The sequence below is a fragment of the Agrococcus casei LMG 22410 genome (assembly GCF_900163565.1).
GTDB lineage: Bacteria > Actinomycetota > Actinomycetes > Actinomycetales > Microbacteriaceae > Agrococcus > Agrococcus casei.
Genome location: NZ_FUHU01000003.1, coordinates 1 through 56,739 on the forward strand (window position 1 = coordinate 1; position 56,739 = coordinate 56,739).

Here is a 56,739-nt window from a genome sequence, read left to right on the forward strand (position 1 = left end):
ACGTGTGGAACAACAAGATCGTCGGCTACTCGATCGATTCCAGGATGAAGGCCCGCTTGGCAGTGAACGCGCTGGAGATGGCAGTCGGCCACCGCGGTAACCCGGAAGGCGTCGTGGTGCACTCGGACCGCGGATCCCAGTTCCGAGCTCGAAAATTTCGTAAGGCGTTGAAGCGACATAATCTGGTCGGATCGATGGGTCGTGTCGGTGCCTGCGGCGATAACGCCGCGATGGAATCGTTCTTCAGCTTGCTGCAGAAGAACGTCCTCGACCGACACCCGTGGCCCAGCCGTCTCGAACTACGCCTCGCGATCGTGCAATGGATCGAGGGGATCTACCACCGCAAGCGCCGGCAACGACGACTCGGGAAACTGACCCCGGTCGAATTCGAGACCATAATGATGGAAGCCGTCACACTGGCGGCATAAACCCCCCGACTCAACCAAACCCTCAGCAGACCCGGGCGACCGCGAAGTTCGACAGCCTGCACCGGGTCACGATCAAGGGCCTGCGTCACACCCACGCAACCCTGCTGCTCGAACTCGGAGAGCACCCTAAGGTCGTCCAGGAGCGGTTGGGGCACTCAACGATCACGACGACGATGAACATCTACTCCCACGTCACCCCGACCATGCAGAGGTCAGCAGTAGACCGCTTCGCCGCCCACCTCGGCCTCTGAGGCACAGCACCCACCGGATAGCGCAGTCCGTGCAGAACGTGCTACTTGCCGTTGGCAGCAACCTCACCCAGAAAGGCTCCCAACATGCGCGAGCTCATCGGTGGTCTTGCGTCTCAACAGGCTGACGCGCAAGGATCAAGGCTCGACGACCGTGATGGTTCCGATCATTGGGGGGTGGGGTGTGCAATGGTATCCGTACTCGCCGGCTTCGGTGAAGGTGTAGCGGAACTCGCCTTCGGTCATGAGTTCGCTGGCGAAGAGCTCGTCGTCGGAGACTACGTCGTGTGGCATGCCGTTGGATTCCATGTCCCAGACGACGGTGTCGCCGACCTCGATCTCGATTTCGGCGGGAGTCCATTTGAGCCCGTCGATGGTGACGGTGTGCTCGGTGCCGCTGCTTCCGCAGCCTGCGAGTCCGAGTGCTAGTACGGCAGCCAGCGCGGACGTGACGAGGGTCGCGGCGGCTCGGCGGGGCGCTTGATGGCTGCGGGACATGATGCTCCTTCGATGTTGATGCGGGGTACTGGTTGGATGTGGACGGGGTGGTGTGCGAGTCGGGTTCAGGTTCACCGGATGTATCGGATCGGCGCGGTCATACCCGCGGCGAAGTGGTAGGCGTTGTGGCAGTGGATCATCCAGCGGCCGGGGTTGTCGGCGTCGAAGTCGAGGGTCGCTGTTTCGCCCGGAAGCACGGCGATCGTGTCGCGGCGGAGGCCTGCGTGGGTGCGGGAGGCGAAGGTGTGCCCGTGGAGGTGCATGGGGTGCCACATCGAGGTGGTGTTGGTGAGCTGCATGCGGATTCGTTCGCCGAGGCGTGGCTGCAGCCGGGCGGCGTCCTCTCCCGCGATACCCCACACATATCCGCCGGTGCCTTCGATGAGTTCCAGCCTCCACAGCTGGTCGGGTTCTCGCTCGGGCAGCGCGGCGTGCTCGGCCGGACGGAGGTCCGCGTCAACTGCGAGGCGCCGGTCGAGCTCTGGGATCTCTGTGGCGCGGGCGCCGGTTGGTGTGGCTCCGGCCGCGTCAGCGGTGCCGATCACTGCCAGCGTGGATCCTTCGCGTCCTTCCACCCTCGCCACGAACGGCCAGACGCCCGATGAGAGGTCGACGGTGAGGTCGAGGCGTTGTGCGGGCGCGATCAGCGCGGCATCTGTCTCGAAGGGTTGCGTGTCGAACCCGTCTGCGGCGATGACCGTGAGACGGTGACCGGCGAGGGCGATGCGGTACGGGGTCTCGGCGGCGGCGTTGATCACACGTAGCCGCACTCGGGAACCCGAAGGGACCTCCAGGCGTGCGGGATCCTCGCGGGTGCGACCGTTGATCAGGTGCAGCGGGTAGGCGATGTGCTGGGTCGGCCCGCCGAGCACGTCGGAATGGCCCATGCCCTGGCCGACGAGCTCCTGTGCTGTGGGCGTGATCTCGCCAGAGACGTCGATGCCGTGGGATCCATGCGATCCGTGTCCGCCACCGGTGGGGCCGAGGGCGGCGAGCACCTGCTCGGGTGTCGCCGCGATTCCGTCGAGCCAGTCGTCGAGGACGAGCACCAGATCGGTGTCCGCACCACTAGTGTCGTCGGGGTCTTCGATGACGAGCGCCCCGAACAGGCCCCGGTCGGCCTGGAGGCCGCTGTGGGAGTGGTACCAGTAGGTTCCGTGGTCGGGGAGCGTGAAGTCGTAGGTGAACCCGCTCCCGGGCAGGATCGGGTCTTGTGTGTCGGGCGGGGAGCCGTCCATGTCGTTGCGGATGCGAAGCCCGTGCCAGTGCACGGAGGTGTCCTCGGTGAGCCTGTTGTCGACGTCGACGACGAGGCGGTCGCCTCGACTGGCTCTGAGGGTCGGACCGAGTGCGGCGAGGGCTGCGTCCTCACGAAATCCCCAGGTGCCGAGTAATTGGCCCTCGGCGAGTGAGATGAAGTCTGCCTCGGCGGTGAGCCGGTGTCGGACGGTCGCTCCGCTTCGAGGGCGCGTCGCCTCCCGCTGCGCGACTTCCGGGTCTGTCGCGAGGATGTAGGAGGGTCCGGAGGGGGCGCAGGAGCTCAACGACCATACGCCGAGCACACCCAGCGCGCTGCCGCCCGCGGCGGCGAGGAAGCTGCGCCGTGAGAGCCCCCTGCTCATCTGAGCGACTTCTTTGCTCGGGGGGTCGTACGGAGCGTGCGGAGGGGAATGACGGTCGGGACGCCGGTCTCGGCATCGAGGCCGACCTTGGCTTCGACTTCGAATACGTCACAGATCAGGTCCGGCGTGACCACCTCCGCGGGGGGACCGGCGGCGACGACGGCCCCCTCGTGCATGACGATGAGGTGGGAGGCGAAGCGTGCCGCTTGCGTCAGGTCATGGACCACCGCGACGACAGTTCGATTCCGCTCCTCGACGAGCGCGCGGCAGAGTTCGAGCACGTCGAGCTGGTGGGCCAAGTCGAGGAAGGTCGTGGGCTCGTCCAGCAGCAGCAGCGGCGTCTTTTGAGCGAGCACCATCGCGATCCATACCCGCTGGCGCTGCCCACCGGAGAGCTGGTCCACCGGCAGCGCAGAGAACTCAGCCACCCCGGTGATCGCCATCGCGTCCGCGACAGCGTGATCATCCTCTTCTGACCATCGTCGCAGCAGACTCTGGTGCGGATAGCGTCCGCGCGCGACGAGTTCCGCGACTCGGATCCCGTCCGGTGCCGACGACTGCTGTGCGAGCAGACCCAGCCGTTTGGCCAGCTCCTTCGTCTTCATGGACCGGATGTCTGCGCCATCCAGCAGCACGGTGCCCGTGGTCGGGGTAAGGAGTCGCGCGAGCGTGCGCAGGGCGGTGGACTTACCGCATCCGTTCGGGCCGACGATCATGGTCACCGAGTTCTCGGGGATCTCGAGGGTGATGCCGGTGCTGACGGGTGGGCCGCCGTAGCCGACGGTGGCGTTCTGGATCTGGATCATGAACGTCGGGCCTCTCTGAGGATGAGGGCGAGCAGGTAGGCCCCGCCGAGAACGGCGGTGACGACCCCGACCGGCACGGAGACGGGCAGGAGGTGGGACGCGGCGACGTCGGCAGCGCTGAGCAGGAGTGCGCCTGTGGCGGCGGATCCTGCGAGGGTGGCCCCGCCGTTGCCGGTGAGGAGGCGGGCCAGTTGCGGGGCGACGAGTGCGATGAAGGCGATGGGCCCGGTGACGCTGGTGATGATGGCGGTCAACAGCACACCGACCGCGAGCAGCGCGAGCCGTGCCCGCTCGATGGGCACGCCGGTGGATGCTGCTGCGCTGTCGCCCAGCTCCAGCTGCCGCATGGAAGGTCCGAGCCCGGCGGCCAGGAGGATGAGGACCAGAACGCACAATGCCGCCGGCCAGACCTCGGCCCAGGTGACATCGACGAGGCTTCCCTGGCCCCAGATGCTCACGGTGGTCGCGAAGCGCGTACTCATCCGCAGCAGCAGGATGGAGTTCACGGCGGTGAGTGCCGAGGACAAGGCGATGCCGACGACGACGAAGCGGATTCCCGAGAGCCCGCGACGGTAGGAGAGCAAGTAGACGATCAGCGCGGAGCCCACCCCGCCAGCGAGAGCGAGCACGGTGACCGCGACGCCACCGCCGAACACGAGCGAGGCGATGAGCGCACCGGTGTAGGCGCCCACGCCCAGGCCGATGACATCGGGGCTGCCGAGCGGGTTGCGGGTGATCGACTGGAAGATCGCCCCCGAGACGCCGAGCCCTGCGCCGAAGACGAGCCCGGCGACCGCGCGAGGCAGTCGCCATTCGAGTACCACCTGGTTGCTGAAGCCGTGGTCGCCGCCGCCGAGGATCGAGAAGACCTCGCCGAGCGGCACGGGAAACTTCCCCAGCGAGACGGCCAGGAAGAACGTCACCATGCCACCCAGCAACGCGACAATCACCAGCGTCGCAGTGCGGGTGTTCACGATGCTCGATGTCCGACGCGTTCGCAGCAGAATCCGGTGGGACCCGAAGTCCACAGTCTGCCGTTCGGTCACCGCTGTTCCTCCTTCGCGCGGCCGGCAGATCCGCGCACCAGCATGGCCAGCACCGGAGCCCCAATGATCGCCGTCAGCAATCCCGCAGGCGCCTCGCCCGGGGGGATCACGACCCGACCGATCATGTCGGCGACGAGCAGCAACAGGCCCCCGGCCAGCGCACTGTAGGCGAGTGCCCAGCTCAGCCTCGGGCCGACCAGGGCGCGGGCGAGGTGGGGCACCATGAGCCCGATGAAGACGATCGGCCCGCCCAAGGCCGTGGCACCCCCGGCGAGCAGCATCACCGCGATAGCCGCGCCGAGTCGGGTGCGTCCGACGGCGACGCCGAGCCCCCGAGCCGTGTCGGCGCCGAGTGCGAGTTGCGCGAGCGGCCGCGTGACCGTCATAGCCACCACGAGCCCGACTCCGATCACGATCGCACCCTGGCCGATGACCTCGAGGTCGCGTCCGGCGACGTCCCCCGACATCCAACCGCGCAAGGCGTTGAACCGGGCGGAGTCGAGCACCGCAAGCGCCGTCGACACACCGGTGAGCACCGCGGTGACGGCGACGCCAGCGAGGACGATTGTGAAGGGTGAGCCGCGTCCGACGGTGAGCGAGACCGCGTAGACGAAGAGGGAAACGAGCAGTGCACCGGCGAGCGCGAAGCCGATGTACGCGTTGAAGCTCGTCAGTCCGATCGCGCCGACGGCGATCATGACCGCAAGCCCTGCCCCGGCGTTGACCCCGAGCAGGCCGGGGTCGGCGAGCGGGTTACCGATGAGGGCTTGCATGATCGCTCCGGCGAAGCCGAGCGCTGCTCCGACGAGCAGGGCGTTGATCGTCCGCGGCAGCCGCATCTCGCGGACGATCGTCACGCTCTCGGCGTCCCCACCTCCGAGCAGGGCATCCACGACATCCTGCGGTGCGACGTGACCTGCTCCGACGAACAGGCTCGCCGCCGCCGTGGCGCCCATGAGGAGGATGCCGAGGACGAGCACAGCCACGCGCCCGGTGACGCGGTCACCCCGCATCGATCCTCCAGTTCAACGTGCCGCTGCGCTCCGCCCAGAAACCTGCGTAGCTCGGACTCGCGTCGAGGAGTTCGTCGTGACTGCCGGCGGCTTCGATCCGACCCTGGCCGTCGAGTACGACGATCTGGTCGGCCTGACGGATCGTCTGCAGTCGGTGCGCGATCACCACTCGGGTCTTGTGGCCGGAGAGGTCTGCAAGGCCTTGCTGGATGAGCGCTTCGCTCTCGATGTCCAGCGCTGCCGTTGCCTCGTCGAGCAGGACGATCGGGGCGTCCTTGAGGAGCGCACGGGCGATCGACACCCGCTGACGTTCCCCGCCCGAGAGCGTGCCGCCGCTCTCGCCTACCGGGGTGTCGAACCCTTGCGGCAGTCGCTCGGCGATCTCGATGACCCCGGCGCGGCGGGCGGCATCCTCCACCTCCGTGTCGCTGGCGTCGGGACGGCCCAGCCTGATGTTCTCTCGCAGCGTGTCCTCAAACAGGTACACGTCCTGGAACACCACCGACAACTGTGCGAGGGTGACCGCGGTGCCGAGCGCTCGCACATCGGCGCCGCCGATCTTCACCGCGCCGGATTGGACGTCGAAGAAGCGCGCGATAAGCCTGGCGATGGTGGTTTTGCCGGAGCCCGAGGGGCCGACGATCGCCGTCATGGTTCCTGCGGGCACGTGGAAGGAGGCCCCGCGGATCACCGGTGAATCCGCACTGTATCCGAAGGTGACGTCATCGAACTCGATGCGCGCGTCGACGGGGCGGGCCGGGGCGTCGGGCTCGGGGAGCACCGGCGCGGTCATCAGCCGGTCGATCTGATCCAGGGTGCGGTTGGACATGTCCAGGCCCTCCCCGAACGGGAGACCGTGCACGGCGAACCAGGTGCCGAGGATCTGCATGGCGAGGAGGGCGACGAACGTCGGGGCATCGAGTTCGCCTGTCCCGACCTGCCAGACGTCAAGCACGACGACGATGAGCAGTACCGCGTACGCCACCACGTTGTACAGTGCCATGCTCCGGTTGCTCTGCGCGAGCACACGCTCGGCCGCTGCTCGTTGTTCGCGCAACGCTGCCCGAACACTGCGTTCGGCCAAGGAGTCCGGGCCTGCGGCGCGCACGGCAGGCTGCGCGGCGGCGAACTCCAGCACGCGCGCGGTGCCTTCCTCGTTCATCTGGTCTGAGCGCAGCCGGAATCGTTGCTCTCGTGCGCGTACAGCACGCCAGACGAGGACCACGGCGATACCGCCGAGCAGCATGGTGGCGCCGATCACTGGGTGGATGAACACCACCGCCGTCGCAACGACGAGCGGGCCTACGGTCGCCTGCCAGACCGGACGCAGGAACGAGTTCGGTGCATTGGCAGCGAAGGTGACCCCCCGTGAGGTCAAAGCGCTGATCGTGCCGATCCGCTCGCTGTCGAACCAGCCGATCGGCAGGCGCATGATCCGCTCTCCGATCACTTCGTGCATGCGGAGGATGAGCACTGCGCCGGTCCGCTCTCCATACATGCCGCTGACGATCTCGATGGTCATCGCCGCCAACCCGACCGCCGCGATGGCGATGACGGAGGGCAGCGCTTGGGCAGGATCATCTGAGAACAGCGCGCGGATCAGGGGGATCAGTAGCACCAGGGCCGTGGAGACCAGCATGATCGCGACGGCGGAGAGGACTAGGTAGGTTGTCAGTCTGCGTCGAGCGTCCGCGTCGGCGATGGCGTAGAGGCGCCGGATCATCGCTTCGTCTCCTCTGATGGGCTGGTGGTGGTGTCGGCGAGCGGGGTGTCTCGCGCTCGTTGATAAGTCCGCCACATCCGGGCGTAGAGGTCGTTGCGGTTGAGCAGCTCCGCGTGGGTGCCCCGTTCGCGCACGGTTCCGCGGTCGAGTACGGCGATCTGATGCGCTGAGGCGACGGTGTGCAGCCGGTGTGCAATGACCAGCAGCGTGCGCCCGCGGGTGAGCTCGGCCAGGGCGCGCTGGATGGCGGCCTCGGAGTCCGGATCGGCGAACGCAGTCGCCTCATCGAGGACCAGAATCGGGGCATCCATCAGAATCGCCCGAGCGATCGAAAGCCGTTGCTGCTCGCCGCCCGAGAGTCGCGCGTCCTCGCCGACGGCCGTGTCGTAACCCTGCGGCAACCGCTCGATGCGCTCGTGGATCTGCGCGGCACGCGCCGCCGCGACGACCTGCGCGTCGGTGGCGTCGGGGCGAGCCAGTCGGATGTTGTCTCGTACCGTCATTCGCATCAGATAGGGCTGCTGGAAGACGAACGCGATGTGCCGGTAGAGCTCCAGGGCGGTCAGCTCCGTCGTGTCGACGCCGCCCAGTCGCACCTGCCCGGTGTCGGGGTCGAGGAGACGGGGCACGATGGAGGCGAGTGTGGACTTGCCCGATCCGGAGGGGCCGACCAGCGCGGTCACCGTGCCGGGTGTGAGTGCGAGGCTCACGTCCTGGAGTGCTCGTGGACCGTCTTCGTAGGCGAAGGTGACGCTGTCGATGTCCACTGCCTCTCCGGATGCTCGGCGTCCAGGGTCGCCCTGTGTCGCGGCGGGAAGCTCGAAGAACTCGACGATGCTGCCGGCTGCGCCGTTCGCCTCGCGGAGGAACTGGGTCATCTGCATCATCAGGTAGAGCGGGCCTGCGATGTTCGCGGTGAGCAGTATCGAGGGCAGCAGCAGTACCGGATCCGCTCCTGCCAGGACGATGAGCAGCGCCGTGCCGCTCGAGGACACGACGACCGCGAAGCCGGGCGAGGTGAATACCGTCATCAGGGCCGACCCCCGGGTGGTCGACTCCATCCACTCGGTGTAGAAGCGGTGATGGCTGCGTGCGCTGTCCCAGAAGCGGCGATGACCCTTTGCTGATGCCTCGAAAACCTTGATCGGTGCGATGCCGCGGACGAACTCGACGACCGCAGCGCTGAGGTCTGCCAGCGCTGTGTTGTACTGCGCGAATCGGGTGGTGACGTCCTTGAGCATCAGGGGCAGACTCGCTGCGGCCAGCACCAGCGGCACGAGCGCGATCAGCCCGATCCTCCAGTCGATCAGAAACAGCACCACCAGGCTGGCCAGGGGGCGAACCAGACCGTTGGCGGAGTCAGGCACAAGGTGCGCCACGAGCTGGTGAACTTTCACTACGTCGTCCTGGATGACCTTCTTTACCCGCCCGGAACCGGTGCGGGCGAACCAGTCCAGCCGCAGCCGGAGCGCCTGATCCACCTGACGCTGACGCAGCGACTCAGCCAACCGAGCATCGGCGACGTGGCTGATGCCGTACCCGGCGAGAGTGAGCGCCTGGGCGAGCACGACGCCGAAGATCAACGCACCGACGATGACGTACGCCTGGGTGGCATTCGTCTCGGCACCGCCGAGGCCGGGCACGAGGATACGAACGAGTTCCATCGCGAACAGCACCGGGAGCACACCTGCGATCGCTCCGAGCGCAGACAGAAGCCCTGCCAGCTTCACGCGCCCGCGTACGGGGGCAGCCAGCTGCCAGAACGTGACCGATCGCTCCGACACGGGCGCGTGAGCCGACACCTCAGCCGCCGATCGCCGTGAGGTAGTCGTTCCAGCGCTCCGCGCCGTCATCGACGGTACCCGGAGCATCATCGCCAGCGGCGATCGTCGCGAGATCACGCAGCACCCAATAGGTGTAGAACGCGGCGCCGCCCGACCACAGGTCCCCGTCGACGACGAGAGACCGGTCGTTCGTCACCGCGGCGAGCGAGGGGTAGAGCGGCATCTCGGTGATGCCTTCGAGGTTGTACTGCGCGGCGACGGCGATGGCAAGCACATCGGCATCCTGTGCAGGCAGTTGCTCGGGAGAGAAGACCGTCCACCCGCCAAATGCGCTGCCTTCCGCGGGGACCTCGTCCTGCAACGGCGGACGGGTGAAGCCTGCCGCAGCGATCGTTCCATGAAGCGAGTTGGCCGCATCCATGTACAACGGCATGTTGTCCTGCGCCCACGACATGAGCACCGAGATCGAGGTCTCGCCAGCGGGCTGGGCCGCAGCTGTCTCCTCCGCGAGAGCGTCCAGAGCGTCGCTGACGCGGGCCGCCTCCGCGGGCCTGTCGAAGTACTCGCCGTACGCCTCGATGATCTGGCTTCCGTCAGCCTCGGCGTACAGCGCGCCAATGAGCGGCGCGATGCTCGCGTACGCCGGCCCGGATTCGGCGAACCCTTCGGCCGCGGTGCCAACGATCAGATCGGGCTCGAACGCGGCTACCTCTTCCAACTCCGGGTAGAACGATGACGTCGTGGCCATCTCGATACCGGCCGATTCGAGGATCGCCTTTGGGACCGTGGTACGCCACGAGTCAAACACGACGTCGGGGGTGATACCGATGCTCAACATGTTCAGCGCAGCCGGCTCGTCGAGCGCCACAATCATCTCCGGGTCCACCGGAACGGTGGACTCGCCGACTTCACTGGCGATCGTTCGCGTCTCGAGATCTGCTGGCGCGTCGCCGGGGTCGCCGGAACAGGCGGACAGCAGAAGAGCAGCGCTCGCCGTGAGTGCAAGGACAGGAAGCGCGCGCCGGCGCACAGATGTAGACACAGGGATCCTTTCGATACGGGACGAACGCCTGAGTAGGCCAGCAGCCCAACCACTAGAACAACGTTCGAGTATTGAGTATACGGTAAGGCATGCCTAACCTGCATCACACGTTCGATGTGATCGCCGAAATAACCACGCGGGCGCCCCTGAGGGCAACCACCTCAAGCACTGAGAGTGAGGGGCGCACGTGCCGATTTACGGAAGTCGCGCAGCAAGTCCGGTGAGCAAGGTCTCCACGAGCAGGTGGTAATAGGCGTCATTGACGGCTTCGCCGGCCCGAGTCGGGTCCTCAGCGAGTGGTCCGAGGACCTCCCGAATCATGCGGCTGATGCCGCTGCTCTCAACGTTCATCGCGGAGAAATCGCGGAGCATACTGGCATGGTCGCGGGGGCCGTCATCTCCTGACTCAAGACGGTCATCGCTCATCGTGATGGTGAGCATTGCGGTGTTCACGAGGAGCGCGTAGACGAGGGCCGGCTGCGGGAACCCTGCTCGCTCGAGAGTCGAAATCCCCGCATCGAAGAAGCCTCGGATGCTGGGGAAAGTCGGCCCATGCATGATGAGCCACTTCGCGACGCCGGGGTACGGGTCGATCGCGGGCCGCCCGTCATACAGGAACGCCCGGAACCACGCTTGCCAATCCAAGGCGGGATCCGGAGGGGTCATGCCCTGGAGCACACGTTCAACGACCCCCCGGATAATTAGGTCGCGGCCACCTACGTGATGGTAGATGACCGAAGGAGCGACATCGAGCGCGTCAGCAAGGTCGCGCACAGTCCATGAGCTCAGGCCGCCACCCCGAGACAGTTCCATCGCAACCTCGACGACTCGCTCGGGAGTCAGGCCGATCCGGCGGTCTGTTCCCTTACTAGTCTCGCTGCTTCCGCTCACCCCTCCACTCTAGCCATGGCTTTGCCTTGCTCTGGGCACTGTCCGGGCTGCCGTGGGGCGACCTGGTCGATGTTCCCGGGCTGTAGTGCGGCTCGTGGCAACTAGACAAATCAGAACTGCCCTCTACTCGCCGCGTGGGCAGTATCTCTTCTTCCCCGAGCCTGCATCCCAAACCTGGAGGAGGGAAGCATGCTCAAGGCTCACCGCCGAGGCTGTGCCCGAGCCAGCGCCGTCGAACACATCGACCGTCGTATCCTCGAAGCCTGAAGCACAGGGCCATACTTTGCAGTCCAGACGGCGGGATCCTCGCGCACTCCTTGCAATAACGCCACGGACTCAGCGCGAGGCATACCTCTATGTTCCCAGGTCCTGCTGACACCGTGGTACGTACGAACGCTGGCACCCAGATGCCCCATAGAGAACACTTAGCACTTTTTCTAGCACTTCCAACGAAAACAACCCCTGACCTTGGGAACTAAATCCCAGGTCAGAGGCCATTTCATTCGCGTGCGCGAGGGGGGACTTGAACCCCCACGCCCTTGCGGGCACTGACACCTGAAGCCAGCGCGTCTGCCATTCCGCCACTCGCGCGAGTGCTGCCGACAACGCGGCAACCAAGTCAGAATATCAGATTCCTAGTGGGTTCGGTTACCCTTGGGAACGAATGTGAACTGTGCACATACGGGAGGAGGCGTGCCATGGGGCTGCTCGACAGATTCGAACGCGGGCTGGAGCGCGTCGTCAACGGCGCTTTCGCAAAGACCTTCCGGTCGGGTGTCGAACCGGTTGAGATCGCCGCAGCACTGCGCCGCGAACTCGACACGAATGCGCGCGTTGTGTCACGTGAGCGCATCCTGGTTCCGAACCTGCTGACTGTGCAGCTTTCGCAAGACGACTCAGAAGAGCTGCTGTCACTGGGCGACACCCTCACCGACGAGCTCAAGCAGTCGCTGCAGAAGCATGCGGCATCGAACGGCTACAGCTTCGCCGCACCGCTGATCATCGAGATCGACACCGACGAGAAGCTCACCAAGGGCATGCTCGAGGTCACCTCGCGCTCGGCCAAGGGCGAGGTCGCCTGGCAGGCCGTCATCGACATCAAGGGCACGCGTCACAGGCTGCGCAAGGGCGCAACCATCGTGGGGCGCGGCTCCGACTCCGACATCACGATCGACGACGCCGGCGCCAGCCGCAAGCACGTCGAGATCATCTGGGACGGCGACCGAGCCCAGGTCTCTGACCTCGGCTCGACCAACGGCACCAAGCTCAACGGCAAGAAGCTCAAGAAGGCGCTGCTCGAACCCGACTCCATCATCGACATCGGTGCAACCAGACTTGTCTATCGCGTCCAGGCGCAGACGAAGGGAAATGCGTGAGCGAACTCACCCTGCTGGTGCTCCGACTGGGGCTCCTGGCGCTCCTGTGGATCTTCGTGTTCCTCGTGATCTACTCGGTGCGCAGCGACCTCTTCGGCCCGCGCATCCCCCGCAGCGTGCGTGCGGCCGCCGAAGCGCAGCGCAACAGCGACCCGGCACCGCAGACAGCGCCTGCACCCGCACCTGCCCCCACTCCAGGCTCCGGCCTCCCGAAGCCCGAGCCTTCAGCCGCGGTCTCGCAGGTCGTCATCACCGCTGGCCCCAAGGCGGGCACGACGATCGACCTGCCAGAGACCGGGCTCGTCATCGGCCGCTCCTCGAGCGCCGGCCTGCAGGTCAGCGACGACTACACAAGCAACCGCCACGCGAAGGTCTCGAAGGTCGACGGCGTCTGGACCCTCGAAGACCTCGGCTCGACCAACGGCACCTTCCTCTCAGGCAAGCGCGTCTCGACGCCCGTGCCCGTTCCTCCGAACACCACTGTCCGCATCGGCACGACCCAGTTTGAGCTGAGACCGCAGCCGTGACAGAGTTCGCCGCCGCCTCTTCGCATGTTGGAAAGATCCGATCCGAGAACCAGGATTCGGGCTATGCCGGCACGCACCTCTTCGCTGTCGCAGACGGCATGGGAGGACACGCAGGAGGCGACGTCGCGAGCGCGATCGTCGCACAGCGGATTCGCGGGTGCGACGGCGAGTACTCTTCGGCGGCAGAGGCGGGCGAGGCATTGGCCGCAGGTCTGCAGGCGGGCAACGATGCCCTGCAGGACGCCATGCGCGAGCACCCCGAGCTCGCCGGCATGGGCACGACCTTCTCGGGCATCATCCAGGTCAAGGATCAGCTGGCGGTCGCGCACATCGGCGACTCGCGCATCTACCGCTACCGCGTCGGCGCCCTGACTCAGATCACCACAGACCACACGTTCGTGCAGCGTCTCGTCGACGCCGGACGGATCACGCGCGAAGAGGCTGAGCATCACCCTCGGCGCAACGTGGTCATGCGCGTCCTCGGAAACATCGAGACGCATCCCGAGATCGACGTGTTCGTCGAAGACGCCTACCCCGACGACCGCTGGCTCATCTGCTCCGACGGCCTCTCGTCGTACGTGCCCGAAGACCGCATCTCGCACATCCTCGAACTCGGTCTCGACACCTCTGCCACGGTGCGCCGGCTCGTCAACGAGGCGCTCTCGTACGGCGCCCCCGACAACGTCACCGTCGTGCTCGTCGACATCGTCGAAGACCGCCCGACCAGCATCGAGCCGATCCTCATCGGCAGCGCAGAGAACGAGATCTCGTTCGAGGCCGTCGAGCCCGAGCGCACGCAGATCACGCTGCGCCAGCTGCTCATGCACCCGCGCCAGCTGCGCACGCAGCCGTACTGGGAGTACTTCGAGCCCGAGAGCGACGAGGTGCTGCAAGAGATCCTGGCCGAGCTGCGCCGCCAGCGCACTCGCAGGCGAGTCACCTGGACGGTCGGCGCCGTGCTCACGGTCGTCGCGGTCGCGATCGCCTCGATCGGCTTCTACAACTGGACCCAGACCCGCTACTACATCGCCGAGAACGAGGCGGGCTACGTGGCCGTCTACCAGGGCATCCAGCAGGACATCGGGCCGATCTCGCTCTCGACCGAGGTCGAGACGACCGAGATCGTCGTCGACGAGCTGCCGTGGACATCGCGCAACGCGGTGCGAAACACCCTGAACGCCGACGACTTGAACCACGCTGAGCAGATCATCGACAGGCTGGAGGGCTCGCAATGACGAATGCCCTGCAGACAGGCGTCATCAGGCTGCAAGAGGCGACGCAGAGCATCCGAGTGCGGATGCGCAACCCGCAGAAGGTGCGGGGTGTGGAGGCGTGGCTGCTGGTGGTCGCTTGGGCCATTGCCGGCGGCGCCATCATGATGACGCAGCTGGGGGCGCTGGGCGCGATCGACGCGACCGTGCTCTACCTCGCCGGCGGGCTCGGCCTGCTGACGCTCGCGGTGCACATCGTGCTGCGGTTCGTGGCGCGCGAGGCCGACCCGTTCCTGCTGCCGATCGTCACCGTGCTCAACGGCCTCGGCATCGCCCAGATCTACAGCATCGACATCGCGAACGGGCACGAGGGCTGGGCAGCCGACTCGATCCGTCAGGTCGCCTGGACCGCGCTCGCAATCGTCGCGGCGATCATCGTGCTGGTCGTGATCCGCAACCACCGCGTGCTCACTCGCTACCGCTACCTCTCGATGTTCGCGGCGATCGGCCTGATCCTGCTGCCGATGGTGCCCGGAGTCGGCTCGACCATCAACGGCGCAAACGTCTGGATCAGCATCGGCACGTTCAGCTTCCAGCCGGGCGAGATCGCCAAGATCTTCCTCGCGATCTTCTTCGCCGGCTACCTCATGACCGCCCGCGAGTCGCTCTCGGTCGCTGGCAAGCGCATCCTGGGGCTCCGTCTTCCGCGCATGCGCGACCTCGGCCCGATCCTCATCGTCTGGCTGCTCTGCATGGCAGTGCTGGTCGTGCAGGGTGACCTCGGCACCGGCCTGCTCTACTTCGGCCTCTTCACCGTGATGATCTACGTGGCCACCGGCCGACGCGAGTGGATCATCATCGGCATGGTGCTCGTCGTGCTCGCGGTCGGCGTCATGTTCACCCTCGCCCAGACGCACCTCAGTGAGGCTGCTGGTCTCGGACTCGGCCGCGCATCCGACCGCATCGACATCTGGCTGAACCCCTTCGACCAGGAGCTCTTCGAGCAGGAGTACGGAGGCTCGGGTCAGATCGTTCGCGGACTGTTCGGCATGGCGCACGGCGGCATGTTCGGAACCGGCCTCGGCCTCGGGCGACCCGCCATCACGCCGCAGGCAGCAGACGACTTCATCTTCGCGTCACTCGGTGAGGAGCTCGGCCTGGTCGGCGTCTTCGCCATCCTGGCGCTGTTCTTCATCCTCGTCACGCGCGGCCTGCGCATCGGCTTCCGCGGCCCCGACGACTTCTCGAAGCTGCTCGCTGTCGGCCTCGCGTTCGTGATCGCGATCCAGGTCTTCATCGTGGTCGGCGGTGTGACCCGCGTGATCCCCATGACCGGCCTGACGCTGCCGTTCATGGCATCCGGAGGCTCGTCCCTGCTGTCGAACTGGATCATCATCGCCCTGCTGCTGCGCCTCTCAGACAGCATTCGCAAGACTCAGGAGGTTGACGCATGAACAGAGAGCTGACCCGAGTCAGCGCGCTCGTCCTTGTGATGTTCCTCGCGCTGTTCACATCGTCGTCGATCATCCAGTCGGTGCAGGCCGAGTCGCTGAACGCCGACCAGCGAAACTCGCGCACGATCATCGACTCGTTCGTGGTCGAGCGCGGCGCGATCCTGGTCGACGGCCAGCCCATCGCGCAGAGCGTGCCGAGCAACGACCTCTACAACTGGCAGCGCGAGTACACGAACGGCGGCCTCTACGCCGCTGTCACCGGCTACAACACCCTCGACCAGGGCAACACCGGCATCGAGGGCGCGATGAACGCCGAGCTCACCGGCACGTCAGACAGCCAGTTCCTGAGCGAGATCGAGCGTCTGCTCACCGGCCGCGACCCCCAGGGCGCCGCCGTGTCGACGACCATCAACGCCGCAGCACAGCAGGCAGCTGCAGAGGGCATCGGCGACTTCACGGGCGCGGCTGTCGCGCTTGACCCCGAGACGGGCGAGATCCTCGCGATGTACTCTTCGCCGACCTTCGACCCGAACCAGATGGCGGTGCACGACTCGCAGCTCGTGATCGACTACTACAACCAGCTCGAGGCCGACCCCGCGGCCCCGCTGCAGAACCGTGCGATCGGCGGCGACCTCTACTACCCGGGCTCGGTCTTCAAGATGATCGTGGCATCCGCCGCGCTGAAGACCGGCGACTACACGCTCGAGAGCGAGTTCGACAACCCGGCCGAGCTGAAGCTGCCGCAGTCGTCATCGGTCGTCAAGAACTCGACCGAGGGCCAGTGCGGTCCCGTCACCGACGACAAGGTCGACCTCGAGACGTCGATCGTCTACTCGTGCAACATCCCGTTCGCCCAGCTCGCGGCGGAGCTCGGTGAAGACACGATCGCCGCCGAGGCACAGGCGTACGGCTTCGGCCAGCCCCTCGAGATCCCGATGGGCGTCACGCCCAGCTCGTACCCCTCAGACATGAGCGAGGCAAACCTCATGCTCACCGGCTTCGGCCAGTATGACGTTCGGGTCACGCCGATGCAGATGGCGATGATGAGCGCATCGATCGCCAACGACGGCACGCTGATGAAGCCGAATCTGATCGACGAGATCGTCACCGACAACCTCACGGTCGTGTCTGACCCGCAGCCCGAGGTCTTCGCGAACCCGTCGACACCGGGCATCGCGTCGACGCTTCGCGAGTCGATGGAGGCCGGAGTCGACCACGGCTACGCCGACCTGGCGCAGATCGAGGGAGCGACAGTCGGCGGCAAGACCGGCACCGCAGAGAACGGCACCGACAACGAGCCGTACAACCTGTGGTTCACGGGATACGCCGAGCAGGACGGCAAAAAGGTCGCGGTGGCGGTCGTCGTCGTGCCAGAAGAGAACATTTCCGGGCAAGGTTCCAACGAAATCGCCTCGCCTATAGCAAAATCAATCATGGAGGCGGTGCTGAACTCATGAGACCTTCGAGCGGACAGACCTTTGGCGGTCGCTACGAACTCACCAGCCGTATCGCAATTGGCGGTATGGGCGAAGTCTGGCGCGCAGAAGACAAGGTGATCGGTCGCACAGTCGCGATCAAGATCCTGAAAGACGAGTACCTGGGCGACCCGGGCTTCCTCGAGCGATTCCGCGCCGAGGCCCGTCACGCCGCGCTCGTCAACCACGAGGGCATCGCCAACGTGTTCGACTACGGCGAGGAAGACGGCAGCGCCTACCTTGTCATGGAGCTCGTGCCCGGCGAGCCGCTCTCGACGATCCTCGACCGCGAGCGCACCCTCTCGGCCGACCGCGTGCTCGACATCACCGCTCAGACTGCGGCTGCGCTCCACGCAGCGCACCAGGCTGGCCTCGTGCACCGCGACATCAAGCCCGGAAACCTGCTGATCACGCCCGAGGGCCGCGTCAAGATCACCGACTTCGGCATCGCCCGCATCGCCGACCAGGTGCCGCTGACGGCAACTGGCCAGGTCATGGGCACGGTGCAGTACCTGTCGCCCGAGCAGGCTTCGGGCCAGCCGGCGGCTCCCGCGACCGACATCTACTCGCTCGGCATCGTCGCGTACGAGTGCCTTGCCGGTCGTCGTCCGTTCACGGGCGAGTCGCAGGTGGCCATCGCGATGGCGCACATCAACGACGCGCCTCCCGAGCTCGCGGGCACTGTTCCCGAGCCCGTGCGCAACCTCGTCATGAGCTGCATCGCGAAGAAGCCGGCCGACCGCCCCACGAGCGCGGCGCATCTCTCGCGTGCCGCCACGATGCTGCGTCGCGGCGACATCGCCGGTGCAGCTGCAGTCGTGCCCGGCATCGCCTCGACCGACTCGTTCGCCACGATCGACTCCCCCACGCAGGCGGCGACGCGCGTCATCCAGACGCAGTCTTCGCCGACCACAGCCGCGCTTCCCATGCAGGGAGCAGGGGGCGGGATGGTCGCTGCAGTCGACGAAGAAGACGAGAAGCAGAAGCGCCCCTGGATCTGGCCAGTCGCCATCCTCTCCGTGCTGCTGGTCGCAGCGCTGGTCGCGCTCGGCATCACCGTCTGGGGAACCCTGGGCGGAGACGTCGAAGAGTCGCCGTCGCCGTCGCCGACCGAGAGCTCGTCGCCGAGCCCCGAGTCGATCACGATCAACCCCGATCAGTTCATCGGCATGGGCGCAGAAGAGTTCAGAACCGCCATCGGCAACCTCGACCTCTCGGCTTCGGTCGCCACGGGGCAGCCTGCTCCCAGCGCAAGCCAGGAGGGCCAGGTCTACCAGGTCGATCCCACCGGTGAGGTGGCCCCGGGGTCGACGATCACCGGAACCGTCTACGGCCCGGTGGCCACGGCATCCGACCCGACGACCGCACCCTCGCTGGTCGGCGAAGCCAGCGGCATCGAGCCCGGCGACACCGTTCAGGTGCAGTGGCCCGGGCAGTCGTGCCCTGCCGGCTACGACAACCCGACGTACACGGTGCTCGTCAGCGGCCCCGGCGGCCAGGAGCAGGTCATCGACGCCGGAACCGAGTCGCAGATCTCGTTCACGGCGCAGGAGGGCGACCAGAGCGTCTCGTTCATGTACACCTGCAACGGCGACGGCCGCGACACCATCACGACGGGCTACTCGCCGACGCTGACGGTGAGCGCGACACCGCCCGAGGAGACCGACGAGCCGAGCACTCCTCCCACGCCGACCGACGACGAGCCAACTGATCCTGCACAGCCGTAAAGCGAACGAAAGGGTTCACAGCATAGAATGTGAGGTCGAGGTCATGAAGGAGGCAGCGTGAGCGAATCAATCGTCGGTTCTCTGACGACGCTTGCGGGGCGATACGAGATCGGAGAGATCATCGGTCGCGGCGGCATGGCTGAGGTGTACCTCGGCCGCGATACGCGCCTCGACCGCAAAGTCGCCATCAAGCTGCTGCGCCCTGACCTCTCGGTTGACCCCAAGTTCCGCGCGCGTTTCAAGCAGGAGGCCCAGTCAGCGGCCCGCATGTCGCACCCGACCGTCGTGCGCGTGTTCGACGCTGGCGAAGAGCCCACGCAGATCGACGGGCACGACCGCACGGTGCCCTACATCGTCATGGAGTACGTCGACGGCCGCATGCTGCGCGACATCATCGACGAGGGTCCGCTTCCGGCATCTGAGGCCGTGCGCATCGTCAAGGGCGTGCTGACCGCGCTCGAGTACTCGCACCGAGCCGGGGTCGTGCACCGCGACATCAAGCCCAGCAACATCATGCTGACCCCCGGCGGTCAGATCAAGGTCATGGACTTCGGCATCGCCCGAGCGATCTCCGAGAGCGGATCCACGATCGCCGAGACCGGCACGATCCTCGGCACCGCCCAGTACTTCTCGCCCGAGCAGGCGAAAGGCGAGCTCGTCGATGCGCGCACCGACCTGTACTCGACCGGCATCATCCTGTTCGAGCTGCTCACCGCTCGCCCGCCGTTCCGCGCCGACACCCCTGTCGCCGTCGCGTACCAGCACGTGAGCGAGCAGCCGCCCACCCCATCCGAGATCGTCCCCGGCATCTCGCCCGCCATGGAGTCTGTGGTCGCGAAGTCGTTGCTGAAGCGGCGCGACCTTCGCTTCCAGAACGCATCCGAGTTCAGTGCTGCCCTCGACGGCGCACTCGCGGGCTCGACTGTCGACGTGGTCGACGAGAGCGACGAAGAGGCATTCCTCGCCGAGCACGAGCAGGGCGCTCTCACCGCTGTGCTGGCTGCCGTCGAGGTCGACGAGCCAGAAGCTGAGGCTGCCGAAGAAGAAGAGACCGTCGCATCACGCAAGCCGAAGCCGGCCTGGCTGTGGGGCGGCGGCATCGCTGTCGGGCTGCTCGTCGCAATTCTCGTGGTCTGGGTCGTCAGCCTCGGCAACGGCACCAGCTTCGCGGGCCTGTCGACATCAGTGCCAGACGTGGTCGGCATGCAAGAAGAAGAGGCGCTCGCAACGCTAGAAGAAGCTGGGCTGACGTTCGAGATCACGCAAGTGCACGACGACTCCGACCCCGGCACAGTGCTCGCACAGTCTCCTGATGCCGGCACCGGGATTGCGCCCGATTCTCCCGTCAAGCTGCGAGTCTCAGAGGGGCCGCCTCCGTCACCGCTGCCGAACATGGCGGGCCTGACGATCGAGCAGGCCACGAATGTGCTCAGCCAGAATCGTCTCGAACTCGGTGAGACGAAAGAAGAGAACAGCGCAACGGCTCCCGCCGGCGTCATTATCTCGTCGACGCCTGCATACGGCACAACAGTTCCGGTCGGCACAACAGTCGACTTCGTCATCTCGACGGGCAAGGTCACGGTTCCCGACGTCGTGGGCATGTACTACGGCGATGCAGTCGAGTTGCTGCGGGGCAGCGAAGTCGGATTCACGGTGCAGCAGAACGCACAGCTCTCGTGCTGGGGCGGCAATGTCACCGGGCAGTCGATCGACGCCGGTGACAGCGACCAGGATCAGACCATCACCATCACCTACTGCGGCGGCTCGAAACCCCCGCCCCCTGACGATGATGATGACGACGATGACGACGACAAGCCATCACCGAGCGAGTCCGGCGACTCGAACGGCAATGGCAACGGCAACAGCAACCGCCCTTAGGCAGCTCAGTACGAGCGTCTGATGAGCCGGTGCGGGCTCAGCCCATGAGCGGCTGCTTGCCGGCTGACAGCGCTGCTGCTCCGTGCAGCCCGGCGGCCTCGAGCCAGTTGCCGAGCATGCGATAGCCGCCCTCTGTGAGGATCGACTCCGGGTGATACTGGACTCCCCAGACGGGCGCATCCGTGTGTTCCAGTGCCATGATGACGCCGTTGCCAGACGGATGCGCGGTACGGGCAGTCACGCGCAGCTGCGGCGGCACCGAGTCGTCTTCGACTGCCAGCGAGTGATAGCGGGTCGCCGTGAACTGCTCGGGGATGCCTTCGAACAGCGGCGTGCGCTCGTGCACGACGACGCTCGTCTTGCCGTGCATGAGCTCTTCAGCGTGCGAGACGACGCCGCCCAGCGCTTCTGCGATCGCCTGGTGGCCGAGGCAGACGCCGAACAGCGGCACCCTGTGCTCGATCGCGGCGTGCACGAAGTCGACGGATGCGCCAGCTTCAGCGGGTGTGCCGGGGCCGGGTGAGACCAGCACGGCGTCCCACTCGGTGATGCGCTTCGGGTCTGCGACGTCGTTGCGCTCGACGGTGATGTCGGCGCCGAGCTCGGTCAGGTAGCCGGCGAGGGTGTACACAAAGCTGTCGAAGTTGTCGACAACCAGCACCCTCACGATTCGCCCACCGTGACGTCGGGAGTCTGGAAGAACGTCTGCATGACCCAAGGGTAGGCATGAAAGAAGAGCACGTAGACCACGGCTGCGAAGAGCACGACGAAGACGAAGAGCTTCACGAACCAGGGGCCGGGGATGATTCGCCACAGACCTGCGTACATCAGGCGTTTCCTTCCAGGGCTTCAGCCAGTTCGACGGGCATGCCGTCTTCGATTGGCTGCCAGCCGACGAAGACGCCGAACGCGATCAGCCTGCCCTCAGGCGACCAGTCGGGGTTGCACGTGGTCAGGGTGATGTAGCGGTCGTCGGCGTCGAGTTCAGGCATGTCGGGCACCGGGGCAACGACATCGACCTGCGTCGGCGGCACATACTCGGTGTTGCGGAACTCGTAGACGTACCAGGCCTCGGGGGTCTTGATGTAGATGCGGTCGCCGATGCGCAGCTGGTCGAGCTCGGTGAACGGGCCGCCGAGCCCATTGCGGTGGCCGGCGATCGCAAAGTTGCCGAGCTCGCCTGCCAGGGCGCCGGTCTCGTAGCGGGCGAGCCCCTGCTCGAGGCTGTCGATGACGAGCGGGCTCGTGGTCTCGCCGATCGTGCGCTGGAAGTCGCCGAAGCGCGGGATGTACATGACGGCGTAGTTCTCGAGTGCGCCGACCGCTGTCTCCCTCGGAGGCTCGTCGGTGCGCAGCTCTGTGCCCTCCTCGGCGACCTTCTCGTCACCGAGACTCTGTGCGAATTCAGATGCGGCGGCCTGCTGCTGGTTGCCCATGATCGCGTCGCTGAAGCCGAGCTGCCAGCCGACGAATCCGCCGATCAGCACTCCGGCGGTGAGCAGCAGCTCGCCGAGAACGCTGGCGAATGTCGCATGGCGCCTCGGTCTGGGCTTTGAGTGACGGGCGCGCATACGGTGATTCTACCGGGCTGAGGTAGACTAGTGGGCGCTATGGCAAAGTCATCGAATTCAACGAGTCGCGCAGTCAGTCGCGCCGCACGCAAAGACGCAGTGAACCCGCGTTGGTTCCTGCCGCTCATGCTGGGCTTCATGATCGTCGGATTCGTCTGGATCATCCTCTTCTACGTGAGCATGCACACGCTGCCGATCCCCGGCATCGGCTTCTGGAACGTCGCCATCGGCTTCGCCATCATGTTCATCGGCTTCATCATGGCCACCCGCTGGAAGTAGTGCGCCCTACGCACTGACTCGCGCATCCGTCTGCCTGCTGCTGAAGGCGAATTACACGGGTGTAATTCTCCACAGCTGTGGATGAAACTGTGGATAACTTCGGCGCGTGACGCAACGACGAACCGACGACTCGGCAGGCTGCCGAACCGTCGGTGACGCGGATGCGCGCTACAGCCGGATGAACATCCAGAGTTCCCAGAGCGCAAGACTGACGACAGCGGTCAGGCCGATGGCCGACCACAGACCCCTGGCTCGCTTGCCGTCGGTGCGCTTGCCCGCGAGCAGCGCGCCTCCGAAGCCGATGATGAAGCCGGCGATCAGACCGCCGACGTGTGCCTGCCAGGCGACACCCTCGACGAAGAAGCCGTAGGCGAGGTTGATGCCGACGATGACGAGCAGCGACATGTCGACCTTGCCGACGACTCGCTGCAGGCCGATGTAGACGCCGAAGAGGCCGAAGATCGCGCCTGATGCGCCGACGACCCACGAATTGGATCCGAGCAGCGGAACAGCAACGCTGCCAGCGAGCGCGGTGACGATGTAGGTCGCGATGAACGGCAGCTTGCCCATGGCCTGCTCGAGGGCGGGGCCGAGCATCCAGAGCGCCAGCATGTTGAGCGCCAGGTGCATGATGCCGCCGTGCAGCAGCGCTGCGGTGATCAGCCTCCAGGGCTGGAAGATCGCGACTTCGCCCTGGAACGCCAGCAGGTCGGTGATCGGCGAGACGATCATGGCGATCAGCGAGATCGCCGCAGTCACGACGACGATCGAGAGTGTGACGCCCTGGGGACGCCGCACCAGCTGCTGAACTCGGCTGGGCCGGCGGCTGCGGCCCTGCGCCTGTCGCACATCCCCGTGCACCTGCTTCTGCCAGGAGCGCTCGCGCTGGATGCAGTCATCACACTGCACGCCGACGGCGGCCTGATTCTGGCAGGCAGGACACAGGGGGTTGCCGCACCGCTGGCACAGCACCCACGTGGGACGGTCAGGATGCCGGTAGCAGGATTCCGGCCCGGCCGAGTTCGACAATTATTACGCCTTCTGAACGTCGATCGACGAGATCACGACGTCTTCGAGGGGCTTGTCGCGACCGTCGGTTGCAACACCCTCGATTGCGTCGACGACAGCCTTCGAAGCGTCGTCGGCGACCTCGCCGAAGATGGTGTGCTTGCCCGTGAGCCACGGGGTCTCGACGGTTGAGATGAAGAACTGCGAACCGTTGGTGCCGCGGCCGCCCTGCAGGCCTGCGTTGGCCATGGCCAGCAGGTACGAGCGGTCGAACGAGAGCTCGGGGTGGATCTCGTCGTCGAACTGGTAGCCCGGTCCGCCGATGCCCTGACCGAGGGGGTCGCCGCCCTGCAGCATGAACTGCTTGATGATGCGGTGGAAGATCACACCGTTGTAGAGGGGCTCGTTGGTCTCTTCGCCCGTCTCGGGGTGACGCCAGGTGCGCTCGCCGGTTGCGAGGCCGATGAAGTTCTCGACCGTCTTGGGAGCGTGGTTGCCGAACAGGTTGACGACAATGTCGCCGTGGTTCGTGTGAATGGTTGCGACAGCAGTGTGATTAGCCATGTTTTCATCTTCCCACAACAGGTGGGCTGATCAGGGGGTCTCAGCGTTCGACTACAGCGAAATCGCGGGCAGAGTGATGTGCTGTTCAGCAAAACCTGCAAAGATGAAGCCCAAGGTTTGAATGGAGGAACGACCATGTCACTCGCCCTTTCCCGCAAGCGCGAAAAGCAGATCAAGAAGCTGCGCAAGCAGGCCGAGAAGCTCTGGGACGTTCAGCGATCGGTGAACAGCCGCGCTGGCGAACTTGCCCGTGAGGCTTCACACCAGGCCCGTGAGTACACCAACGAGAGCGTCGTCCCCGAAGCGCGTCGCTACGCGCAGCGTGGCCTCGACCGTGGCCGCAACGCCCTCTCCGGTGCCGCCCGCGGCTGGAACAACAGCGTCATCCCCGCCGTCGCCGGCGGACTCGGCTCATTCGCGGCCATGACGCAGATCTCGAAGGACAAGCGCGTCAAGGACGCAATTGCCAACGTCGAGAAGTACGCACGCGTGCCCGATGTGGCTCCCGCCGAGCAGGCCAAGAAGGGCCTCTCGGCAGGCCAGTGGGTGCTCATCGGAGTCGGTGTCGTCGCAGTCGCAGGTGCCGCTTACGCAGCATGGCAGACGCTTCGTGCCGACGACGACCTCTGGATCCCCGATGCAGACGAGGTCGAGGCGGCTCCCGCCAACTGACGAGTTTCTCGTCGGCCTTCACGGCTGAACGCACAGGGTCGCATCCTTCGGGGTGCGGCCCTTTTGCGTTGGCTGGTGGCGGGTTTGAGGGCGGCTGGGTGCACGAGAAGCCGCAATGTCACCAGAAGCCGCAAATCCTGCGGCTTCTCGTAAACAGCCGGCCGAATTGCGGTTTCTGGTGAACAGCCCGGCAGTCCGTGGCCGCCCCTAGCCCCCTACCCCCGCCGATCGGCAAGCGGCGTGCCCACGCCTGCCTCGTGATGCCGTCCGAGCGCAAACGGAATCAGCGGCGACGTCTTCAGCCCTGCGACCTCATCGAGCGTGAACCAGCCAACGTCGTCGGTCGTGCCGTCCTTCTCGACCTCGTACTCGCCGCCGATTACCTTGGCCGAGTACACGATCCGCAGTCCCTGCAGGTCGCCCTGCCCCTCGATGCGGCGCGATGCCGGCACGACGAACGAGTCGATGCCCAGCAGTCCGGTGAGCTCGGCCACGTAGCCGGTCTCTTCGGTCACTTCGCGCAGCGCTGCGTCCTCGGGGTGCTCTCCCGGATCCATGCCGCCGCCCGGCAGAGTCCAGGCGCCGCCGATCCAGTGCGACAGCAGCATCCTGCCGTCTTCGATGATGACGCAGTAGGCAGCGGGTCGCAGATTCATACAGCCAGCCTACGCACCCGCCGTTCAGCCATGACATGCTGAATGCGTGCTGCTGACTGCCTCCCTCATCGCCGCGATCGTGCTGAACGCCCTCGTCGCCGGCCTGTTCTTCGCATTCTCGACCGCTGTTCTTCCGGGTCTGCGCGACGTCGACGACAGAGCGTTCGTCACGATCTTCAGGCGCATCAACGCCGCAATCCAGAACCCGGTCTTCCTAGCCGTGTTCTTCGGCGCCCCCATTCTCGCCGTTCTGGCAGCGGGCACGGCCCTGATCCAGGGCACTGAGCTGAACACGACGATGATCGTCGTCGGAGCCCTGCTCTCGGCAGCCACATTCATGTTCACGTCCAGCCGCAGCGTGCCGCTCAACACGATGCTTGATCGCCTGCCGGCGAACACAGACGCGGATGCGCGCTCGGCAAGAGAGCGATTCGAACCTCTCTGGAGCCGCTGGAACGTCATTCGCACGCTCACTGCCACCGCATCCGTCGCAGTCCTGTCGATCGCACTCGTCTTCTAGAACTCATCCTTTTCTTGAATAGTTCCATTCTTTGGGCTACACTGAAGACATGACCGACACGACAGCACCTCAGCAGCCGGCGGACGCCGTTCTGCGCGCTGCCGGTCTGCGTGTCACAGCACCGCGGATGGCGGCACTCGCCGTCATCGCCGAGCACAAGCACGCAGAGGCCGACGAAGTCGCTGCCGCTGTGCGCGAGCGCCTCGGGTCAGTCTCGACCCAGGCTGTCTACGGCGTGCTGCACGCTCTGACCGACGCTGGCCTGCTGCGCCGCGTCGACACCGGTGCCCGCAATGCGGCCCGCTACGAGATGCAGCTCGACGACAACCACCATCACATGATCTGTCGCGAGTGCGGCCGTCTCGAAGACGTGCCGTGCCAGGTGGGCCACGCCCCCTGCCTCGTGCCGCCCGCCGAACACCACCACGACTACGAGATCGAAGTCGCCGAGGTGCTCTTCCGCGGCACCTGCGCCGACTGCCGCGCGGCCCGCACCGCCTGACCCGCGCATCCGCCTCACATCAGACCTGACCAAACCATCACTATGGCCATGCCACCAGAAGGAGACCCTATGACCTCGTTCGACCCCACCAAGGACCACTCGTCCGAAATCCCCTCGACCACCGAAGCGGGTGCACCCCGCGAGAGCGACGCGCATTCACTGAGCGTCGGCAGCAACGGCCCGCTGATGCTGCACGACGTTGCGCTGGTTGAGAAGCTCGCACGCTTCGACCGCGAGCGTGTTCCCGAGCGCAGCCCCCACGCCAAGGGCTCCGGTGCATTCGGCTCGTTCGAAGTCACAGAAGACGTCTCGAAGTACACCAAGGCGAAGTTCCTGCAGCCGGGTGCCAAGACCGACATGCTCGCTCGCTTCTCGACCGTCGCCGGTGAGCTCGGTTCACCCGACACGTGGCGCGACGTGCGCGGATTCGCGCTCAAGTTCTACACAGAAGACGGCAACTTCGACATGGTCGGCAACAACACCCCGGTGTTCTTCGTGCGCGACCCCATGAAGTTCCCTGACTTCATCCACTCGCAGAAGCGCGAGCCCGCAACCGGCCTTCGCAGCAACAACATGCAGTGGGACTTCTGGTCGCTCTCACCCGAGACCGCACACCAGGTCACCTACCTCATGGGCGACCGCGGACTCCCCCGCACCTGGCGTCACATGAACGGCTACTCGTCGCACACCTACATGTGGGTCAACGAGGCTGGCGAGAAGTTCTGGGTGAAGTACCACTTCATGACCGAGCAGGGACTCGAGTTCCTGTCGAACGAAGAGGCGGGCAAGCTCGCCGGTGACGACGCTGACTTCCACCGTCGCGACCTGTTCGAGTCGATCGAGAACGGCGACTTCCCGTCGTGGACCTTCGAGGTGCAGATCATGCCCTACGAAGACGCGAAGAAGTACCGCTTCAACCCGTTCGACCTCACCAAGACGTGGTCGAAGAAGGACTACCCGCGCATCCCGGTCGGCCGCTTCACGCTGAACCAGAACCCGGTCAACCACTACGCACAGATCGAGCAGGCTGCCTTCAGCCCCGCGAACACCGTGCCCGGCACCGGCGTCTCACCCGACAAGATGCTGCTCGGCCGCGTGTTCTCGTACCCCGATGCACAGCGTCACCGCATCGGCACGAACTACAACCAGCTGCCCGTGAACCGTCCGATCGGCGAGACCAACTCGTACGACAAGGAAGGCCACATGCAGTTCAGCCACTCGGGCAATGCTCCCGTGTACGCGCCGAACTCGTACGGCCGCTCGTACCAGGACGAGCAGGGCCCGGTCGACAACGGCTGGGAGTCCGACGGCTCGCTCGTGCGCTCGGCATACGAGCTGCACGCTGAAGACGACGACTTCGGTCAGGCGCACACACTCATTCGTGAGGTCATGGATGAGGCAGCCCGCGGCCGTCTCGTCGAGACCGTGACGGGTGCGCTGCTCGGCGGCGTTGAAGAGCCCGTGCTCTCGAACGTCTTCCAGTACTGGAAGAACATCGACCAGGAGGTCGGCGAGAACATCGAGAAGGCGTACCGCGCCGCAATCGGCGACCAGGAGCCCGGCGGAACACCTACCGACAAGTAGCTCACGGCAAAGGCGGCCGATCCCTCTGTGGGGTCGGCCGCCTTTTGCGTCGGCGGGGAGTCGCGCTACAGCACGCCAATGCTCTGCAGCTGACCGTACGCATTGATCGCGAGCAGGATGCCAAGCAGGCCGATGATCCACGCGATCGTGCCGCTGGCATGACGGGTCAGGAACGACTCGATCCTGCGCAGCGGCCGATCGAGCAGCCGTCCCCCGAACACCCGCCCGACGAGCAGCAGCAGCGCGGGCGCGATCATGACGAGGCAGTAGAACACGATGAGGCCGGGAGCGAGCGGGATGCCCGGGTCCTCTGCCGCGACGAGTCCGATTCCCGCAAGATACGGCAGCAGCGATGCGATCTCGAGACCGACTGCGACGAGCCCAAGCGTCAACAGGGGCCACAGACCGCCGTGGGATCCCTCGCCGACCGCACGCTCGCGCATCCGTCTGAGTCGCTCGCCCGCACCTTTGCCCTCGGCCGCCAGTGCGGCATCTCGGGCACGCTTGCGCTCTTTGCCCGCTTCGCCCCACGGGTCGAGGCGAAAGCTGTAGAGCAGCATGCCGACGCCGAGCGCGACCTGCGCGAAGAGGAACACCGGGTTCTGCTGCGCGGCCTCGAGCCATCCGAACACCTGATCGCCCACGAGCAGCGCGAGCGACAGCAGCACCAGGCCCACCACGGCGTAAGCCGTCGCGACGACTGCGAGGTAGAGCAGCACGCGGCCGCCGCGCAGCCTGCCCGGTGTCATGAGCAGCCAGATCGGAATCAGCAGCGTGCCGAAGCTCGTCGAGTCGATGAGGGCGAGCACGGCCAGCACCGGAACAAGCATCCAGACCGAATCAACGCCTTCGGGCACTATCGAGTCGACAAATGTGATCAGCATGCCCTGAGCATCACAGCACCGGCACCGTCGGCACATCGGGCGAAGGCAGGGGCTCTGGCGACGCCACTCCTCCTTTGGTCTGAGGCCCGGCCGCCTGGCGTGTGGTCGAATGGCTTCATGACCGCGACTCCCCCACGCCCGTCGGCTGGCCGACTGCACCTGCAGCAGGTGTTCACGCTCGGGCTCGCCGTGATGTTCATCGTCATGGGATGGGCCGGGATCGCCGAGTTCTCGTGGTGGCGGCAGCTCGGCCTGGTGCCGCAGCCCTGGTGGCACCTGGTGCCCCTCGCGCTCATGGCCGGCGTCATGCTGCTACGCATTCGCAAGCCCGTGCTCGCGCTGGTGCTCGGCGTTCTCTGCGTCGTGGCGGATCTGCTGATCGGCTTCAACCTGGGCATCCTGCTGTGCCTGTCAGACCTGATCTACAGCTTCGCGCTGAGGGCCACGGCTCGGTCGGTCAGAATCACCTCGGTCGTATCCGTTGTCTTCTCGGTTGCCATGCTGGCTCTCGCCCTGCTGCCCGGCGGCGGTCTCGCGTTCGGCGTCACGGTGACGCTGCTGAGCTTCTCGGTGCTCGTCATGCCCCTCTGGTGGGCCTCCGAGGTGCGGCGCGGGCGACCCCTCTGGCAGGAGCCCGACACCCACGAGTCGCTCGACCGCGAGCGGCATGCGGCGCTGCTGCGCGAGCAGGAGGCTCAGCGGCGCGTGGCCATCGATGCCGAACGCCGGCAGATGGCCAGCGAGCTGCACGATGTCGTGTCGTCCCAGGTCTCGGCGATCGCCCTCACCTCAGGTGCCGTGCTGCATGCCGAACCCGATGCCCAGCGCGACCGCAAGGCCCTCGAGACCATTCGCACCACATCCGTCGACGCCCTCGACCAGCTGGGCGAGATGGTGCGCGTGCTGCGAAGCGGCGCACCCGACACCGCTCCCCTGGAGCACACCGACTGGAACACGGTGATCGCCCGAGCCGAGTCGCACGGGCTCACGGTGTCTGCAGAGGGCACCATGCCAGACGACCTGTCGGCCAGCACCGAGCACGTGGTGATTCGTGTGCTGCAGGAGTCGCTCACGAACGCGCTGAAGCACGGCGACAAGACGGCGCAGGTGCACATCGACCGGGGCCGCCGCACACTGCGTCTGCGCGTGACGTCTGGGCTGTCGGACCACCCGGCGGATGCAGCGATGGGCTCAGGGACCGGGGTCATCGCCATGCAGGAGCGAGTCGAGCTGGTCGGAGGGCGGATGCTCGCCCACCAGAGCAGCGACGACACCTGGCTCGTAGAAGTCGAGCTGCCGCTGAAGGAGACATCACGATGAACGCAATCACGGTGCTGCTGGCCGACGACCACGCGACGGTTCGTGCCGGCCTCAGGCTGCTGCTCGAGACCGCCGGCGACATCGAGGTCGTGGGCGAGGCGGCCGACGGAGCCGCAGCGGTGCGACAGGCGCGGGTCTTGCGACCCGACGTTGTGCTGATGGATGCGCGCATGCCGGGAACAGACGGAGTCGAAGCAACCAGACAGGTCGTGCAGGACGCATCGGCAGAAGTGCTCATGCTCACCACATTCGATCTCGACGAGGTGGTGTTCGGCGCGCTCCGGGCCGGCGCATCCGGCTTTCTGCTGAAGTCGGTCGAGCCGGCACAGCTGATCGACGCGATTCGCCGGGTTGCCGTCGGCGATGGCGTTGTCGCCCCTGAGGTGACGCGGCGCCTGCTGCATGCGTTCGCCAATGCTCCTGAGCAGCCCGCTGCTCAGCCGAGTCGCGTCGTCGACGGGCTGACACCGCGCGAGGTCGATGTGCTGAGCTCGCTCGGGCGGGGGCTGCCCAACGCGCAGATTGCGGCCGAGCTCAGCATCAGCGTGACGACGGTCAAGACGCACGTGTCGAGCGTGCTCGCCAAGCTCGATCTCGAGTCGCGAATGCAGGCGGCGATCTACGCGCGCGAGGCCGGGCTCGGATAGGTCACCGAGCTGTCGCTGACCACGGCGCCTTCGCTCAGCTGCGCCTCGTCGACGTGGCCCTCGCCGAGAATGTGCTGCACCGTGTCTCCGTGCGCCAGCAGGTGGTCGGCGATGATACGCCTGTGACACCGCCACCACACGGCCTCCGAGCACATCACCGCCACGTTCTGCTCGCCTGCCGATTTGCGGAGGTCGGCCAGCGCATCCGCGAACTCCTCTGAGAGCGCATGGTCGGCATAGTTGTGAAAGCTGCGGTTCTGCCACCATTCGTTGACCTCGAACAGCACGGTCTTGCTGACTCGGCGACGGCCCGTCAGGCCTTCGGCATGCTCGTACCCGATGCCGGAGTCTTCGAGGGATGCGGCGAGCGAGTCCGCATTGAACTGCGGGTATTTGTTCGACCCGGCGATGCGCCTCACGTCGACGACTTGCCCGATGTCGCTTTGGCGCAGCAGGCCTATGAACTCTTCTGTCGACCGCGTCGAGTGCCCGATTGTGAAGACTGCCATGCTGCTCTCCTCCCGTGACAGTGGCCTGTTACCCAGAGTAGGAGATTTCGGGGCAGAATGACCGAGACTAGGAGTGAGGCTCCTGCTGCCGGATGTTCTGAAAGTAGTCAATTCTCGGAAACCGTGCCCGAAAGCAGTCTCTGTGCGGCGTTCCGCCGAAAATTGACTACTTTGGGGCACGCCCCCCAACGGAAAAACCCCGGCACGTTGCCGGGGTTTTGCAGTGGACCCGAGGAGAATCGAACTCCTGACCTCCTGCGTGCAAAGCAGGCGCTCTACCAATTGAGCTACGGGCCCGTATTGAATTGTGTGCCTTGGTGGGGCTACCAGGACTTGAACCTGGGACCTCTTCGTTATCAGCGAAGCGCTCTAACCGCCTGAGCTATAGCCCCTGGCACAAGCAATAACTTTACCATGAAAATCAGGGGCCGTCACACCACGCGACTCGAGCCGCCTACTGGTTCGTGAATCCCATCAGCAGGCCGCCCGTGAGCGGCACCGATCGGTTGTAGATCAGGGCCGCGAGAGCGCCGAGAATCGTGATCACCACGAAGTTCAGCAGCCCCACGATCACCGAGAACAGGATGACGCTCGGCAGCGACACGAAGTCCATCAGCGTGAACTGCGACGACGCCAGCAGATCCTGCAGCAGCTCGTCGACCTTGGCGAAGACGCCGAGGATCTCGAGCAGCAGCCACATGATGATCGTCACGACAATCTGAATCACGGCGAGGACGAAGCCGACCACGGCAGCCAGTTTCATAGCCGACCAGAAGTCGATGTTCTGGAGGCGCAGTCGGATCTGCTTGCCGCCGGTTCGCTTGGTGGGCGACTTGCGCTGGAGTGACTGTGAGACTCCGCTCATGCTTCATCCTCTTCTGTCGATGCCTGACCTGAAACGTCTGCGGCGTCAACACTACCCGCATCCGATTCTTCGCTCGTCATCTCAGCGGATGAGTCAGCGTCGTCGACGACGTCTTCAACGTGCTTCTCGGCGTTGAGCGCGATCGAGAGCACAGGGTCTTTCTTCGAGATCTCGGCGAACTGCACGCCCATCGTCATGCGACCGCGCGGCTCGACCTCGTCGACAGCCGAACGCACGACCTTGCCGCTGTTGCGCACCACGAGGACCTCGTCGCCGTCGCACACGCGCAGCGCACCCACGAGGCCGCCGCGTCCGTGGTCGCCCGATGCGAAGTTGCCGACACCCTGGGTGCCGCGACCCTTTGCGGGGTACTCCTCAAGCGGGGTCTTCTTCGCGTAGCCCTGATCGGTGATGACGAACAGGTAGCCTTCGTCGTCGGCGATCGACATGGCATTGAGCACATAGTCGTCGCCGATCAGCTTGATCGCACGCACACCCGAAGTCGCGCGTCCCATTGAGCGCAGCGCCTGGTCGCTCGCCGTGAAGCGAGCAGCCTTGCCGCCTGCAGTCACAACGAGGATGTCGTCGCCGGAGTTCGCGAGCTGGGCCGAGACGAGCTCGTCGCCGTCGAGCAGGTTGATGGCGATGATGCCACCCATGCGGTTCGTGTCGTACAGCTCGAGGCGCGTCTTCTTGATCTGCCCCTGCTTGGTCGCGAGCACCAGGAACTCGGCGGCGCCGTAGTCGCGGATGGCCATGACCTTCTGCACCGTCTCGTCGGGCTGCATCGCCAGCAGGTTCGCGACGTGCTGGCCCTTGGCATCGCGGCCGGCCTCGCCGAGCTCGTACGCCTTGGCACGGTACACGCGACCGAAGTTCGTGAAGAACAGCAGCCAGTGGTGCGTCGTCGTGACATCGAAGTGCTCGACCACGTCGTCGGCGCGCAGCTGGGCTCCGCGCACGCCCTTGCCGCCGCGGTGCTGCGAGCGGTACTGGTCGATGCGGGTGCGCTTGACGTAGCCGCCGCGAGTGAGCGAGATGACCATGTCCTCTTCGGGAATCAGGTCTTCCATGCTCATGTCGCCGTCGTAGCCGGCGAGGATCTCAGAGCGGCGGTCGTCGCCATAGCGGTCGACGATCTCGGTCAGCTCTTCGATGACGATCGCACGCTGGCGCTCGGGCTTGGCGAGGATGTCGTTGTACTCGTCGATCATGCGACCGAGCTCTTCTGCCTCGTCCTGGATCTTCTGGCGCTCGAGCGCGGCCAGGCGTCGCAGCTGCAGCTCGAGAATCGCACGGGACTGCAGCTCGTCGATGCTCAGCAGCTCCATCAGGCCTTCGCGAGCCTCTTCGACCGTGGGAGAACGGCGGATGAGTGCAATCACCTCATCGAGTGCGTCGAGAGCGGCGAGGTACCCGCGAAGGATGTGCATCCTCTCCTCTGCGCGAGCGAGGCGGAACTGCGTGCGCCGGACGATGACCTCGATCTGGTGCGTCACCCAGTTGGTGATGAAGCCCTCGATCGGCAGCGTGCGCGGCACGCCGTCGACGATGGCAAGCATGTTCGCGCCGAAGTTCTCCTGCAGCTGCGTGTGCTTGTAGAGGTTGTTGAGCACGACCTTCGCTACGGCGTCGCGCTTGAGCGTGATGACCAGTCGCTGACCGGTGCGGCCAGAGGTCTCGTCCTTGAGGTCGGCGATGCCCTGCAGGCGGCCGTCCTTGACGAGGTCTGCGATTTTGCGCGCAAGGTTGTCGGGGTTGACCTGGTACGGCAGCTCGGTGACGACGAGCGACGTGCGCCCGTGGATCTCTTCGACGTTGACGACAGCGCGCATCGTGATCGAGCCGCGGCCGGTCGCATAGGCATCCTGGATGCCCTTGTTTCCGAGGATCGTCGCACCCGTCGGGAAGTCGGGGCCCTTGATGCGCTCGATCAGGGCTGCGCGCAGCTCTTCGTTCGACGCTTCAGGGTTCTCGAGGTGCCACACCGCGCCCGCCGCGACCTCGCGGAGGTTGTGCGGGGGGATGTTCGTGGCCATGCCGACGGCGATGCCGACCGAGCCGTTGACCAGCAGGTTCGGGTAGCGAGCAGGCAGCACAGCGGGCTCCTGCGTGCGACCGTCGTAGTTGTCTTGGAAGTCGACCGTGTCTTCGTCGATGTCGCGCACCATCTCGAGTGCGAGCGGCGCCATCTTGGTCTCGGTGTACCTGGGGGCTGCCGCTTCGTCGTCGCCGGCGGAGCCGAAGTTTCCCTGGCCGTGTGCAAGCGGGTAGCGCATTGCCCACGGCTGCACGAGACGCACGAGGGCGTCGTAGATCGCCGAGTCACCGTGCGGGTGGAACTGGCCCATGACGTCGCCGACGACGCGCGAGCACTTCGAGAACGGGCGGTCGGGTCGGTAGCCGCCGTCGAACATCGCGTAGAGCACGCGGCGGTGCACGGGCTTGAGGCCGTCGCGCACCTCAGGAAGCGCGCGTCCGACGATGACGCTCATCGCGTAGTCGAGGTACGAGCGCTGCATCTCGCTCTGCAGGTCGACCTGCTGCACTCCTGTGCGGGGCTCCTCGGGTGTTGTTTCGTCAGTCATCAAGCGTCCTTAAATGTCGAGGAAGCGCACGTCGCGTGCGTTCTTCTGAATGAATTCGCGACGAGCTTCGACGTCTTCGCCCATGAGGATCGAGAAAGTTGCGTCTGCTGTCGCGGCGTCGTCGAGCGTCACCTGACGGAGGGTGCGAGTCTCGGGTGACATCGTGGTCTCCCAGAGCTCCTGGTAGTTCATCTCACCCAGACCCTTGTATCGCTGCACGGGATTCTGGTTGTCGCGAGGAAGTCGCCAGCCCCTGTCGCGTCCCTCTTTGAGCAGAGCATCGCGCTCGGCATCGGAGTAGACGAACTGGTGCTCGGCGTTCGTCCACTTGATGCGGTAGAGCGGCGGCATTGCAAGGTAGACGTAGCCGAGATCGACGAGCGGCCGCATGTAGCGGAACAGCAGCGTCAGCAGCAGCGTCGTGATGTGCTGGCCGTCGACGTCAGCATCGGCCATGAGCACGATCTTGTGGTACCGAACCTTGTCAGGATCGAAGTCTTCGCCGAGGCCGGCACCGAAGGCCGTGATCATCGACTGGATCTCGGCGTTCTGCAGCGCTCGGTCGAGACGCGCCTTTTCGACGTTGAGCACCTTGCCGCGCAGCGGCAGAATCGCCTGCGAGTAGGGGTCGCGACCCTGCACCGCAGAGCCGCCTGCCGAGTTGCCCTCGACCAGGAAGATCTCGGACTCAGACGGGTTCTTCGACTGGCAGTCCTTCAGCTTGCCGGGCATGCCGCCCGACTCGAGCAGGCCCTTGCGACGCGTCTGCTCGCGAGCCTTGCGGGCTGCGATGCGTGCGGTCGCAGCCGAGATCGCCTTGCGGACGATGTCCTTGCCCTGCAGCGGGTTGCGCTCGAACCAGTCGCCGAGCATGTCGCCGGCGACGCGCTGCACGAATGACTTCGCCTCGGTGTTGCCGAGCTTGGTCTTCGTCTGGCCCTCGAACTGCGGCTCGCCGAGCTTGATCGAGACGATGGCGGTGAGGCCCTCGCGCACATCCTCGCCCGTGAGGTTGTCGTCCTTCTCCTTGAGCAGGTTGTTCGCGCGGGCGTAGCGGTTGATCAGCGTCGTCAGCGCAGCGCGGAAGCCCTCTTCGTGCGTGCCGCCCTCGTGCGTGTTGATCGTGTTCGCGTAGGTGTAGACCGCCTCCTGGTACGAGGTCGTCCACTGCATCGCGATCTCGAGCGACAGCTTGCGCTCTTCGTCCTCCTGCTCGAAGTCGATGATCTCTTCGTGGACCTTCTCGGTCTTCTTCTGCTTGTTGAGGAACTCGACGTAGTCCTTCAGGCCGTTCTCGTACAGGTACGTGACGGTCTTCGTCTTGGGCGTAGCGGGTGCGTCCTGCGGGTCTTCGTCGCTGAGCTCCTGCTCGATCTCGGCAGCCTCTTCGACCTGCTCGGGGCGCTCATCCGTGATCGAGATGGTGAGGCCCTTGTTGAGGAAGGCGTACTGCTGAAAGCGAGTGCGCAGCGTCTCGTAGTCGAATTCGATGCTCTCGAAGATGTCGCCGTCGGGCCAGAACGTGATCGTCGTGCCCGTCTTGTCGGTCTCTTCGCCGATCTGGATGGGGCCAACGGGTGCGCCGACCTCGAACTGCTGTCGGTGCACGTTGCCCTGACGGCTCACCTCAGCCTCGAATCGGGTGGAGAGCGCGTTGACCACAGACGAGCCGACACCGTGCAGACCACCCGAGACCGCGTATCCGCCGCCGCCGAACTTTCCGCCTGCGTGCAGCACTGTCAGAACGACCTCGAGCGACGACTTGCTGGGGTCTGACGCGTGCGGGTCGACCGGAATGCCGCGGCCGTTGTCTTCGACGCGTAGGCCGCCGTCAGCAAGAATCGTCACATTGATCGTGTCGCAGTGGCCGGCCAGCGCCTCATCGACAGCGTTGTCGACGATCTCGTAGACCAGGTGGTGAAGACCGCGGGGGCCGGTCGAGCCGATGTACATTCCGGGCCGCTTGCGAACCGCCTCGAGACCTTCGAGAATCTGGATGGCGTCGGCACCGTACTCATTCGGCTTCGGCTCAGTCATAGACGGTAAACTCCTTATATTGGCGCGCACAAGGCGCATCTGCCAGTCTACCTCTTTTCGGCGTGTTTAGCCCGTTGTGAACCGCGCTGAGCGCCGATTTCTCGCACAGGCGAATAATTTGGTCGCCCGAGCCCCGTTCTACGACCGGAATGCACTTTCGCGGGCATATCGGGGTGATCCTGCGTCGAGGACGTACCCCCTGGTCGCAGCGATCAGTCGGCAAGCCTCGCAACCACCGCAGTGAGCGAGTCCTCTTCGCCGACGTTTCCGGCGAACACCACATACGGAATCCCCTGAGCCGGTCCCGACTGCGGCTGCCAGAGCGACACGATGCCCGGCAGCATCGGTCCGACAACCATCGCCCGGCTGATTCCGAGGGCTTCCGAGGCGGTGTCTGACGACGTGATGCCGCCCTTCGCGACGACGAAGCGCGGAGGCGCGGCATCCATCAGGCGCGCCACGAAGTCGACAAGAGCAGACGAGATCTGCCGCGCAATGTCGAGGGAGTGCGCTTCGTCTCGGCCCTTGATGAGCTCACGCGACGTGTGCACAATGACGGTTGCGTGCGCAATCGAATCGACGGATGCGCGCACACGGTCGTCGAGGTGCGCATTCCGTTCGTCAGTCAGCAGCAGGCGAGCATTCAGCTCGATTGTCACGGTGTCGGGCCGAGCGGCCTTGAGATGCGCGAGCTGCGCCGTGGTCAGAGGAACATGGCTGCCGACGACGACCAGGCCGCCGCGGTCATGCGCGAACTCGATCTGGTCGGGCAAGACGGGCTCTGCGACCGGCTGCCCGATGTGCGCGCGCAGGTATGGCGGGCCGATGCGCAGCAGCGCCGATCGTCCTTCTGCCTCAAGTGCGTGGATGGCCAGCGCGATGACGCGCATGTCATCTTCAGCCACGACATCCGGGGCGACCACAGACCCTGCTGGTGCTTCGCGCAGCACGGCGGCCACCGCATCCGGCCCCTTCCGCACGGTTTCGATGTCGATCAGCACCACCTGGTCTGCTGCGATTCGGCCGCCGGTCTTCTCGGCAACCCAGTCGGCAAGACTCGAGCTCGTGAATCCGAAGGTCGCGTCGGCGGCGAACGGCGTCTGCCCCACCGGCGTCGCCTCGTCGCCGACCACCCAGTAGTGCACGCCGTGCACGGTGATTCGGCCGGCATCGGGAAACGCCGGGATCAGCACAGTGAAGCTCGGGGCGACTCCGCCTCCATCCAGCATGGCCTGCGAGAGGATGTCGGTCTCGAGCGGGTAGTGGCCGCGAAGCGTCGAGTCGCCCCTGCTCACGAAGCGAACGACCCTGCCGGCCTTCGCTGCGGCCTCAGTCGCAGCGGCGACCACGGCACGCGTTCTCGACACGGTCTGCTCGGCATCGAGCGAACGCGTGTTGGTCAGCACATAGACGGCAGCGGTGCCCTGCTGCAACGCCCAGCTGAAGTCGTCGGGCGACCATCGCGTCAGCACCGGAAGGCCGGCGACCGACTGCGTGCCGGTGGGGTCGTCATCGAGCACGACATAGACGACCTCGGGCGGCACTGAACTCGCGACGTCAGCTGCCGACACCTCGAACGGCTTCGGCAGACCCGTCAGCAGATCGCTTGACTGCATGAACACTCCCCTGTGTGCAGATTCGATGACTATAGGAAATCAGAAATACAATATCTTGCATTCAGGGTAGTGCACCGGGCTCGTTCATCCGTAGGTGTCTCGTGGCCCCCGGCCCGGAACAGAACGGTACCCAGCCTTGAAGCTGCGCTGGTGCGGCCCGTTGAACTTGATGCGCCGAACACTCGATTCAGGGAATCGTTCGGTCAGCTTCTTGATGATGTCGCTGTGCATCATGCGCAGCTGCTGCGCCCACGCCGTCGATGCGCACTGCACGACGAGCTCGCCGTCGATGACCTCCTGCGCGACGCTGTGCTCAGCCGCGCCGTCGCCGACGAGGCTTGCCCAGTTGCCGATCACGTCGCCGCGGGCGAGCTCTTCTGTCCAGCCGAAGTTTGCGGCCGCAAGGTCGAGCACGGCTCCGAGCCCTTCTGGGTCGCGCCCTTTTCCGAACGGCTTCGACCCCTGCTCGGCCGCCGCCCGACGCCTTCTGCCATCGCGCGTCGTGTGCGCCGGGTCGCCGAACTTCAGCACGAATCGCTGCCACACGCGCTCGTGCTCGGTTTTTGCGAGGTCACGCCGCATCTTCGACCACTTCACCAGAGCGGATGCGCACCCTGCGGGTCACGAGATCCTCGGGAACATCGCCCTCCACGGCAGCAGTGATCAGCACCTGCTCGAACGAGCCGATCGCGTCGGCCATGCGCTGGCGTCGCGTCGAATCCAGCTCGGCGAAGACGTCGTCGAGAATCAGCACCGGATCGCCGGCGGCCTCGCCTCGCAGCAGCTCGGCAGAAGCGAGCTTCAGCGACAGGGCATACGACCAGGATTCGCCGTGACTCGCGTAGTGCCTGGCCAGCAGCCCATTGAGATCAAGGTGCAGATCATCGCGATGCGGACCCACGAGCGAGACTGCCCGCTCGAACTCGTCACTCCTTCGCGCATCCAGCAGTGCTCTGAACTCTTCTTCTGATGCCGGAACATTCGTCTGCAGCTGCAGCTCGGTCGCATGCTCGTCGCCGGCGATCGCCGCATACGCCCGTGCAACGTGCGGCGCGAGATCTGTGACGATCTGCTGCCGGGCGGCTTCAATGCGAAGGCCGAGCGTGACCAGCCGTTCGTCCCACACCTGCAGGGTCTGCACAACAGAGTCGGTGATTCGAGAGCCTCGGCCTGACTTCAGCAGTGCGTTGCGCTGCCGAACGACCTTCTCGTAATCAGCGATCACGGCAGCCATGCGGGGCTGACGGATGGTCGCCAGCTGATCCAGAAATCGCCTGCGGCCGCCGGGTTCCCCGCGGATCAGCGCCAGGTCTTCGGGTGCGAAGAGCACGACCTGGGCATAGCGCGGCAGGTCTCGCATGGCGATGCGCTTGCCCTGAGCCTGAGCGCGGTTGGCACCCTGGCGATTGAACTGCACGTCGACACCGATCGTGCGGGTGCCGTGCGTGAGCTGCGCACGGATGACAGCAGACTCCTTCGACGCCCGGATCAGTGCTGCGTCGCCGCTGACCCGGTGGCTCGCACCGGTCGCGAGCACGACGATCGCCTCGACGAGGTTCGTCTTGCCCTGCCCGTTCTTACCGATGAACAGCGTTGCGCCAGGAGTGAGATCCAGTGCTGCACGCTCGTAGTTGCGGTAGTCGGCAAGCTCTATCCGACTGACGTGCATGAAGAATCAGCGCGTGAGCAGGTTTGGCTGCAGCAGGTACTTGAAGTCGTCGGATGCGGGCTCGTCACGCGAAGTCTGGCGCGAGAGCAGCAGCGGCCCGGGCTTGTTCGTGTTCTGGCTCTTGGTGAAGGCGATGCGCACGAATTCGCTGTGTGCTGCGCCGAGGCCGTCGAGCAGAAACTGCGGCTTGATCGAGAGCACGATCTCTTCGCCGTGCATGACCGTGTCGACGGTGTCTCGCGACGCCGCCTGGTCGCTGCCGGTGCCCTCGAGCGTGAGCCGGTTGTCAGAGAACGTGCACTTCAGCGCAGCCTCGCGGTCGAGCACCAGCTCGACTCGCTTCGTCGCCTCGACGAGCTCGGCCGTGTTGACGACCGCGTAGTGCGGGGTCTCTTCAGGGAACAGCTTGCGAACAGGCGGGTAGTTGCCCTTGATCAGCAGGCTGGTGACGGTGCGGTCGCCAGCCGAGAAGCCGATCTGCTGGCGCTCTGCGTTGTCAGACATCGTGATCGTGACGTTCTCGGCCTTGCTAAACATGCGGCCGACTTCGCTGAGGGTCTTGGCAGGCACGAGTGCGGTCAGCGGCTCGGTCTCGTCGCCGGCATCCCATTCGATGCCGCGAATCGAGACGCGGTAGCGGTCGGTTGCGATCATCGTGAGCTCGGTGCCAGTCGCCTCGAGCTGCACGCCGGTGATGACGGGGGTGACGTCTTCGCGTGATGCCGCGATCGACACCTGGGCAACAGCCTCAGAGAACGCGGATGCGCGCACGAGTCCGGTGCGACCGCTCACCTCGGGTGTGGTCGGGTACTCCTCGATCGGCATGCGCTGCAGCTTGGTCTCCCATGAGCCGGCACGGACGACGATGGCTGAATCCTGCTCTTCGACGACAACGGTGTCTGTCTTCAGGTTGCCGGCGATGCTCGCGAGCATCGTGCCGAGGACGAGCACTGTGCCTTCGTCTTCGACGTCAGCTGCAACGCTGGTGCGGGATGAGACTTCGTAGTCGAATGCCGAGAACTCGACCCGGCCATCCGCCGCTGTGATCTTGACTCCCATGAGGATCGGCAGGGTGCTGCGCTGCGGCAGAAGCTTCGCGGTGAATGACACTGCTTCTTTGAAGACATCGCGATTGATGACGAACTTCACGGCTCATTCTCCCTCTCGTGGATTGCCCCGTAATTCTGTCACAGTCTGGCGAGACCGATCACCGAGACTTTTGCCAGTCGCCGCTTGAGGTTGGTGACTTGATCGAATGACATTTCTCTTATTCATAGTCATAACCCCGGTGGAAACTGTGAGCAAGTCAGCCGAAGCCATGAGGCGCATGGAAACTACATCGTTGTGAGATGTGGAGCGAGCGCTGCAGATTGTGATTCGTCTGTGGAGACGAAATCGAATGACAGCTTTGTCATTACACAGCTTCATCGAGAGTCTCCACAGGCGCTGCTCATTGCCAACAGGCTATTCCACATGAAGTGCACATTGAAGGTTGTCATTCGTCGAACCGCCTTCCAGGCACGACAGAGCCTCGAGCCGTGGTGTTCGGCTCGAGGGGCGGGTGCCGTCAGGCGCCGGATGCGCGCTTGAGTCGCGTGGTGAGCTCGGTCACCTGCGTGTAGACCGAGCGACGCTCCTTCATGAGCTTCTCGATCTTCTTGTTGGCGTACATCACCGTCGTGTGGTCGCGGTTGCCGAACAGTGCGCCGATCTTCGGCAGCGACAGGCTAGTGAGCTCGCGGCAGAGGTACATGGCGATCTGGCGCGCACGCGCGATGGTCTGCGAACGCGACGATCCGTACAGGTCGTCTTCTGTCAGATCGAAGTACTTGGCGGTCTGCGAGATGATCTCGCCCGGTCCGATCTCGGCACGCTCTTCAGAGATGATCGAGTGCTTGAGAACAGTCTGCGCCAGCTCGACGTCGATCGGCAGCTTGTTGAGACTTGCGAACGCCGTCACTCGAATGAGCGCGCCTTCGAGCTCGCGGATGTTCGTGCGAACCTTGTCGGCGATCAGCGTCAGGATGTCGTCGGCTATGACCATGCGATCCATCTGCGCCTTCTTGCGCAGGATCGCGATTCGGGTGTCAAGGTCGGGAGCTGTCACGTCTGTGATGAGTCCCCATTCGAACCTGCTGACCATGCGCGATTCGAATCCGGTCAGGTGCTTGGGCTGCACATCCGACGTAATGACGACCTGCTTGTTGTGATCGTGAAGAGTGTTGAAGGTGTGAAAGAACGCCTCCTGCGTGGAGTCGCGTCCCTGCAGAAACTGAATGTCGTCGATCAGCAGCACGTCGATGTCGCGATACCGGGTCTGGAAGATCTGGCCCTGGTTGTTCGCGATCGAGTTGATGAAGTCGTTGGTGAACTCTTCGCTCGAGACGTACTTCACGCGGATGCCCGGATACAGCGACTGCGCGTAGTTTCCGATGCCGTGCAGCAGGTGCGTCTTGCCGAGGCCCGATTCTCCGTAGATGAAGAGTGGGTTGTATGCCTTGGCCGGCAGCTCAGAGACGGCGAGTGCCGCTGCATGAGCGAAGCGGTTGGACGAGCCGATGACGAATGTGTCGAAGGTGTACTTCGTGTTGAGCGAGGTCTCGGAGGCCGGAGTCTCGATTCGACGGATTGCCGGGGCGGCCGAGGGAGCGGAGGCAACAGGAGTCTCGGCCTCGGGATCTGCTCGGGCCGGAATCTCTTCGTCTTCTTCGCCGAAGTCGTCGTCTGCCCCGAGTTCTGGGTTCACGACAACGCGGAACGACGTGATGTCCACAGAGTTATCCCCAAGCGCCTCCACAATGGGAATGCGGAGGCGATGGTAGAGCATTTCACGTGCGAGCTCGCTCGGAACCTCGATGTAGAGCATGTCGCCGATGGCGCCCTGAGGCTCTGCGAGGTCAAGGAATCCGCGCATCTGCGGCAGAACTCGCGAATCCTCATTGAGCTTGGCGACGACCGCCGACCATAGTCGATCGGTAGCTGAATCTGCCGCCATATCTTGCTGCCACGCCTTTCCAGAGCCCATTGTCCACAGGGTTATCCCCAAGTGAAAGAGTATAGGTGAGGCCAGGCAGTGCACGTAGCGAACACGGAAGCCGGACCGGGTTCCTAGAGTTTGCCCTCATACTCGCGGCGGTGCAAGTTATAGTTATTGAAGACGGCATGTCGTCGACACAGGTTTTGCGTGGTTGACGGAGACATTGAAGGTCGCGTACCATAGACAGGTTGCCTCAAGGCATGCAAACTTTTCGGTCGTCAACTGACCACTCGAGATCGTACGGAGAATCATGAGCAAGCGCACGTTCCAGCCCAACAATCGTCGTCGCGCCAAGAAGCACGGCTTCCGCCTTCGCATGCGCACCCGCGCCGGCCGCGCCATCCTGGCAGCACGTCGCCGCAAGGGTCGCAGCAGCGTCTCAGCGTAAGCGTCTCCCCGGTGTTGGCAAAGCAGCACCGGATCGTTCGCGGCGAGGACTTTCGTCGCATCGTTCGATCCGGCAGGCGGGTCCACACCGAGCACGCGATCGTGCACATCGCCGCCGGCCAGTCCGAGACAAGCAGATTCGGCTTCATAGTCTCGAAGAAGGTCGGCGGCGCTGTCGTGCGCAATCGGCTGAAGCGACAGCTCTCAGACGTCGCCCGGCGGACGTTCCCGCACGACTCTCCGGTCGACGTCGTCATCAGAGTGCTGCCTTCGGCCAATGGCCGCTCCTTCGCTACACTGAACGCAGGAATCGCACCGAAGGTCGCCCAGTGAGAACCGTGCTGCTGCTGCCGCGAAATGCGTGTGTTGCGGTGCTGCTGGTGTACCGAAAGCTGATCTCGCCGATCTACGGCGATGTCTGCAGGTACTACCCCAGCTGCTCGAGGTACACGCTTGAAGCGATCCAGCAGTGGGGCGTCATTCGTGGCGTCGGTCTGGGTGCGTGGCGGATTCTCCGCTGCAATCCCTGGTCTGCCGGGGGTGTCGATGACATCCCTGAACGGTCACATCTTTACAGAATCACCACCCGCGGCTTCGTGGCTGCAGAGGAGAGGAACTAGTGGACTTTTTCGGCATGCTGATGTGGCCCATCAAATGGGTGCTGGAGGCTGTGCTGGTGGGATTCCACTGGCTGTTCGAGTGGTTCGGCATGGACCCCGCCTCTGGTCTCGTGTGGGTGCTCTCGATTGCGTCCCTGGTGCTCGTGGTTCGCACCGCGATGATTCCTCTCACGGTCAAGCAGATCAAGTCTTCTCGCAAGGCCCTTGAGGTCGCGCCCGAAGTCAAGAAGATCCAAGACAAGTACAAGGGCAAGAAAGACAGCCTGAGTCGCGAGGCCATGAACCGCGAGGTCATGGAGGTCTACAAGAAGGCGGGCACGAACCCGCTTGCCAGCTGTCTGCCGCTGCTGGTGCAGATGCCGGTCTTCCTCGGCCTCGTCCAGGTGCTGAACACCGCCAACCAGGGCGTTGCCGGCGTGGGCGCCATGAGCGAGGTGCTTGCCAGGCAGTTCCGCGCCTCGACACTCTTCGAGGCCGTTCCGCTGCACATGAGCCTCGAGGTCGGTGTCTCCGAGTGGAACTGGCCTGTCATCATCACCGCAGTCAGCATGACGATCTTCATGGTCGGCGCGCAGTTCTACACGCAGCTGCAGATCATGACGAAGAACCAGACTCCTCAGATGAAGGAGTCGCCGATGTACAAGCAGCAGCGCATGATGCTGTACATCATCCCCTTCTTCCTGCTCATCACCGCCTGGATCTTCCCCCTCGCGACCATGTTCTACTGGCTCGTCTCGAACGTCTACACGCTCGTGCAGCAGCTGATCATCATCAATCGCATGCCGAACCCCGGCTCAGAGGCTGCACTCGCTCGTGAGGCGAAGATGGCCCGCAAGCGTCAGCGCATGGGCCTCCCTGCTGTCGAGGGCGAAGAGAAGCAGGACGAAGAAGACACCGTCATCGAAAACCTGCAGCGCAAGCAGCCTCGCAAGAAGGGCCCGCGCTCAAACAGATAGAGTGCTTGGTCAGGGCAGTTGCCCACGGCTTGCACGTTGCAGCATTCGCAAACCCGAATTGGAATCCACATGACTGAGAACGTCGACGAAGGCGATATCGCCGCTGACTACCTTGAAGCGCTGCTCGACATCGCTGACATGGACGGCGACATTGAAATTGAGACAGACTCACGTCGCACTACGCTCGTTGTGGGTGAGGCCGGCGATGACTCGCTCACTCCCCTGTCGGATCCTGAGACTGTCAGCGCTTTGCAGGAGCTCACTCGCCTCGCGGTGCAGGCCAAGACCGGAGAGTTCTCACGCGTCGTACTCGACGTTGCTGGTTCACGTGACGCACGCACGAAAGAGCTCGAGTCGATGGTCGCTCGCGCACTCTCCGACATCGAGGGCGGCGCTGAGCAGGTGGCACTGACTCCCATGAGCTCGTACGAGCGCAAGCTGGTGCACGACCTCGTGGCTGATGCAGGTCTCGTCAGTGAATCAGAGGGTGAAGGCCGCGAGCGTCACGCTGTCGTCAAGCCCGCTGAGGGCTGATGACTGAGGCAGTGTTCGACCCGTCTCTTGTTGAGGCGGAGCCGGCATCCGCGGCTGTCATCTTCGGTGACCGCATTGAGCTTGCTCGCGAGTTCACGGGGCAGCTGGTCGCACGCGGCGATGAGCTTGGGCTCATCGGGCCGCGTGAGCTGCCGCAGCTCTGGACGCGTCACATTCTGAATTCAGCACTGCCCGCACCCCTCGTGAATGGCAGGGTCGTTGACGTGGGGTCCGGCGCTGGGCTGCCTGGCATCGTGCTTGCCATTGCGCGCCCAGACGTGCATTTCACGTTGATCGAGCCCATGGAGCGACGCACCAACTGGCTGCAGTCGCAGGTGGATCTGCTTGAGCTCGCGAACGTCACCGTGGTTCGTGCTCGCGGAGAAGACTACGAAGTGGTCGAGCCGTTCGACGTGGCCACTGCCCGTGCCGTGTCTGCGCTTCGCACTCTGATCCCGCTCACAGCGCCACTCGTGCGCAGCGGCGGCGAACTCGCGCTGCTCAAGGGCGCACGCGCAGCTGAAGAGATCGAAAAGGCAGCCAAGGCAATCCGAAAGTACCGACTGACGGATGTGCGGGTCGAGGAACTCGGTCATGCTGAAGGCGTCGAAGTCACTCGAGTTGTCAGGGCAACCGTAGATCCCTAACGGTGTTTCACGTGAAACATGCTGTTCGAGTGCTTGTTTGCGTTGTCTGTTCGCTCTGCTGCTGATTTGCTGGGCAGCGTGCTTGGGCTTAACGGTGGCGGTGCTGCTCACCTTGAGTCCGTACTGTTGCGCCCCAAAAGACAAGAATCCTTGGGGTCTGTCGACGTTCCACGTGAAACCTCGATGCTGGGCGTCGTTCGGCGCTTCGAATCGGTAGATCTGCATCGATACGGGTCAACTGGACTTGCGGCCTGCCATCCTTCTGCTTGATCTTGACTGTTGGTTCGGGACCGTGACATGACGAGGGTTCTTGTGTTTTCGGTGGAGTTGCTCTTAGACCTCGCTCTTGCGTGTGGTCAAGTGCATGTTTTACGTGAAACGGTTGCTGACAGCAATAAGCGGCGCGACGCGGTTCTTGGAGTAGTCGCGAGCTTCGAGCTGCTTTTGGCTTGTAAGCGATCCTTCTGTTGTTTCACGTGAAACAACACGCGAGGCGACGCCAGCTGTGAGAGCTTCAAAGAAGTGAAATCATAGTGTGATGCACCATGAGGCGTGGAGGGTGCCGACCGAGGACATAGTGTCACGTGGAACACTGCGAGAGTGAGCCGGACGGACGTGCTCGGGCGGTGCCGACGACTGTGACGTCTTGTTCGGAGCCCGATTCGCAGCACTTCATTTCTCCCTTACGTTTCACGTGAAAGATTGAGTGACCAGTCTCGCCGGCACGTAGATCAGGACGTGTCGTGAATGCACCATCAGGAGTGCCTTGCGCCGGGGGTCTGGGGGCAAGTCTTTCGCGTGGCTCTCGTGCTTGTTTCACGTGAAACAACGAGGTTCAGCGTTGCGTGACGAGGGAGACGCAGAGACGACCGTGTGAATCTATGGCTGCCACTCGCGGCAGGAGGACGGGAGCAAGAGCGTCCGAATTGACGCCCAGAGTTGACGATGCAGTTTCGAGCGAGTGTTTCACGTGAAACGTCAGAATCCATGTCTGGTGTGGACAACATGAACGCCACCGTCAACATAGACAAGGCCGGAAAACCGCGTCAACTCAACGAAATCGCGGCATACGACTGTTTCGGACCCAGATGTTATCCACAGGGTGTGGAAACTCCACAGACGTACCGCGTCGAGTGGCCAGACGGGCCCGAGTAGGGCAGAATGTAACGATGCACGGCACCGCCGTTTCACGTGAAACATCACAACGACAAGGAGCACAGTGAATCAGAAGTCCAGATTCGACACGACTCCAATTGCACGTGAACTCGCTGATCTCGCGAGGAGACGTCGAGTCCTTCAGTCGGGCCAGCTCCCTCTTCCAGAAGACACGCGCGTCATCACGGTCGTGAACCAAAAGGGTGGCGTCGGCAAGACCACTAGCGTCGTCAATCTGGCTGCAGCATTTGCCCAAGCCGGCGCAAAAGTCCTCGTGCTCGACCTTGACCCCCAGGGCAATGCGTCGACAGCGCTGGGAATCGAGCACCACGCAGAAGTCCCAAGCACCTACGAGGTGCTGATCGAGGGAGCACCCCTCGAAGATGTCGTGCAGCAGTCCCCTGAGCACGAACGGCTGCTCTGTGTGCCGTCGACAATCCACCTGGCCGGCGCCGATCTCGAGCTGGCCACCATGGATCGTCGCGAGTATGTGCTCCGTGACGCGGTGCAGGACTACCTCATGGAGCACGATGACATCCACTACCTCTTCATCGACTGCCCGCCCTCGCTCGGACTCCTGACCATCAACGCATTCACTGCCGCAAGTGAGGTGCTCATTCCGATTCAGAGCGAGTACTACGCACTGGAGGGTGTTTCGCAGCTGCTCGACACCATCGGGCGCATTCAGCAGCACCTGAACCCCACCCTTGACCTGGCAACTGTCTTGCTGACCATGTACGACGGCAGAACCATCCTGTCGAAGCAGGTCGCAGAAGAAGTGCGCGGACACTTCGGCGACAAGACGCTCGAGACGGTTATTCCAAGGTCAGTTCGCGTCTCAGAAGCCCCTGGTTTCGGCCAGACAGTCGTCACTTATGACCCCAATTCACCCGGCGCGCTCTCGTACAGAGAAGCAGCCAAGGAAATCGCCCTTCGAGGAGCACAGAAATGAACAAGCGCGCAGGACTCGGTCGCGGAATCGGTGCACTCATCCCCACTGGCGACGCCCCGGCCCGCCCGGAGGCCAAGGAGGCACCGGCATCGAAGCGCACGCCGACAAAGCCAGCGACAGCCAGCAGATCTGCGGCCAAGCCGGCCTCCAAGGCCACGTCGAACAAGCGCAGCGAGGCACAGCGCCCAGGCAAGTCCAACGGAGCCATCGATGTGTTCTTCGGAAACACTGATGCAGCAGAACTGGATGCTGTGCCCGGAGTCAAGCTGCTCGCAATAGACCCGACCGACATCAGGCCGAACAGTCAGCAGCCGCGAACCGAGTTCGACGACCAGGATCTCGACCAGCTCGAGCACTCGATTCGCGAGTTCGGCCTCTTCCAGCCGATCGTGGTGCGCCCGGTCGAAGGCGCGAGAGAGAGCCCGCACTTCGAGCTCATCATGGGTGAGCGACGCTGGCGTGCCACCAAGCGCATCGGTCTCGCTGAGATCCCGGCGATCGTCAAAGAGACTCCCGACGACTCGATGCTTCGTGACGCACTGCTTGAGAACCTCCACAGAGCACAGCTGAATCCCCTCGAAGAGGCCTCGGCATACCAGCAGCTCATGAACGACTTCGCCATCACGCAGGAGCAGCTCGCAGAGCGCATCGGACGCAGCCGTCCGCAGATTTCGAACACAATTCGTCTTCTGCGTCTGCCCGAAACAGTGCAGAGCCGAGTGGCCGCAGGTGTGCTCAGCGCAGGCCACGCAAGGGCAATCCTCTCGACCGGCTCGAACGAGGCGATGGAGCGACTGGCCGACAAGATTGTAAATGAGGATCTGTCGGTGCGAGCGGCGGAGGCCGCGGCCGCAGGTGTGCAGCCCCGTGCAACACGCTCGAAGCCGAAGAAGGGCTCCGTGCAGCGCGGCCTCGATGAGGTGGCAGAAAAATTGACCGACCGGCTCGACACGCGTGTGCGTGTCTCGCTCGGCCGGTCAAAGGGTCAGATTGTCATCGACTTTCCGACGGTGGCGGACCTCAACCGAATCCTCTCGGAGCTCGGCGAAGACCCGTTCGGCGACTCGAAGCCGCTGTAGCGACTAGAGGAAGTCGGCGAGGTCAGCCTCGAGGGCTGCCTTCGGCTTGGCGCCGATGATGTCCTTGACGACTTCGCCGCCCTTGAACACCTTCATGTTCGGGATCGATGTGATCTGGAACTGCTGAGCGAGCTCAGGGTTCTCGTCGACGTTGACCTTCACGATCTCGATCTTGTCGGTCTCACCGTCGATCTGCTCGAGGATGGGTCCGACCATGCGGCACGGGCCACACCACTCGGCCCAGAAGTCGACGAGCACGGGCTTGTCGCTGTTGAGCACATCTGCCTGGAAGCTGTCTTTCGTTACGTTCTTCACGCTGTTCTCCTAAAGGTCGGCGTCATGAGTTGAAACAGAGGCGGCCCCGCGCATATTCCGCGGGGGAGGACTCGCTAGGCGTGGTCCTCGAGGTGGTGCTGCGCATCCAACGCGGCAACCATGCCAGAGGCAGCCGCAGTCACGGCCTGGCGGTACGTGCCGTCGACGACATCGCCGGCAGCGAAGACGCCCTCGATGTTGGTCTTCGACGAGCGACCGTCGACCACGATCGTGCCGTCGTCGTTGAGCGTCAGCTTGTCGTGGATGAGGTGCGTGCGGGGGTCGGAGCCGATCGCGATGAACAGGCCGTCGATCTCGATCTCGCTCGTCGCACCGGTGACGGTGTCGGTGAGCTCGAGCGAGGTCACTGCCTCTTCGCCGATGACACGCGAGACGGCGGAGTTCGTGATGAATTCGATCTTCTCGTTCGCACGGGCGCGGTCGAGCATGACGGGCGATGCGCGGAACGTCTCGGAGCGGTGCACGATGGTGACCTTGTCGGCGAATGTGGTGAGGAACATCGCCTCTTCCATGGCGGAGTCTCCGCCGCCGACGACAACCAGGTTCTTGCCCTTGAAGAAGAAGCCGTCGCACGTGGCGCACCACGAGATGCCGCGGCCGCTGAGCCGCTCTTCGCCCTCGACGCCGAGCTTGCGGTACGCGCTGCCGGTCGCGAAGATCAGCGTCTTGGTCTCGAAGAGCTCTTCTCCGACCCAGACCTTCTTGACGTCACCGTCGAGCTCGAGGCTCGTGACGTCTTCGAGGCGCACCTCGGTGCCGAAGCGCTCGGCCTGCTGCTGCATGTTGAACATGAGCTCGGGGCCCTGGATGCCCGTGGGAAAACCGGGGTAGTTCTCGACATCTGTCGTGGTCATGAGGTCGCCGCCGGACTCGACGCTGGATGCGAAGAGCACAGGGGAGAGGTTGGCCCGAGCCGCGTAGATGGCTGCGGTGTAGCCGGCAGGACCGGATCCGATGATGATGACGTCGTGCAAGAGAGCTCCTTCAGCGTTGGCCGGTGCTTGCGACAACCGAGTCTAGTAGCGGATCATTCCGCCGCGCTGCCGCGCCCGCGCAGCTTTCCGACGACCCTGTCGGCGACCAGCCTGAAGTCCCGATCGCGGATCAGGTACAGGGCAGCGAAGTAGATGACGGCCATCACCACACCGGCGACTGCGCAGGCGACGAAGGCCGTTGGGACTCCGTTGTACGCCCATCCGCCCGTGTATCCGCCGAAGAGGTGGATGACACCAGCACCAGCGGCGCCAGCGACGAGCGAGAGCCCCAGATACACGAGGTGGCGCTGAGCGACATGACGGATGCCGAAGGGGCCGATCTTGCGGCGCACGAGGAACACCCAAGCAGCGCCCCAGCAGATGTAATACAGCGACTGACCAGCAGTGATGCCGAGGATGACATGCTCTCCCGGCAGCAGGGCCGAGAGCAGCAGCACGACAAGCATGAGCGGCATGAAAGCGACGCGCGTGAAGAAGGGCGTTCGAACGTCTTCGAGGGCGTAGTAGACCCGTTCAAGCACGTATTGGCCGCTAAATGGCACGAGCGCGAGCATGTTGACCATGATCAGGCCGCCCATGACCAGCGAGTGCTCGAAGCTGCGCTCGAACAGACGCGCGAACGGAATCGCCATGACGATGATGGCGACCATCGCGAATGTCGTGAGCATGCCCACCGCGCGGAGAGCGTTGGCGACACCGGCACGAAGCCTCGGGATGTCGTTGTCGGCTGCAAAGGTCGACATCTGCGTGAAGTACACGATGGCGATCGACACCGCGATGATCGAGTGCGGCAGCTGGAAGACGTACCAGGCGTTGTACATCGTGAGGAGGCTGGGGCCGGCCTCGGTGTCGGTCAGCGTCGCGACTCGGGTCTGCACGATCGCGAGGATCTGCGAGATGACGACGATGCCGAACAGCCACATCGCCTTCGTGCCGGTCGCCCGCAGCCCCACGCCGCGCCACCGGAAGTCGGGGCGGAACGTGAGGCCGGTCTTGCGGAAGAACAGCACGAGCACGAGCGCCTGCATGAAGACGCCGCCGGTGGTGACGATGCCCATTGCGGCGATGCGATCGATGCCCCAGATCTCGGGATCCTCGTTGATCTCTCCCATGCCGAACATGAGCAGGAAGATGCCGAGTCCGACGATCGAGACGAGATTGTTGACCACTGGAGCCCAGGTGAAGGGCCCGAACTTGCCGCGAGCGTTGTAGATCTCGCCCAGCAGCGTGCTGATGGCGTAGAAGAAGATCTGCGGCATGCACCAGTAGCCGAGGGCGATGGCGAGGTCATAGGCCTCTGGACTCATGCCGCGCTCGCCGGTCGACGCGTTGATCCAGACGAGGAAGGGCGTCGCCAGCGTCATGATGATCGTGAAGCCGAAGAATGCCGTGACGCACAGCGTCAGCAGCTTCGAGATGTATGCCTGGCCGCCGTCGCGATTGCGCAGCTGCCGCACGATCAGCGGCACGAGCACCGCATTCAGCAGGCCGGCGCCGATCAGCGCGTAGATGTTGTTCGGCAGGGTGTTGGCGATGCCGAACGACGACGCGACTTCCGAGCCCGTTGAGCCCAGCGTGATCGCGAGCAGCATCGACCGCACGAACCCCAGGGCGCGCGAGATCATCGTGCCGCTGGCGAGGATGAGGCTTGACCTGCCGATGTTCACTGTGCGGAAGACTCCTTGTGTGTCGGCCCCGGCACGCGGGCGCCGTCGAGGTCGCCGAGCGCCTTGCCCTGAGCGCGCTTGCGCAGCGACCGCCACAGGCCGAAGCCGATCAGCAGCACCACAGCAGAAGCGCCAAGCCAGACTATAACCGTCTCGACACTGGGCTGAGCCTGCACATTGATGGTGACGGGCTCGCTGATCTGGTGGCCGCCGGCCGTCTCGAGCGTGACGATCGCGGTCGTGACACCTGATCCGACCACCTCGACCGGCATCAGCACGCGCTGCGAGCTCTCGGCACCGATCGTCACCTCGGTCGAACCCTCAGACACGACGACGATGGTGCTGGTCGTGCGCAGCTTGACCACCACATCCGCCCCCACTTCGAGATCGTTGACCAGCTCGATCGGCAGCTGCACGTTCGACCCCACGATGTGGATGTCGCTGCCCTGCAGCACCTGCACACCGTCTTGCAGATTGGCGAGCTCACTTGCCAGCATGGTCGTGCTGCTCGTGACGGATGCGGGGGTCGTCGCCGCGTCGACGTGCATGGCCGCGAGCACCTTCAGGCGGAACGGCACCGTCAGCTCGCGAGGCTGGGTCGCGATCAGCGAGAACCTCGCCATCTCGGCATCGGCTTCGTGTGCGGCTGTGACGCCCTCCTCGAGGGCCGTCTCGAGCTCGGTCGGGTCAGTCTGACGCAGCGATGCGTCTCTAGCCGGCGCCTCGAGCGCGGAGGAGAGCGGTGCAAGCGTCACCCAGTCGGAGCCGTCGAGGGTGGTGAGCAGGTGCTCGGCGCCGATGCCGCTGACGTCGACGATCGCGGCCAGGTTGCGAGGCGTGTTGGGCGCTTCGCGGGCGATCGTGGCGATGAGGGCGAGTGCCTCGGCGCTTCCGGCGTTGCGCTCGGCTTCGCTGTAGCCAGACGCTGCGGAATCGAGCAATGCGAGCAGCTCGCTGTCGGCTGCGAGAGCCTGCTGGTCGCCGATCATGACCCCGGCGTCGGGTGTGGGGTACTGCTCGTCTTCGTTGATCTGACTGGTCGAGAGAAGAGGAATGCCGGTGTCGGCGACAGCCTGCAGCAGCTCTGTGTCGACGGATCGGCCGGTCAGGTCTGTCACATCGTCGTGCGGCAGCTGCGGCGGAAAGTATGTGTCTTCGCCAGTGAGCGCCTCGCTGTCGGGAACCCCGAGCGGCTGCAGCGGCTGGAGGCCGGCTGCGAGCTGGGCTGTGCGGTCGCTCATGGCGTAGGGGAGGCTGTAGGCGTTCGGCAGGTCGTTTGCCTGATCGACCCATTCGACCGCTGACTCAGGCGCGGCGTCGCCTTCGAACTCGACAGATGTCTCGACCATGGGGTCGAGGCCGACCGAGATCGGAAGGTCTGCGACAGTGCGCAGCTGACGGTTGAGGCTGCCGACCGAGCTCGTCAGTGCTGTCAGCTGCTCGTCTGAGAGCAGGCCCTCTTCGGTGACCGGGGTTGAGATGGGCGCTGCGGTCGAGAGCGTGATCGAAGGGTCGCCGCCGGGTGAGCCCACCACGACGAGCGTGCTTGCTGTGGCGCCGTCGACAGTCAGCCGCAGGCCGTATGCGCCGGCCTGGGCGTTCTCGCCGAGTCCGAGGTCGTCTGCATCGACCGGAAACGTAGAAGAATAGGTCGAGCCTGCCCCGACGACCGGGATCTCGACGTCGGCGATGGGCCGGGTTCCGAGCACGTTCTCGTCGTTGAGCCACGAAGAGAGCGCGAAGCGCGTGTCGACCGTGCCGTAGGTGATCTCGAGCTGCGCCGAGCTGGCAGAGACCGGTTCGGAGGAGGCATTGTCGAGCAGCAGGCTGACCTCGAAGTCGTCTCCGGCTTCGATCTGCGGAGTGGCGACGCCGATTGTGGCATCGACGTCGCCTGCTGCGCCTGCCGGCGGAGCGGGCAACACAGCGGCGGCGACGACCAGCGCCGCTGCACCGAGTGAGGCGAGAGCGCGGCCGACCGAATGCATGGCATCAGTGTACGAGCACGAGGCGAGGCAGACCCTGTGCTCGGCGCGTGGCAAACTTGATACGCCATGACAGTTGCCATTGCTGAAGCCCAGTCGCGCCTGCGCTCCCTTGCCGAAAGCGAGCCCATCGCCACGCTCGCCCGCGCCTTCGAGGCTCGCGGCCTCGAGCTTGCCCTCGTCGGAGGCCCGGTGCGCGACGCGTTTCTCGGCATTGCCGTGCACGACCTCGATTTCACGACGAACGCCCTGCCAGACACGATTCTCGAGATCGTGAAGCCGATATCGGATGCGCAGTGGGACGTCGGTCGCGAGTTCGGCACCATCGCGTGCCGCATGGCAGGTCAGGTGCTCGAGATCACCACGTACCGCAGCGATGTCTACGACGGAGACTCGCGCAAGCCCGAGGTCGAGTTCGGCTCGTCGCTCGAAGACGACCTCATCCGGCGCGACTTCGCGGTCAACGCGATGGCGCTGCGCCTTCCGCAGCAGCAGCTGGTCGATGTCGGCGGCGGCCTCGAGCAGCTCGTCGCAGGCGTCCTCGACACGCCTCGCTCGCCCGAGCAGTCGTTCCGCGACGATCCGCTGCGCATGCTGCGTGCCGCCAGGTTCACGTCGCAGCTTGGCTTCACGCCGGCGGCGCGCGTCGTGCCGGTCATGGCCGAGCTCGCGGGCGAGATCACGCGGATCTCAGCCGAGCGCATCCGCGACGAGCTCTCGAAACTGCTGCTGACTGACGACCCGGCTCCGGGCATCCGCCTGCTCACTGAGACTGGTCTCATGCAGCACTTCCTGCCCGAGGTGCCCGCGCTGAGTCTCGAGGCCGATGAGCACGCGCACCACAAAGACGTCTACGAGCACTCGATCACGGTGCTGCAGCAGGGGATCGGGCTGTGGCGCGACCGAAACCCCGAGGCCGGGCCCGACCTGGTCTCGCGCCTCGCAGGCCTGCTGCACGACATCGGCAAGCCGGCGACGAAGCGCGTCGAGGGCCGCACGGTCTCGTTTCACAACCACGACCTCGTCGGGTCGCGCATGGCCAAGAAGCGCCTGCGTGCCCTGCGCTTCGACAACGACACGATCAAGCAGGTCGCTCGGCTCATCGAGCTGCACCTGCGGTTCTTCGGATATTCAGAGGCATCGTGGACGGATGCGGCAGTGCGGCGGTACGTGCGCGATGCAGGAGCAGAGCTCGAGCGTCTGCATGTGCTGACTCGGTCTGACGTCACGACCCGCAACCGGCGCAAGGCCGACATGCTCGACTTCGCCTACGACGACCTCGAGCGTCGAATTGCCGAGCTCGCCGAGCAGGAGGAGCTCGATTCGATGCGGCCCGACCTCGACGGCAAGCAGATCATGCAGATTCTCGAGATTCCGCCCGGCCGCGAAGTCGGCGAGGCCTACAGCATGCTGCTCGAAGCGCGCATGGATCACGGCCCGCTGGGCGCCGAGCGCGCGAGCGAGCTGCTGCGCGAATGGTGGGCGGAGCGCGGCTGATGAACGCAAGACCACGCCTGCACGAGCTCGGAGTCGCCTCGGGCGCGTTTCGGCGCGGGTCGCTGAATGCGATCACCGATGTCGCAGGCGTGCGCATCGGCCACTCGACCGTGCAGACCGACACCCTCAGCACCGGCGTCACTGCGATCGTCGCCGACCAGCTGAACGCAGACCGCCGATGGCTGCCCGCGGGGCTCGCGGTCGGCAACGGCTACGGCAAGCTCATCGGCGCGACGCAGCTGCAAGAGCTCGGCGCCATCGAGACCCCGGTGCTGCTGACCAGCACGCTTTCGGCATTTCGAGCGGCGGATGCGCTGGTCGCCTGGGTGCTCGAACAGCCCGGTCACGAAGCCACCAGAAGCCTCAACCCTGTCGTCGGCGAGACCAACGACAGCTACCTGTCAGACATCCGCTCGCGGCCGGTCGGCGAGAGCCACGTGCGCGAGGCACTGGCTGCGGCGGCCTCGGGCCCCGTTGCAGAAGGCGGCGTGGGAGCCGGCACCGGTACTGTGGCACTCGGATACAAGGGCGGCATCGGCACGGCCTCGCGCGTCTTCAGCGTCGGTGCGAGTGATTACACGGTCGGCGCCATAGTGCAGAGCAACTACTCGGGAACCCTTCGCATCGCGGGTGTTCCGATGCCGGCAGCCGA

General features: G+C 64.7%; 55 protein-coding genes and 3 tRNA genes (1 of these 58 only partly in view). 26 read left to right on the plus strand and 32 right to left on the minus strand.

Annotated elements, in window-relative coordinates:
* Together CZ674_RS00020 and CZ674_RS14545 are read left to right on the plus strand one after the other, a co-directional pair.
* The coding region (locus CZ674_RS00020; RefSeq protein WP_143244567.1) for a DDE-type integrase/transposase/recombinase at positions 1–428 on the plus strand (428 nt) is incomplete at its 5' end.
* Complete coding sequence (locus CZ674_RS14545; protein ID WP_086990225.1) at positions 320–679, plus strand: tyrosine-type recombinase/integrase; 360 nt, start codon at positions 320–322, stop codon at positions 677–679. The genes CZ674_RS00020 and CZ674_RS14545, both read left to right, overlap by 109 nt.
* Before the next feature lie 135 nt (positions 680–814).
* Here the strand turns inward: CZ674_RS14545 and CZ674_RS00030 are convergent, their stop codons facing one another.
* From CZ674_RS00030 to CZ674_RS00075, 10 genes are all read right to left on the minus strand, one after another.
* Positions 815–1,174: a plastocyanin/azurin family copper-binding protein gene (locus CZ674_RS00030; RefSeq protein WP_051216436.1), complete on the minus strand. Its 360-nt coding sequence runs from the start codon at positions 1,172–1,174 to the stop codon at positions 815–817.
* Between the two features lie 71 nt (positions 1,175–1,245).
* Positions 1,246–2,796, minus strand: a complete 1,551-nt coding sequence (locus CZ674_RS00035) for a multicopper oxidase family protein (RefSeq protein ID WP_029152889.1) — start codon at positions 2,794–2,796, stop codon at positions 1,246–1,248.
* A complete protein-coding gene (locus CZ674_RS00040; RefSeq protein WP_036322084.1) occupies positions 2,793–3,602 on the minus strand; it encodes an ABC transporter ATP-binding protein in 810 nt (269 codons plus the stop codon). The genes CZ674_RS00035 and CZ674_RS00040 overlap by 4 nt, the downstream gene beginning before the upstream one ends.
* Positions 3,599–4,576, minus strand: coding sequence for a FecCD family ABC transporter permease (locus CZ674_RS00045; RefSeq protein WP_234988346.1), 978 nt, complete (start codon positions 4,574–4,576; stop codon positions 3,599–3,601). The genes CZ674_RS00040 and CZ674_RS00045 overlap by 4 nt, the downstream gene beginning before the upstream one ends.
* Positions 4,577–4,644: 68 nt before the next feature.
* Complete coding sequence (locus tag CZ674_RS00050; RefSeq protein WP_051216434.1) at positions 4,645–5,661, minus strand: FecCD family ABC transporter permease; 1,017 nt, start codon at positions 5,659–5,661, stop codon at positions 4,645–4,647.
* Entirely contained in the window at positions 5,651–7,384 is a 1,734-nt protein-coding gene (locus CZ674_RS00055) for an ABC transporter ATP-binding protein (protein WP_029152887.1), read from the minus strand. Before CZ674_RS00055 ends, CZ674_RS00050 begins: the two co-directional genes overlap by 11 nt.
* Complete coding sequence (locus tag CZ674_RS00060; protein WP_159456839.1) at positions 7,381–9,168, minus strand: ABC transporter ATP-binding protein; 1,788 nt, start codon at positions 9,166–9,168, stop codon at positions 7,381–7,383. The genes CZ674_RS00055 and CZ674_RS00060 overlap by 4 nt, the downstream gene beginning before the upstream one ends.
* A 19-nt stretch (positions 9,169–9,187) precedes the next feature.
* Complete coding sequence (locus CZ674_RS00065) at positions 9,188–10,198, minus strand: TroA family protein (RefSeq protein ID WP_029152886.1); 1,011 nt, start codon at positions 10,196–10,198, stop codon at positions 9,188–9,190.
* A gap of 207 nt (positions 10,199–10,405) precedes the next feature.
* Positions 10,406–11,101, minus strand: coding sequence for a TetR/AcrR family transcriptional regulator (locus CZ674_RS00070; RefSeq protein ID WP_086989815.1), 696 nt, complete (start codon positions 11,099–11,101; stop codon positions 10,406–10,408).
* 508 nt (positions 11,102–11,609) lie between these two features.
* Positions 11,610–11,692 (minus strand) — tRNA-Leu (locus CZ674_RS00075).
* A gap of 107 nt (positions 11,693–11,799) precedes the next feature.
* Here CZ674_RS00075 and CZ674_RS00080 point away from each other — a divergent pair.
* From CZ674_RS00080 to pknB, 7 genes are all read left to right on the plus strand, one after another.
* Positions 11,800–12,477: an FhaA domain-containing protein gene (locus CZ674_RS00080; RefSeq protein WP_086989818.1), complete on the plus strand. Its 678-nt coding sequence runs from the start codon at positions 11,800–11,802 to the stop codon at positions 12,475–12,477.
* Positions 12,474–13,004 (plus strand): FHA domain-containing protein FhaB/FipA, encoded by a 531-nt coding sequence (locus tag CZ674_RS00085; protein WP_086989820.1) that lies wholly within the window; start codon positions 12,474–12,476, stop codon positions 13,002–13,004. Before CZ674_RS00080 ends, CZ674_RS00085 begins: the two co-directional genes overlap by 4 nt.
* Positions 13,001–14,239 carry a PP2C family protein-serine/threonine phosphatase gene (locus tag CZ674_RS00090; protein WP_086989823.1) on the plus strand — a complete coding sequence of 413 codons (1,239 nt, stop codon included), beginning with the start codon at positions 13,001–13,003 and terminating at the stop codon, positions 14,237–14,239. Before CZ674_RS00085 ends, CZ674_RS00090 begins: the two co-directional genes overlap by 4 nt.
* A 62-nt stretch (positions 14,240–14,301) precedes the next feature.
* Positions 14,302–15,669: an FtsW/RodA/SpoVE family cell cycle protein gene (locus tag CZ674_RS00095; RefSeq protein WP_407640209.1), complete on the plus strand. Its 1,368-nt coding sequence runs from the start codon at positions 14,302–14,304 to the stop codon at positions 15,667–15,669.
* On the plus strand, positions 15,666–17,126 hold the full coding sequence (locus CZ674_RS00100) for a penicillin-binding transpeptidase domain-containing protein (RefSeq protein WP_086989829.1): 1,461 nt from the start codon (positions 15,666–15,668) through the stop codon (positions 17,124–17,126). The genes CZ674_RS00095 and CZ674_RS00100 overlap by 4 nt, the downstream gene beginning before the upstream one ends.
* Positions 17,123–18,871, plus strand: a complete 1,749-nt coding sequence (locus tag CZ674_RS00105; RefSeq protein WP_086989832.1) for a protein kinase domain-containing protein — start codon at positions 17,123–17,125, stop codon at positions 18,869–18,871. The genes CZ674_RS00100 and CZ674_RS00105 overlap by 4 nt, the downstream gene beginning before the upstream one ends.
* 57 nt (positions 18,872–18,928) lie before the next feature.
* Complete coding sequence (gene pknB / locus CZ674_RS00110; protein WP_143244568.1) at positions 18,929–20,749, plus strand: Stk1 family PASTA domain-containing Ser/Thr kinase; 1,821 nt, start codon at positions 18,929–18,931, stop codon at positions 20,747–20,749.
* A gap of 37 nt (positions 20,750–20,786) precedes the next feature.
* Here the strand turns inward: pknB and CZ674_RS00115 are convergent, their stop codons facing one another.
* From CZ674_RS00115 to CZ674_RS00120, 3 genes are read right to left on the minus strand one after another with little or no spacing between them, the layout of a single operon-like run.
* Positions 20,787–21,419 carry an anthranilate synthase component II gene (locus tag CZ674_RS00115; protein ID WP_086990231.1) on the minus strand — a complete coding sequence of 211 codons (633 nt, stop codon included), beginning with the start codon at positions 21,417–21,419 and terminating at the stop codon, positions 20,787–20,789.
* Positions 21,413–21,577 (minus strand): hypothetical protein, encoded by a 165-nt coding sequence (locus tag CZ674_RS14230; protein ID WP_200810014.1) that lies wholly within the window; start codon positions 21,575–21,577, stop codon positions 21,413–21,415. The genes CZ674_RS00115 and CZ674_RS14230 overlap by 7 nt, the downstream gene beginning before the upstream one ends.
* Positions 21,577–22,320 carry a class E sortase gene (locus CZ674_RS00120; protein WP_086989835.1) on the minus strand — a complete coding sequence of 248 codons (744 nt, stop codon included), beginning with the start codon at positions 22,318–22,320 and terminating at the stop codon, positions 21,577–21,579. The genes CZ674_RS14230 and CZ674_RS00120 overlap by 1 nt, the downstream gene beginning before the upstream one ends.
* Before the next feature lie 39 nt (positions 22,321–22,359).
* Here CZ674_RS00120 and CZ674_RS00125 point away from each other — a divergent pair, with 39 nt between their 5' ends.
* A complete protein-coding gene (locus tag CZ674_RS00125) occupies positions 22,360–22,599 on the plus strand; it encodes a cell division protein CrgA (protein WP_086989839.1) in 240 nt (79 codons plus the stop codon).
* Between the two features lie 168 nt (positions 22,600–22,767).
* Here CZ674_RS00125 and CZ674_RS00130 read toward each other — a convergent pair whose 3' ends face one another.
* The gene (locus tag CZ674_RS00130; protein WP_086989841.1) at positions 22,768–23,508 is read right to left on the minus strand and encodes a rhomboid family intramembrane serine protease; all 741 of its coding nucleotides are present in this window, start codon (positions 23,506–23,508) and stop codon (positions 22,768–22,770) included.
* 123 nt (positions 23,509–23,631) lie between these two features.
* Positions 23,632–24,171 (minus strand): peptidylprolyl isomerase, encoded by a 540-nt coding sequence (locus CZ674_RS00135; protein ID WP_086989844.1) that lies wholly within the window; start codon positions 24,169–24,171, stop codon positions 23,632–23,634.
* Positions 24,172–24,306: 135 nt separating this feature from the next.
* Here CZ674_RS00135 and CZ674_RS00140 point away from each other — a divergent pair, with 135 nt between their 5' ends.
* Complete coding sequence (locus CZ674_RS00140) at positions 24,307–24,843, plus strand: hypothetical protein (protein ID WP_086989847.1); 537 nt, start codon at positions 24,307–24,309, stop codon at positions 24,841–24,843.
* Positions 24,844–25,058: 215 nt separating this feature from the next.
* Here CZ674_RS00140 and CZ674_RS00145 read toward each other — a convergent pair whose 3' ends face one another.
* Positions 25,059–25,499 carry an NUDIX hydrolase gene (locus tag CZ674_RS00145; protein WP_086989850.1) on the minus strand — a complete coding sequence of 147 codons (441 nt, stop codon included), beginning with the start codon at positions 25,497–25,499 and terminating at the stop codon, positions 25,059–25,061.
* Between the two features lie 46 nt (positions 25,500–25,545).
* On the opposite strand from CZ674_RS00145, the gene CZ674_RS00150 reads away from it, so the two are divergent.
* The 3 genes from CZ674_RS00150 (at position 25,546) to CZ674_RS00160 (ending at position 28,105) form a co-directional block, all read left to right on the plus strand.
* Positions 25,546–26,019, plus strand: a complete 474-nt coding sequence (locus CZ674_RS00150; protein ID WP_086989853.1) for an anthrone oxygenase family protein — start codon at positions 25,546–25,548, stop codon at positions 26,017–26,019.
* A 49-nt stretch (positions 26,020–26,068) separates the two neighbouring features.
* Complete coding sequence (locus CZ674_RS00155) at positions 26,069–26,521, plus strand: Fur family transcriptional regulator (protein ID WP_086989856.1); 453 nt, start codon at positions 26,069–26,071, stop codon at positions 26,519–26,521.
* Between the two features lie 69 nt (positions 26,522–26,590).
* Complete coding sequence (locus CZ674_RS00160) at positions 26,591–28,105, plus strand: catalase (protein ID WP_086989859.1); 1,515 nt, start codon at positions 26,591–26,593, stop codon at positions 28,103–28,105.
* Between the two features lie 65 nt (positions 28,106–28,170).
* On the opposite strand, the gene CZ674_RS00165 is transcribed toward CZ674_RS00160, so the two are convergent.
* On the minus strand, positions 28,171–28,989 hold the full coding sequence (locus tag CZ674_RS00165) for a GAP family protein (protein WP_159456840.1): 819 nt from the start codon (positions 28,987–28,989) through the stop codon (positions 28,171–28,173).
* Between the two features lie 117 nt (positions 28,990–29,106).
* Here CZ674_RS00165 and CZ674_RS00170 point away from each other — a divergent pair, with 117 nt between their 5' ends.
* Both CZ674_RS00170 and CZ674_RS00175 read left to right on the plus strand, forming a co-directional pair.
* Positions 29,107–30,309: a sensor histidine kinase gene (locus tag CZ674_RS00170; RefSeq protein ID WP_086989864.1), complete on the plus strand. Its 1,203-nt coding sequence runs from the start codon at positions 29,107–29,109 to the stop codon at positions 30,307–30,309.
* Positions 30,306–30,956, plus strand: a complete 651-nt coding sequence (locus CZ674_RS00175) for a response regulator (protein WP_086989867.1) — start codon at positions 30,306–30,308, stop codon at positions 30,954–30,956. Before CZ674_RS00170 ends, CZ674_RS00175 begins: the two co-directional genes overlap by 4 nt.
* Here the strand turns inward: CZ674_RS00175 and CZ674_RS00180 are convergent.
* From CZ674_RS00180 to dnaA, 11 genes are all read right to left on the minus strand, one after another.
* Complete coding sequence (locus CZ674_RS00180) at positions 30,929–31,465, minus strand: DUF488 domain-containing protein (protein ID WP_086989871.1); 537 nt, start codon at positions 31,463–31,465, stop codon at positions 30,929–30,931. The two genes, CZ674_RS00175 and CZ674_RS00180, sit on opposite strands and share 28 nt — an antisense overlap.
* Before the next feature lie 224 nt (positions 31,466–31,689).
* A tRNA-Ala gene (locus CZ674_RS00185) sits at positions 31,690–31,762 on the minus strand.
* Positions 31,763–31,780: 18 nt separating this feature from the next.
* Positions 31,781–31,857 (minus strand) — tRNA-Ile (locus tag CZ674_RS00190).
* A 62-nt stretch (positions 31,858–31,919) separates the two neighbouring features.
* Positions 31,920–32,330, minus strand: a complete 411-nt coding sequence (locus CZ674_RS00195; protein WP_086989874.1) for a DUF3566 domain-containing protein — start codon at positions 32,328–32,330, stop codon at positions 31,920–31,922.
* Positions 32,327–34,918 carry a DNA gyrase subunit A gene (gene gyrA, locus CZ674_RS00200; protein ID WP_086989877.1) on the minus strand — a complete coding sequence of 864 codons (2,592 nt, stop codon included), beginning with the start codon at positions 34,916–34,918 and terminating at the stop codon, positions 32,327–32,329. The genes CZ674_RS00195 and gyrA overlap by 4 nt, the downstream gene beginning before the upstream one ends.
* Before the next feature lie 9 nt (positions 34,919–34,927).
* Positions 34,928–36,955: a DNA topoisomerase (ATP-hydrolyzing) subunit B gene (gyrB, locus tag CZ674_RS00205; RefSeq protein ID WP_234988347.1), complete on the minus strand. Its 2,028-nt coding sequence runs from the start codon at positions 36,953–36,955 to the stop codon at positions 34,928–34,930.
* 212 nt (positions 36,956–37,167) lie between these two features.
* Positions 37,168–38,571 (minus strand): four-carbon acid sugar kinase family protein, encoded by a 1,404-nt coding sequence (locus CZ674_RS00210; RefSeq protein WP_086990234.1) that lies wholly within the window; start codon positions 38,569–38,571, stop codon positions 37,168–37,170.
* 84 nt (positions 38,572–38,655) lie between these two features.
* Positions 38,656–39,153 carry a DUF721 domain-containing protein gene (locus tag CZ674_RS00215; RefSeq protein WP_143244569.1) on the minus strand — a complete coding sequence of 166 codons (498 nt, stop codon included), beginning with the start codon at positions 39,151–39,153 and terminating at the stop codon, positions 38,656–38,658.
* Positions 39,143–40,240 (minus strand): DNA replication/repair protein RecF, encoded by a 1,098-nt coding sequence (gene recF / locus CZ674_RS00220; RefSeq protein WP_086989886.1) that lies wholly within the window; start codon positions 40,238–40,240, stop codon positions 39,143–39,145. Before recF ends, CZ674_RS00215 begins: the two co-directional genes overlap by 11 nt.
* Positions 40,241–40,246: 6 nt before the next feature.
* Entirely contained in the window at positions 40,247–41,389 is a 1,143-nt protein-coding gene (gene dnaN, locus CZ674_RS00225) for a DNA polymerase III subunit beta (RefSeq protein ID WP_086989890.1), read from the minus strand.
* Positions 41,390–41,807: 418 nt separating this feature from the next.
* Positions 41,808–43,235 (minus strand): chromosomal replication initiator protein DnaA, encoded by a 1,428-nt coding sequence (gene dnaA / locus CZ674_RS00230; RefSeq protein ID WP_086989892.1) that lies wholly within the window; start codon positions 43,233–43,235, stop codon positions 41,808–41,810.
* 292 nt (positions 43,236–43,527) lie between these two features.
* Here dnaA and rpmH point away from each other — a divergent pair, with 292 nt between their 5' ends.
* From rpmH to CZ674_RS00270, 8 genes are all read left to right on the plus strand, one after another.
* A complete protein-coding gene (gene rpmH, locus CZ674_RS00235; RefSeq protein WP_022920050.1) occupies positions 43,528–43,665 on the plus strand; it encodes a 50S ribosomal protein L34 in 138 nt (45 codons plus the stop codon).
* A gap of 14 nt (positions 43,666–43,679) precedes the next feature.
* On the plus strand, positions 43,680–43,997 hold the full coding sequence (gene rnpA / locus CZ674_RS00240) for a ribonuclease P protein component (RefSeq protein WP_159456841.1): 318 nt from the start codon (positions 43,680–43,682) through the stop codon (positions 43,995–43,997).
* Positions 43,998–44,035: 38 nt separating this feature from the next.
* Complete coding sequence (gene yidD / locus CZ674_RS00245; RefSeq protein ID WP_268802373.1) at positions 44,036–44,284, plus strand: membrane protein insertion efficiency factor YidD; 249 nt, start codon at positions 44,036–44,038, stop codon at positions 44,282–44,284.
* A complete protein-coding gene (gene yidC, locus CZ674_RS00250; protein ID WP_200810015.1) occupies positions 44,284–45,240 on the plus strand; it encodes a membrane protein insertase YidC in 957 nt (318 codons plus the stop codon). The genes yidD and yidC overlap by 1 nt, the downstream gene beginning before the upstream one ends.
* Before the next feature lie 69 nt (positions 45,241–45,309).
* The gene (locus CZ674_RS00255; RefSeq protein ID WP_086989901.1) at positions 45,310–45,774 is read left to right on the plus strand and encodes a Jag family protein; all 465 of its coding nucleotides are present in this window, start codon (positions 45,310–45,312) and stop codon (positions 45,772–45,774) included.
* On the plus strand, positions 45,774–46,421 hold the full coding sequence (gene rsmG, locus CZ674_RS00260) for a 16S rRNA (guanine(527)-N(7))-methyltransferase RsmG (RefSeq protein ID WP_086989903.1): 648 nt from the start codon (positions 45,774–45,776) through the stop codon (positions 46,419–46,421). Before CZ674_RS00255 ends, rsmG begins: the two co-directional genes overlap by 1 nt.
* A gap of 1,219 nt (positions 46,422–47,640) precedes the next feature.
* Positions 47,641–48,528: a ParA family protein gene (locus CZ674_RS00265; RefSeq protein WP_086989907.1), complete on the plus strand. Its 888-nt coding sequence runs from the start codon at positions 47,641–47,643 to the stop codon at positions 48,526–48,528.
* Positions 48,525–49,607 carry a ParB/RepB/Spo0J family partition protein gene (locus CZ674_RS00270; RefSeq protein WP_086989910.1) on the plus strand — a complete coding sequence of 361 codons (1,083 nt, stop codon included), beginning with the start codon at positions 48,525–48,527 and terminating at the stop codon, positions 49,605–49,607. Before CZ674_RS00265 ends, CZ674_RS00270 begins: the two co-directional genes overlap by 4 nt.
* A gap of 3 nt (positions 49,608–49,610) precedes the next feature.
* On the opposite strand, the gene trxA is transcribed toward CZ674_RS00270, so the two are convergent.
* The 4 genes from trxA to CZ674_RS00290 all read right to left on the minus strand — a co-directional run bounded on the left by trxA (position 49,611) and on the right by CZ674_RS00290 (position 54,593).
* Positions 49,611–49,922, minus strand: coding sequence for a thioredoxin (gene trxA, locus CZ674_RS00275; RefSeq protein ID WP_086989913.1), 312 nt, complete (start codon positions 49,920–49,922; stop codon positions 49,611–49,613).
* Positions 49,923–49,996: 74 nt separating this feature from the next.
* Positions 49,997–50,917: a thioredoxin-disulfide reductase gene (trxB, locus tag CZ674_RS00280; protein WP_086989916.1), complete on the minus strand. Its 921-nt coding sequence runs from the start codon at positions 50,915–50,917 to the stop codon at positions 49,997–49,999.
* Between the two features lie 53 nt (positions 50,918–50,970).
* Positions 50,971–52,605, minus strand: a complete 1,635-nt coding sequence (gene murJ, locus CZ674_RS00285; protein ID WP_086989919.1) for a murein biosynthesis integral membrane protein MurJ — start codon at positions 52,603–52,605, stop codon at positions 50,971–50,973.
* On the minus strand, positions 52,602–54,593 hold the full coding sequence (locus CZ674_RS00290; protein WP_143244570.1) for a DUF6049 family protein: 1,992 nt from the start codon (positions 54,591–54,593) through the stop codon (positions 52,602–52,604). The genes murJ and CZ674_RS00290 overlap by 4 nt, the downstream gene beginning before the upstream one ends.
* A 66-nt stretch (positions 54,594–54,659) precedes the next feature.
* Between CZ674_RS00290 and CZ674_RS00295 the strand changes: the two genes are divergently transcribed.
* Positions 54,660–56,087 (plus strand): CCA tRNA nucleotidyltransferase, encoded by a 1,428-nt coding sequence (locus CZ674_RS00295; RefSeq protein ID WP_086989925.1) that lies wholly within the window; start codon positions 54,660–54,662, stop codon positions 56,085–56,087.
* Positions 56,087–56,739, plus strand: the 5' portion of a protein-coding gene (locus CZ674_RS00300) for a P1 family peptidase (RefSeq protein ID WP_086990240.1). It continues 394 nt past the right edge of the window; the window shows 653 of its 1,047 coding nt (coding positions 1–653); it begins with the start codon at positions 56,087–56,089; its stop codon lies off the right edge, out of view. The genes CZ674_RS00295 and CZ674_RS00300 overlap by 1 nt, the downstream gene beginning before the upstream one ends.

Bases quoted from the DNA above. Each gene is read 5' to 3' on its own strand.
- CZ674_RS14545 (WP_086990225.1), top strand. From the start codon at position 320: ATGGATCGAGGGGATCTACCACCGCAAGCGCCGGCAACGACGACTCGG.
- CZ674_RS00030 (WP_051216436.1), bottom strand. From the start codon at position 1,174: ATGTCCCGCAGCCATCAAGCGCCCCGCCGAGCCGCCGCGACCCTCGTC.
- CZ674_RS00035 (WP_029152889.1), bottom strand. From the start codon at position 2,796: ATGAGCAGGGGGCTCTCACGGCGCAGCTTCCTCGCCGCCGCGGGCGGC.
- CZ674_RS00040 (WP_036322084.1), bottom strand. From the start codon at position 3,602: ATGATCCAGATCCAGAACGCCACCGTCGGCTACGGCGGCCCACCCGTC.
- CZ674_RS00050 (WP_051216434.1), bottom strand. From the start codon at position 5,661: ATGCGGGGTGACCGCGTCACCGGGCGCGTGGCTGTGCTCGTCCTCGGC.
- CZ674_RS00055 (WP_029152887.1), bottom strand. From the start codon at position 7,384: ATGATCCGGCGCCTCTACGCCATCGCCGACGCGGACGCTCGACGCAGA.
- CZ674_RS00080 (WP_086989818.1), top strand. From the start codon at position 11,800: ATGGGGCTGCTCGACAGATTCGAACGCGGGCTGGAGCGCGTCGTCAAC.
- CZ674_RS00095 (WP_407640209.1), top strand. From the start codon at position 14,302: ATGCGCAACCCGCAGAAGGTGCGGGGTGTGGAGGCGTGGCTGCTGGTG.
- CZ674_RS00100 (WP_086989829.1), top strand. From the start codon at position 15,666: ATGAACAGAGAGCTGACCCGAGTCAGCGCGCTCGTCCTTGTGATGTTC.
- CZ674_RS00105 (WP_086989832.1), top strand. From the start codon at position 17,123: ATGAGACCTTCGAGCGGACAGACCTTTGGCGGTCGCTACGAACTCACC.
- CZ674_RS14230 (WP_200810014.1), bottom strand. From the start codon at position 21,577: ATGTACGCAGGTCTGTGGCGAATCATCCCCGGCCCCTGGTTCGTGAAG.
- CZ674_RS00120 (WP_086989835.1), bottom strand. From the start codon at position 22,320: ATGCGCGCCCGTCACTCAAAGCCCAGACCGAGGCGCCATGCGACATTC.
- CZ674_RS00125 (WP_086989839.1), top strand. From the start codon at position 22,360: ATGGCAAAGTCATCGAATTCAACGAGTCGCGCAGTCAGTCGCGCCGCA.
- CZ674_RS00135 (WP_086989844.1), bottom strand. From the start codon at position 24,171: ATGGCTAATCACACTGCTGTCGCAACCATTCACACGAACCACGGCGAC.
- CZ674_RS00140 (WP_086989847.1), top strand. From the start codon at position 24,307: ATGTCACTCGCCCTTTCCCGCAAGCGCGAAAAGCAGATCAAGAAGCTG.
- CZ674_RS00145 (WP_086989850.1), bottom strand. From the start codon at position 25,499: ATGAATCTGCGACCCGCTGCCTACTGCGTCATCATCGAAGACGGCAGG.
- CZ674_RS00155 (WP_086989856.1), top strand. From the start codon at position 26,069: ATGACCGACACGACAGCACCTCAGCAGCCGGCGGACGCCGTTCTGCGC.
- CZ674_RS00160 (WP_086989859.1), top strand. From the start codon at position 26,591: ATGACCTCGTTCGACCCCACCAAGGACCACTCGTCCGAAATCCCCTCG.
- CZ674_RS00165 (WP_159456840.1), bottom strand. From the start codon at position 28,989: ATGCTGATCACATTTGTCGACTCGATAGTGCCCGAAGGCGTTGATTCG.
- CZ674_RS00170 (WP_086989864.1), top strand. From the start codon at position 29,107: ATGACCGCGACTCCCCCACGCCCGTCGGCTGGCCGACTGCACCTGCAG.
- CZ674_RS00175 (WP_086989867.1), top strand. From the start codon at position 30,306: ATGAACGCAATCACGGTGCTGCTGGCCGACGACCACGCGACGGTTCGT.
- CZ674_RS00180 (WP_086989871.1), bottom strand. From the start codon at position 31,465: ATGGCAGTCTTCACAATCGGGCACTCGACGCGGTCGACAGAAGAGTTC.
- CZ674_RS00195 (WP_086989874.1), bottom strand. From the start codon at position 32,330: ATGAGCGGAGTCTCACAGTCACTCCAGCGCAAGTCGCCCACCAAGCGA.
- gyrA (WP_086989877.1), bottom strand. From the start codon at position 34,918: ATGACTGACGAAACAACACCCGAGGAGCCCCGCACAGGAGTGCAGCAG.
- gyrB (WP_234988347.1), bottom strand. From the start codon at position 36,955: ATGACTGAGCCGAAGCCGAATGAGTACGGTGCCGACGCCATCCAGATT.
- CZ674_RS00210 (WP_086990234.1), bottom strand. From the start codon at position 38,571: ATGCAGTCAAGCGATCTGCTGACGGGTCTGCCGAAGCCGTTCGAGGTG.
- CZ674_RS00215 (WP_143244569.1), bottom strand. From the start codon at position 39,153: ATGCGGCGTGACCTCGCAAAAACCGAGCACGAGCGCGTGTGGCAGCGA.
- recF (WP_086989886.1), bottom strand. From the start codon at position 40,240: ATGCACGTCAGTCGGATAGAGCTTGCCGACTACCGCAACTACGAGCGT.
- dnaA (WP_086989892.1), bottom strand. From the start codon at position 43,235: ATGGCGGCAGATTCAGCTACCGATCGACTATGGTCGGCGGTCGTCGCC.
- rpmH (WP_022920050.1), top strand. From the start codon at position 43,528: ATGAGCAAGCGCACGTTCCAGCCCAACAATCGTCGTCGCGCCAAGAAG.
- CZ674_RS00255 (WP_086989901.1), top strand. From the start codon at position 45,310: ATGACTGAGAACGTCGACGAAGGCGATATCGCCGCTGACTACCTTGAA.
- rsmG (WP_086989903.1), top strand. From the start codon at position 45,774: ATGACTGAGGCAGTGTTCGACCCGTCTCTTGTTGAGGCGGAGCCGGCA.
- CZ674_RS00270 (WP_086989910.1), top strand. From the start codon at position 48,525: ATGAACAAGCGCGCAGGACTCGGTCGCGGAATCGGTGCACTCATCCCC.
- CZ674_RS00290 (WP_143244570.1), bottom strand. From the start codon at position 54,593: ATGCATTCGGTCGGCCGCGCTCTCGCCTCACTCGGTGCAGCGGCGCTG.
- CZ674_RS00295 (WP_086989925.1), top strand. From the start codon at position 54,660: ATGACAGTTGCCATTGCTGAAGCCCAGTCGCGCCTGCGCTCCCTTGCC.